Annotated in this window: 46 protein-coding genes, 1 tRNA gene and 1 pseudogene (1 of these 48 running past the window's edge); 22 read left to right on the top strand and 26 right to left on the bottom strand. The window is 32.7% G+C overall.

Features of this window, described 5'->3' with window-relative positions:
- From HMPREF9018_RS07270 to HMPREF9018_RS07255, 4 genes are all read left to right on the top strand, one after another.
- Nucleotides 1-1,083, top strand: partial view of a UDP-N-acetyl glucosamine 2-epimerase gene (locus tag HMPREF9018_RS07270; protein WP_008449888.1) — the 3' portion only. 33 nt of this gene lie to the left of the window's left edge; the window shows 1,083 of its 1,116 coding nt (coding positions 34-1,116); the start codon falls outside the window, past its left edge; it ends in the stop codon at nucleotides 1,081-1,083.
- A 52-nt stretch (nucleotides 1,084-1,135) separates the two neighbouring features.
- Entirely contained in the window at nucleotides 1,136-2,500 is a 1,365-nt protein-coding gene (locus HMPREF9018_RS07265; RefSeq protein ID WP_008449929.1) for an MATE family efflux transporter, read from the top strand.
- Nucleotides 2,501-2,562: 62 nt separating this feature from the next.
- On the top strand, nucleotides 2,563-2,778 hold the full coding sequence (locus tag HMPREF9018_RS07260) for a cation transporter (protein ID WP_008449930.1): 216 nt from the start codon (nucleotides 2,563-2,565) through the stop codon (nucleotides 2,776-2,778).
- 24 nt (nucleotides 2,779-2,802) lie between these two features.
- The gene (locus tag HMPREF9018_RS07255; RefSeq protein ID WP_008449887.1) at nucleotides 2,803-4,722 is read left to right on the top strand and encodes a heavy metal translocating P-type ATPase; all 1,920 of its coding nucleotides are present in this window, start codon (nucleotides 2,803-2,805) and stop codon (nucleotides 4,720-4,722) included.
- 39 nt (nucleotides 4,723-4,761) lie between these two features.
- Here the strand turns inward: HMPREF9018_RS07255 and HMPREF9018_RS07250 are convergent, their stop codons facing one another.
- The 4 genes from HMPREF9018_RS07250 to ahpC all read right to left on the bottom strand — a co-directional run bounded on the left by HMPREF9018_RS07250 (nucleotide 4,762) and on the right by ahpC (nucleotide 11,981).
- Nucleotides 4,762-7,314, bottom strand: a complete 2,553-nt coding sequence (locus HMPREF9018_RS07250) for a DUF5686 family protein (protein ID WP_008449915.1) — start codon at nucleotides 7,312-7,314, stop codon at nucleotides 4,762-4,764.
- A 369-nt stretch (nucleotides 7,315-7,683) separates the two neighbouring features.
- The gene (gene dnaA, locus HMPREF9018_RS07245) at nucleotides 7,684-9,087 is read right to left on the bottom strand and encodes a chromosomal replication initiator protein DnaA (RefSeq protein WP_008449882.1); all 1,404 of its coding nucleotides are present in this window, start codon (nucleotides 9,085-9,087) and stop codon (nucleotides 7,684-7,686) included.
- A 621-nt stretch (nucleotides 9,088-9,708) separates the two neighbouring features.
- The gene (gene ahpF, locus HMPREF9018_RS07240; RefSeq protein WP_008449936.1) at nucleotides 9,709-11,271 is read right to left on the bottom strand and encodes an alkyl hydroperoxide reductase subunit F; all 1,563 of its coding nucleotides are present in this window, start codon (nucleotides 11,269-11,271) and stop codon (nucleotides 9,709-9,711) included.
- Nucleotides 11,272-11,414: 143 nt separating this feature from the next.
- Nucleotides 11,415-11,981, bottom strand: a complete 567-nt coding sequence (gene ahpC, locus HMPREF9018_RS07235; protein ID WP_008449895.1) for an alkyl hydroperoxide reductase subunit C — start codon at nucleotides 11,979-11,981, stop codon at nucleotides 11,415-11,417.
- Nucleotides 11,982-12,213: 232 nt separating this feature from the next.
- Here ahpC and HMPREF9018_RS07230 point away from each other — a divergent pair, with 232 nt between their 5' ends.
- On the top strand, nucleotides 12,214-13,152 hold the full coding sequence (locus HMPREF9018_RS07230; protein WP_008449911.1) for a hydrogen peroxide-inducible genes activator: 939 nt from the start codon (nucleotides 12,214-12,216) through the stop codon (nucleotides 13,150-13,152).
- A 168-nt stretch (nucleotides 13,153-13,320) separates the two neighbouring features.
- Here the strand turns inward: HMPREF9018_RS07230 and HMPREF9018_RS07225 are convergent, their stop codons facing one another.
- Nucleotides 13,321-14,181 carry a patatin-like phospholipase family protein gene (locus tag HMPREF9018_RS07225; protein ID WP_008449918.1) on the bottom strand — a complete coding sequence of 287 codons (861 nt, stop codon included), beginning with the start codon at nucleotides 14,179-14,181 and terminating at the stop codon, nucleotides 13,321-13,323.
- Nucleotides 14,182-14,271: 90 nt separating this feature from the next.
- On the opposite strand from HMPREF9018_RS07225, the gene HMPREF9018_RS07220 reads away from it, so the two are divergent.
- The 7 genes from HMPREF9018_RS07220 (at nucleotide 14,272) to HMPREF9018_RS07190 (ending at nucleotide 24,638) form a co-directional block, all read left to right on the top strand.
- A complete protein-coding gene (locus tag HMPREF9018_RS07220) occupies nucleotides 14,272-15,678 on the top strand; it encodes an aminopeptidase P family protein (protein ID WP_008449941.1) in 1,407 nt (468 codons plus the stop codon).
- Nucleotides 15,679-15,764: 86 nt separating this feature from the next.
- Complete coding sequence (locus HMPREF9018_RS07215; protein WP_008449907.1) at nucleotides 15,765-16,970, top strand: C1 family peptidase; 1,206 nt, start codon at nucleotides 15,765-15,767, stop codon at nucleotides 16,968-16,970.
- A gap of 88 nt (nucleotides 16,971-17,058) precedes the next feature.
- Entirely contained in the window at nucleotides 17,059-18,783 is a 1,725-nt protein-coding gene (gene recJ / locus HMPREF9018_RS07210) for a single-stranded-DNA-specific exonuclease RecJ (protein ID WP_008449876.1), read from the top strand.
- A gap of 39 nt (nucleotides 18,784-18,822) precedes the next feature.
- Complete coding sequence (locus tag HMPREF9018_RS07205; RefSeq protein WP_008449935.1) at nucleotides 18,823-20,718, top strand: RecQ family ATP-dependent DNA helicase; 1,896 nt, start codon at nucleotides 18,823-18,825, stop codon at nucleotides 20,716-20,718.
- Between the two features lie 149 nt (nucleotides 20,719-20,867).
- Entirely contained in the window at nucleotides 20,868-21,854 is a 987-nt protein-coding gene (locus tag HMPREF9018_RS07200; RefSeq protein WP_008449948.1) for a Gfo/Idh/MocA family protein, read from the top strand.
- Between the two features lie 80 nt (nucleotides 21,855-21,934).
- Nucleotides 21,935-23,071 (top strand): DUF4421 domain-containing protein, encoded by a 1,137-nt coding sequence (locus HMPREF9018_RS07195; protein WP_008449891.1) that lies wholly within the window; start codon nucleotides 21,935-21,937, stop codon nucleotides 23,069-23,071.
- 1,120 nt (nucleotides 23,072-24,191) lie between these two features.
- Nucleotides 24,192-24,638, top strand: a complete 447-nt coding sequence (locus HMPREF9018_RS07190; protein ID WP_008449952.1) for a helix-turn-helix domain-containing protein — start codon at nucleotides 24,192-24,194, stop codon at nucleotides 24,636-24,638.
- Nucleotides 24,639-24,781: 143 nt separating this feature from the next.
- On the opposite strand, the gene HMPREF9018_RS07185 is transcribed toward HMPREF9018_RS07190, so the two are convergent.
- Entirely contained in the window at nucleotides 24,782-25,525 is a 744-nt protein-coding gene (locus tag HMPREF9018_RS07185; protein WP_008449893.1) for a nitroreductase family protein, read from the bottom strand.
- Nucleotides 25,526-25,622: 97 nt separating this feature from the next.
- Between HMPREF9018_RS07185 and HMPREF9018_RS07180 the strand changes: the two genes are divergently transcribed.
- The 4 genes from HMPREF9018_RS07180 (at nucleotide 25,623) to HMPREF9018_RS07165 (ending at nucleotide 30,993) form a co-directional block, all read left to right on the top strand.
- Nucleotides 25,623-28,223 (top strand): adenosylcobalamin-dependent ribonucleoside-diphosphate reductase, encoded by a 2,601-nt coding sequence (locus HMPREF9018_RS07180; RefSeq protein WP_008449950.1) that lies wholly within the window; start codon nucleotides 25,623-25,625, stop codon nucleotides 28,221-28,223.
- 123 nt (nucleotides 28,224-28,346) lie between these two features.
- Complete coding sequence (gene folB / locus HMPREF9018_RS07175; protein ID WP_008449909.1) at nucleotides 28,347-28,757, top strand: dihydroneopterin aldolase; 411 nt, start codon at nucleotides 28,347-28,349, stop codon at nucleotides 28,755-28,757.
- A gap of 25 nt (nucleotides 28,758-28,782) precedes the next feature.
- Nucleotides 28,783-30,006 (top strand): N-acetylmuramoyl-L-alanine amidase family protein, encoded by a 1,224-nt coding sequence (locus HMPREF9018_RS07170; protein ID WP_008449963.1) that lies wholly within the window; start codon nucleotides 28,783-28,785, stop codon nucleotides 30,004-30,006.
- A gap of 6 nt (nucleotides 30,007-30,012) precedes the next feature.
- Nucleotides 30,013-30,993 (top strand): MlaD family protein, encoded by a 981-nt coding sequence (locus HMPREF9018_RS07165; protein ID WP_008449943.1) that lies wholly within the window; start codon nucleotides 30,013-30,015, stop codon nucleotides 30,991-30,993.
- A gap of 194 nt (nucleotides 30,994-31,187) precedes the next feature.
- Here HMPREF9018_RS07165 and lpxB read toward each other — a convergent pair whose 3' ends face one another.
- A complete protein-coding gene (lpxB, locus tag HMPREF9018_RS07160; RefSeq protein WP_008449878.1) occupies nucleotides 31,188-32,336 on the bottom strand; it encodes a lipid-A-disaccharide synthase in 1,149 nt (382 codons plus the stop codon).
- Between the two features lie 61 nt (nucleotides 32,337-32,397).
- Nucleotides 32,398-33,159 (bottom strand): 5'/3'-nucleotidase SurE, encoded by a 762-nt coding sequence (gene surE, locus HMPREF9018_RS07155; RefSeq protein WP_008449884.1) that lies wholly within the window; start codon nucleotides 33,157-33,159, stop codon nucleotides 32,398-32,400.
- A gap of 114 nt (nucleotides 33,160-33,273) precedes the next feature.
- Between surE and HMPREF9018_RS07150 the strand changes: the two genes are divergently transcribed.
- From HMPREF9018_RS07150 to HMPREF9018_RS07135, 4 genes and pseudogenes are all read left to right on the top strand, one after another.
- Nucleotides 33,274-34,038 carry a ParA family protein gene (locus tag HMPREF9018_RS07150; RefSeq protein WP_008449946.1) on the top strand — a complete coding sequence of 255 codons (765 nt, stop codon included), beginning with the start codon at nucleotides 33,274-33,276 and terminating at the stop codon, nucleotides 34,036-34,038.
- A gap of 23 nt (nucleotides 34,039-34,061) precedes the next feature.
- Nucleotides 34,062-34,973, top strand: a complete 912-nt coding sequence (locus HMPREF9018_RS07145) for a ParB/RepB/Spo0J family partition protein (protein ID WP_008449956.1) — start codon at nucleotides 34,062-34,064, stop codon at nucleotides 34,971-34,973.
- A gap of 54 nt (nucleotides 34,974-35,027) precedes the next feature.
- Nucleotides 35,028-35,822: a DUF5683 domain-containing protein gene (locus tag HMPREF9018_RS07140; protein WP_008449917.1), complete on the top strand. Its 795-nt coding sequence runs from the start codon at nucleotides 35,028-35,030 to the stop codon at nucleotides 35,820-35,822.
- 58 nt (nucleotides 35,823-35,880) lie between these two features.
- Nucleotides 35,881-38,173 (top strand): annotated as a pseudogene (locus HMPREF9018_RS07135) (RelA/SpoT family protein).
- Between the two features lie 93 nt (nucleotides 38,174-38,266).
- Here the strand turns inward: HMPREF9018_RS07135 and HMPREF9018_RS07130 are convergent.
- The 13 genes from HMPREF9018_RS07130 to ffh all read right to left on the bottom strand — a co-directional run bounded on the left by HMPREF9018_RS07130 (nucleotide 38,267) and on the right by ffh (nucleotide 48,864).
- Nucleotides 38,267-39,034, bottom strand: a complete 768-nt coding sequence (locus tag HMPREF9018_RS07130; RefSeq protein WP_008449940.1) for a lysophospholipid acyltransferase family protein — start codon at nucleotides 39,032-39,034, stop codon at nucleotides 38,267-38,269.
- A gap of 16 nt (nucleotides 39,035-39,050) precedes the next feature.
- Nucleotides 39,051-40,244, bottom strand: coding sequence for a metallophosphoesterase (locus HMPREF9018_RS07125; RefSeq protein WP_008449921.1), 1,194 nt, complete (start codon nucleotides 40,242-40,244; stop codon nucleotides 39,051-39,053).
- A gap of 89 nt (nucleotides 40,245-40,333) precedes the next feature.
- Nucleotides 40,334-41,683 (bottom strand): dihydroorotase, encoded by a 1,350-nt coding sequence (locus HMPREF9018_RS07120; RefSeq protein WP_008449910.1) that lies wholly within the window; start codon nucleotides 41,681-41,683, stop codon nucleotides 40,334-40,336.
- 37 nt (nucleotides 41,684-41,720) lie between these two features.
- Nucleotides 41,721-42,569, bottom strand: a complete 849-nt coding sequence (locus tag HMPREF9018_RS07115) for a DUF4369 domain-containing protein (protein WP_008449959.1) — start codon at nucleotides 42,567-42,569, stop codon at nucleotides 41,721-41,723.
- 108 nt (nucleotides 42,570-42,677) lie between these two features.
- Nucleotides 42,678-43,097: a hypothetical protein gene (locus HMPREF9018_RS07110; RefSeq protein ID WP_008449923.1), complete on the bottom strand. Its 420-nt coding sequence runs from the start codon at nucleotides 43,095-43,097 to the stop codon at nucleotides 42,678-42,680.
- A gap of 4 nt (nucleotides 43,098-43,101) precedes the next feature.
- Nucleotides 43,102-43,431, bottom strand: coding sequence for an FtsB family cell division protein (locus HMPREF9018_RS07105; protein WP_008449938.1), 330 nt, complete (start codon nucleotides 43,429-43,431; stop codon nucleotides 43,102-43,104).
- A 222-nt stretch (nucleotides 43,432-43,653) separates the two neighbouring features.
- Nucleotides 43,654-44,196: a 2-oxoacid:acceptor oxidoreductase family protein gene (locus HMPREF9018_RS07100; protein ID WP_008449901.1), complete on the bottom strand. Its 543-nt coding sequence runs from the start codon at nucleotides 44,194-44,196 to the stop codon at nucleotides 43,654-43,656.
- 84 nt (nucleotides 44,197-44,280) lie between these two features.
- On the bottom strand, nucleotides 44,281-45,048 hold the full coding sequence (locus tag HMPREF9018_RS07095; RefSeq protein WP_008449961.1) for a thiamine pyrophosphate-dependent enzyme: 768 nt from the start codon (nucleotides 45,046-45,048) through the stop codon (nucleotides 44,281-44,283).
- Nucleotides 45,049-45,057: 9 nt separating this feature from the next.
- Nucleotides 45,058-46,146, bottom strand: a complete 1,089-nt coding sequence (locus HMPREF9018_RS07090) for a 3-methyl-2-oxobutanoate dehydrogenase subunit VorB (RefSeq protein ID WP_008449899.1) — start codon at nucleotides 46,144-46,146, stop codon at nucleotides 45,058-45,060.
- Nucleotides 46,147-46,149: 3 nt separating this feature from the next.
- The gene (locus HMPREF9018_RS07085) at nucleotides 46,150-46,383 is read right to left on the bottom strand and encodes a 4Fe-4S dicluster domain-containing protein (protein ID WP_008449875.1); all 234 of its coding nucleotides are present in this window, start codon (nucleotides 46,381-46,383) and stop codon (nucleotides 46,150-46,152) included.
- A gap of 12 nt (nucleotides 46,384-46,395) precedes the next feature.
- Nucleotides 46,396-46,575: a tetratricopeptide repeat protein gene (locus HMPREF9018_RS07080; RefSeq protein ID WP_008449925.1), complete on the bottom strand. Its 180-nt coding sequence runs from the start codon at nucleotides 46,573-46,575 to the stop codon at nucleotides 46,396-46,398.
- Nucleotides 46,576-46,591: 16 nt separating this feature from the next.
- Nucleotides 46,592-47,476: a bifunctional methylenetetrahydrofolate dehydrogenase/methenyltetrahydrofolate cyclohydrolase FolD gene (gene folD / locus HMPREF9018_RS07075; protein ID WP_008449920.1), complete on the bottom strand. Its 885-nt coding sequence runs from the start codon at nucleotides 47,474-47,476 to the stop codon at nucleotides 46,592-46,594.
- 17 nt (nucleotides 47,477-47,493) lie between these two features.
- Complete coding sequence (gene ffh / locus HMPREF9018_RS07070) at nucleotides 47,494-48,864, bottom strand: signal recognition particle protein (protein WP_008449905.1); 1,371 nt, start codon at nucleotides 48,862-48,864, stop codon at nucleotides 47,494-47,496.
- A 623-nt stretch (nucleotides 48,865-49,487) separates the two neighbouring features.
- Here ffh and HMPREF9018_RS07065 point away from each other — a divergent pair.
- Nucleotides 49,488-50,372: a GYF domain-containing protein gene (locus tag HMPREF9018_RS07065; RefSeq protein ID WP_008449954.1), complete on the top strand. Its 885-nt coding sequence runs from the start codon at nucleotides 49,488-49,490 to the stop codon at nucleotides 50,370-50,372.
- Between the two features lie 47 nt (nucleotides 50,373-50,419).
- On the opposite strand, the gene HMPREF9018_RS07060 is transcribed toward HMPREF9018_RS07065, so the two are convergent.
- The 5 genes from HMPREF9018_RS07060 to HMPREF9018_RS07040 form a co-directional block, all read right to left on the bottom strand.
- Nucleotides 50,420-51,397 (bottom strand): endonuclease/exonuclease/phosphatase family protein, encoded by a 978-nt coding sequence (locus HMPREF9018_RS07060; RefSeq protein WP_036855700.1) that lies wholly within the window; start codon nucleotides 51,395-51,397, stop codon nucleotides 50,420-50,422.
- Nucleotides 51,398-51,469: 72 nt separating this feature from the next.
- Nucleotides 51,470-52,540: a bifunctional 3-deoxy-7-phosphoheptulonate synthase/chorismate mutase type II gene (locus HMPREF9018_RS07055; protein WP_008449945.1), complete on the bottom strand. Its 1,071-nt coding sequence runs from the start codon at nucleotides 52,538-52,540 to the stop codon at nucleotides 51,470-51,472.
- 53 nt (nucleotides 52,541-52,593) lie between these two features.
- Nucleotides 52,594-55,308: a calcium-translocating P-type ATPase, PMCA-type gene (locus tag HMPREF9018_RS07050; RefSeq protein ID WP_008449965.1), complete on the bottom strand. Its 2,715-nt coding sequence runs from the start codon at nucleotides 55,306-55,308 to the stop codon at nucleotides 52,594-52,596.
- Nucleotides 55,309-55,340: 32 nt separating this feature from the next.
- Nucleotides 55,341-56,171, bottom strand: coding sequence for a CPBP family intramembrane glutamic endopeptidase (locus HMPREF9018_RS07045; protein ID WP_008449894.1), 831 nt, complete (start codon nucleotides 56,169-56,171; stop codon nucleotides 55,341-55,343).
- Between the two features lie 50 nt (nucleotides 56,172-56,221).
- Entirely contained in the window at nucleotides 56,222-57,163 is a 942-nt protein-coding gene (locus tag HMPREF9018_RS07040) for a bifunctional riboflavin kinase/FAD synthetase (RefSeq protein ID WP_008449904.1), read from the bottom strand.
- Nucleotides 57,164-57,533: 370 nt separating this feature from the next.
- Here HMPREF9018_RS07040 and HMPREF9018_RS07035 point away from each other — a divergent pair.
- A tRNA-Ile gene (locus HMPREF9018_RS07035) sits at nucleotides 57,534-57,607 on the top strand.
- Nucleotides 57,608-57,671: the final 64 nt, after the last annotated feature.

Here is a 57,671-nt window from a genome sequence, read left to right as displayed (position 1 = left end):
TGTGGTGCACGCCCCAATTTTATGAAGGTAGCACCTATTATAAAAGCAATAAGTAAGCAAGAGTGTATAACATACACTCTTGTCTATGCTGGAGGAAAAGATGATCCTACAATAGAGGATAAGCTTTTTGAGGATTTGCAGATAATGCCCCCAACAGAGTATCTTGGTGCAGATAGTGCAAATCTTAATGAGCTAACAGGTCAGGTAATGTCTATGTTTGAATTGTATCTTCAGACACATCCGACCGATGTTGTTATAGTAGTAGATGATCTTGCTTCTACTATGGCTGCAGCTATAGTAACAAAAAAGCAAGCTCTTACCTTAGTACATATTGCAGCAGGTACTCGTTCTTTTGACATTACAATGCCTAAAGAAATTAATCGTTTAGTAATAGATGGATTATCAGATATTCTTTTTACGGCAGGTGTTAGCAATAATAGTATAGCAAATAAAGAGGGGGCAGAGCTATCAAAGGTATATATGGTAGGTAATATTTTGATAGACAATATTCGTAATAATAGAAAATTAATGGCAAATATAAATTTGTCCTCAATAAAAGAGCTTGCAAATATAGATATTAAGCAAGGTAAGTATTTGTTATTTACTATAAATCGTAAAAAGCTCCTTAACGAAGAAGCAGAACTCTATAGGCTACTTAAATCTTTAATAGAAAGTTCTCAAAGTGTGCCTATTATAGCACCCTTACGCCCTTCAGCTACAGCCATAGTAAAGGAAATAGCTTTAAAAAATAATATCGATATAAGTAATTTTCATATCATACCTCCTTTAGGATTTTTAGAATTTAGTTATATAAGTGCGCATGCTATGGGTGTAGTAACCGATTCTGGCAATGTAGCAGAAGAAGCAACATTTAATGGTGTTCCTTGTATAACTTTAAATAGCTATACCGAACATATAGAAACTGTTACAGTAGGTTCTAATGTGTTGGTAGGTGAAAATCCTGATACTCTTTCTATAATGGTAAAGAAAATAGTAAATGGAAAATGGAAAAAGTCAGGCATACCAGACCGTTGGGACGGTAGGTCAGCTGAGCGCATTGTACAAATACTTTTAGAGTTGTGATAACTCTAAAAGTATTTGCGCATTATAAGATATATTTTTAGGATAACACATTATGCATCATAGCGTTGATAATTACACATATTTAACAAAAGGACCACTACATAAAGTAATTATAACCATGGCATTACCCACTATGGTATCTATGCTTGTAACAGGATTTTATAATATTGTAGATACTTATTTTGTGGGACAATTAAGTACACAAGATACTGCTGCCGTAGGAATAGTTTTTTCTTTAATGTTCCTTATTCAGGCTGTAGGTTTTTTCTTTGGACACGGATCGGGTAATTATATTTCACGCGAATTAGGAGCACAACATCAAGAAAAAGCATGTGTAATGGCATCTACCGGCTTTTTCTATTCTTTTTGTTTCGGCATACTTATAACCTTATTTGGAGAATTGCTGCGTATTCCTTTAGCTCATTTTTTAGGTAGTACACCTACTACTCTGCCTTATATCTTAAATTTTATGACCATAATACTTATTGGTGCTCCTTTTGTAACATCTTCACTTACATTAAACAATCAGATGCGTTTACAGGGAAATGCTACATATGCTATGTATGGCATTATAACAGGTGTAGTTGTTACTATAGTATTAGATCCTTTTTTTATATTTACTTTGGGAATGGGGATTAGAGGTGCAGCAATAGCTACTGTTATAGGTCAGATAACATCATGGGGGATTCTTCTTTTTATGACACATAGTGGTGAGAATATAGGCATTCAGCTTAATAATATAAAAATATCATATAAAGCTATGAAAGAAATATTTCTTGGTGGTAGTCCTTCTCTTATGCGTCAAGGATTAGCAAGCATAGCTACTATGATGCTTAATGTAGCTGCCAGTCATTATGGCGACTCAGCTATTGCCGCTATAAGCATAGTAACACGTATCTGTATGCTTATCTTTGCAGCTGTGATTGGTTGGGGACAAGGATTCCAACCTGTTTGTGGATTTTGTTATGGTGCAAAACTTTATCGCAGACTTACAGATGCCTTCAAATTTACTGTAGTTATAGGTACTTCTTTTCTGATTATTTGCTCTGTTATAGGATTGTTCTTTAGTAGTTCGTTAATAGGAATATTTAGAGATGATCCTAAAGTAATTAAAATAGGTGTAGTTGCTTTACGTTGTCAGATGATAGTTCTTCCTTTAAACGCATTTATATTAGTTAGCAATATGATGGCACAAACTTGTCGAAAACCATGGCGTGCCAACACACTTGCAGCAGCAAGGCAAGGATTATTTTTTATTCCATTAATAATAATATTACCACAAATATGTGGGTTAAGTGGAGTAGAAATGTGCCAAAGCGTAAGTGATTTTTTAGCATTTATACTGACCATACCTATTATAATATATACTTTTAGAGAGCTTAGATATGAAGATATAGTTTTAACAAAGCAGCAGTAATATCTTATATAAAAGTATACAAAAGATAATGTAAATATAATAAAAAATATAGATAAACAGTTATGATTAAAAAGATTTTTAAAGTAAAAGGCATGAAATGCCAGCATTGTAAGACAAATATAGAAACGGCTGTAAAAAAATTAGAATATGTAAGTAATGCAGAGGTAGATCTTGAAAAAGGCAGTTTAACAATAGAATATGATGAGAGTGTAATAGTTTCTAATAAACAGATAAAAGAAGCTGTAGAGGGCGTAGGTAGGTTTGAAATAATCTTATAAAAGTATTTAAAAGAAAGCATCAATATGAAACAGACTTTACCTATAGTAGGAATGGCATGTTCGGCTTGCTCTGCAAATATAGAGCGGACACTTTCTTCATTAAAAGGAGTATCTTCGGCAAAAGTATCTTTGATTGGACGTTCAGTTTTAATTGACTTTAATCCTGATATTATTTCTTTAGAAACAATGAAAAAAGAAATAAATAATCTGGGATATGATCTTATCATAGATAAAGATACTTCTACTGAAAAAACAGAAAAAATATATTATACCCGTCTTAAACGTAAAACAGTTCTTTCATGGATATTTTCTATATTTATAATGGCTATATGCATGGGGTGGATATCTATAGGAAATAAACTGATGAATAATCAGCTTGCTATGATAATAGCTTTACTAAATATTTACTATTGTGGTAGACAGTTTTATATCACAGCTTGGCGACAAATAAAGCATCGCTCTGCTTGTATGGATACCCTTGTTACAATATCTACTTCTGTAGCTTTTATTTTTAGTACGTTTAACGTGTTTTGGGGCAATGAAGTCTGGGGGAAAAATAATATAGAATGGCATACATACTTCGACTCTTCTGTAATGATAATTACATTTGTTCTTACAGGCAGATTAATAGAAGAATGGGCAAAAGATAACACAGCATCATCTATTCGAAAGTTAATGAAGATGTCTCCTAAAAAAGCACATGTAGTTAATGGTAATAAAATAGCAGAAGTGCCAATATCTGCTATTGAGGTTGGAGATATAATAGAGGTTTGTCCAGGAGAAAAAGTTCCTGTAGATGGAGAGGTTATATGGGCTGAAAGTTTTATGAATCCTACAGCTTCTTACATTGACGAGAGCATGATAACAGGAGAGCCTACACCTGTAGAAAAGGAAAAAGGGGCAAAGGTTCTTGCAGGCACTATACCCACACAAGGTAAGTTTCGTATGCGAGCGCAGCAGATAGGAGAATATACTGCGTTGGCACAGATTATTAATATGGTGATACAAGCACAAGCATCTAAAGCACCCATAGAACGTCTTGTAGACAAAGTAGCATCTGTTTTTGTTCCAGCAATAGTAAGCATATCATTTATAACATTTTTATTATGGTGGTTTATAGGTGGTAATGCAGTATTGCCACAAGCTATATTGTCTGCGGTATCAGTGCTTATAATAGCTTGTCCTTGCGCAATGGGTTTAGCAACTCCTACTGCTTTAATGGTAGGAATGGGTAAAGCTGCTGAACATAAAATACTTATTAAAGATGCTACTGCTATGGAACAGCTATGTAAGGTTAATGCCCTTGTAATAGATAAAACAGGTACACTTACTATACCAAACCTAAATATAGATTTTACTAAATCGGATAATCTTTCTATTAAAGAGCGTGAAAGTTTAAAGCCAAATGCTCTTAAGGCTATAAAGCTACTGCAAGAGCGTAACATAAAGATATATATGATAAGTGGAGATACTGCGGAAGCTACACAGTATTGGGCTGATAGGGTAGGAATAAAAAACTACTTTAGTAGAGTGCAGCCACAAGACAAAGGCAACTTGGTAAGCAAATTACAAGCTGAAGGTAATACAGTAGCAATGGTAGGCGATGGTATTAATGATACTCAAGCATTAGCTCTTTCTGATGTAAGTATAGCTATAAGTAAAGGTACTGATGTTGCTATGGATATAGCTCAAGTAACATTAATGGGAGACGATTTGCTATCTATCCCTGAAGCTATTCTTTTAAGCAAAAAAACGGTAAGAATGATTCGACAAAATCTCTTTTGGGCTTTTCTTTATAATATTATTTGTATTCCTCTTGCAGCAGGGGTTATGTATGCTTTAAATATAAAAATGCAGATTAACCCTTCTTTAGCAAGTCTAATGATGGCATTATCCAGTGTAAGTGTAATACTTAATAGTTTACGTTTACGACTAATAAAATAACTTACTAAATAAATTTAGTTTTTAAGATCGTTTTATCCATTAGAAAGATAAGTTGAACCCGAAGCGAATACCATTTTTGTTAATGCCATTCCTTCCTGTATAGGTTAGGCGACGAACATAATTTATTTGCAAACACTTAAATATATTATAAACTCCTACAACTAATTCCATGTAAGGTGTATTAGTCATGGTATATGTCTCTTCAGGAAATTTATAGAGGATAGGATCATTAATATTATTAGATAAGAGCGGGTTATTTTTATGTGTAAGATCTCCCCACATACTTTTAAAAGCTATATATTCTCGCCACTTTAGTTTTTTAATAAGTGGAATGCGGTTGAATATTTTTCCTTGAATGCGCCATGCAATAGAAATCATAGCATAACGGTCATTTAAGAATTCCATGTTATTCATCATAGAGAAAGTTTGTGCATTCTCGAAATATGATGTATTTATAGGCGGCATAATTAATAGAGGGAAAGGTACTTTGTTCCATTGAGCACCAGCTATAAGTTTCGAGTCTATATTTCCCCAACTACCCAGCCATATACGCTTGTAAGCGGTTATTTCTGTTAAGTTAGAAGAAAAGTTACTACCTAAAAAACCTTTACATCCCAAAGTATGTTTTAATGTGATTTGTAAAGCATCACGATTAACCTCAAAACGGTGTTGTTTAGTATTAATATAATTCTGACCAGGACGATAGCTAAAAGATAAAGTAAATTCTGTACGTCTAATTTTATCAATTATAGAGCCATTCATATGCTGGAATACTAATGTCCCTGTAGGAGTATTACTTTCAGTGCAAGCCTCTATATGTGTTTTTAGTCCATAATCAGTTTCCCATTGAAAATTTATTTTTTGGCGATTGAAAAAGTACATTTTTTCAACCTTGACAGGACGAAAAGTCATAAAGAAATTATCTTTATTATGAATAATAAATTTATCAGAAGGAGATTCAATATCGTTATTTGTTTCTAAAGTAAGTGTTCGAACAGGAAACTCTATAGGCAAATACTCTGGTTTATTAAAGGAATATATAATTTTAGCATCATAATAATGTTTATTAATTTTTGTGCCATAAGCATAATAACCTTCAAAGAACCAGTGAGGATTAAAGTTTGCCGTAGTATGTGCAGAAGCACGTAAGCGATAACCATCTACAAAATTTTTAGAGATGATAGTGTTAATAGGTCCTATATCAATCTTTGAAGGATGTTTTTGTGAACCTGTTTCTATAAAGTTTTCTATTAGTATTTTTGCAGCAAGTATAATCCAATTAAAACCTTTAGCTTTTGTAATATTGTCTACAAAATTATTAATATTTGCTTCTCCTTTTGATAGCTTTATCTTGCGATGTTCGTCCCAATATTTTTTACTACGCTTTTTAGCATTATATTCATATATTATATTAGTCTTTCCTCTAAAAGATTCCTCAGATATTGAGTCAAAACTATAATCATATAATTTTGTAGTACGAATGGCAATGGCGCGCTCTAATAATTTTGTTAAACGCAATTCTGCTATAAGATTATCATTGGTCATTACCCATTCGTTATTAGGTAGTTTGTTAAATTCTTGCTCAAACCTCATTGATTGTATAAAGTTTACACCAGTGTTTGCAGGTAATTGCATTACACATTTACGAACATGTAATGTGCTATCAGCCAAGACATACAGCTCTCCTCTAAATCCAAAATCTAACTGATTAGCAGGCATAAATTGTAAACGTATACATTTATCTTGGTCAACATAAGTAGTATCATCTATATAAAAATGATAAAAAGATATAGCTGTACTACCTATAGGGGAAGGAAATCGCTTTTGTAGTAACTCTATCTTATCATCATAAATATCTATATCTTTAAGAAACTCTTTTGCCATAATATTAAAAGTGCCACCTGTTTGTAACAGTTTAGACATACCCCGTGTATCTTCTGCTTCGATAATATCCCTCTCTGTTTTAGGACTTTTTCTATATAGATGTTTTATAAGTGTTTCATCTACTGATAGAGGAAGTATTAATTGATTATTATATGGACATACTTCCACTTGTTTTATTAAGAATGGATGCTTTTTAAACATATCAGTCTCTATCTCTTCAGGAGTAATATTATTTATGCCCATTGTTAGCTTCTGGTATTTCTTGTATTGGTAATAGTCGTGATTGTTTAGGTTTGTACGTTTTTTGGCAGCAATAACACGTCGCATAAGTTCTACTGCAGGATTATTTTTCCTACTGTATTTATGTCTTTTCTTTCCTTTGACAATAATACCTTCCAATCTTTTTGCCTCGTTAATCAGTTTGATAGTTAATTCACCTTCTATACTTGAGGTAATCTTTATGCGACGCGGTTTATAGCCAATCTTTGCAACTATTAGGTTTTTTCCAACTTCTTTTTTTATTATAAAAAAGCCTAATGAGTCGCTATAAGCTCTTAATTGTGTGTTAGGATATATTGCATTAGCAAAACTTATATTTTCACCAGTTTGAGCATCTATAACATGACAACGCAAATCTTGCCCTTTACAAGTTATAGTAAAGAACAAAAATACGACTAATATTAATGAATTTTTAAATACTTCTTTCATCTATACGTTACAACTATTTTTCAAAAAATATTTTTGAGAATTACAAATTTATATAAAAAATCCGTATTATAAGATTTTTGAATAAAAACAAAAAAATATATCTCATAAAATTAAATCTATAGTTATAGTCTTATATTTGAAAAAAGTATGCAAATGAAGCCTATAAAATATTATTGCTATTATCTTTTATACGAATAAAATAATTCTTATTCTGGAAAAGGTAGAAAGAAGCTGTACCATAAGGAAAATAGATAAGAAGCCACTTATTATATTTATGAAACAATGTAAAACGATATAATAAGGATTTTAAGTATGAAGTGGTAATAGTTGTGTTATCTTCTCTTTCAAAGTAGAGAAGATAACACGTTTTTATTTAAGTTTGAATGAATTTTCAATTGCAGCCAATTCTGCTGTAAAGCTTTTGTCAATTTGTAAGCGATCTTCTATCTTAGTACAACTATGTATAACTGTGCTATGATCTCTACCTCCTACAAGCTTTCCTATGCGACAAGCAGGCATCTTCGTGTATTTCTGCGCCATATACATTGTTACTTGCCTAGCTATCACTATATCTTTTTTGCGTGACCTTGAGTTTACTGCAGCTTGAGTAACATTAAAATGCTCGCAAACCTTTTCTAAAATATCATCTATAGTCAAAGGCTCATTATCTATTTTGACAGCTCTTTTTATAACTCTTTCTGCTAAATTCATATCCACTGCACTATTATAAACAACGCTATAAGCTAATAAAGAGTTAATAACACCTTGCAAATCACGGACACTACCATTAGCTGTTTGAGCAATGAATTGAATTACATCTTCAGGAATAATTAAGCCATCACGTTTTATTTTATTATGTAGAATATCTATGCATAGCTGGATATTAGGCTTCTCAAGCTCTGTAATTAGCCCTGCCTTAAATCGTGTCAATAATCGATCATTCATACCTCTTAAATCTACAGGAGGGCGATCTGAAGCTAAAATTATTCGTTTCCCATTCCTAGAAAGATGATTAAATATATGAAAGAAAGTATCTTGTGTCTTAGTAGCTGTCATCCATTCTTGAATATCATCTACAAGTAAAATATCAATAGTCTGATAAAAATGGATAAAATCATTAGTAGTATTAGTTCGAACAGAATTCGTATACTGTACTTGGAATAATCGCGCAGAAACATATAAAACTCGTTTCTGAGGATAAAGCTTTTTAATCTTTAATCCTATAGCATTTATTAAATGAGTCTTACCGCAACCAGAAGGACCATAAACAAAAAGAGGATTAAACTGATTTTTGTTAGGATGTTCAGCAATAGCTAAGCCTATAGTTAGAGGCATTTTATTGCTATCTCCCTCTACGTAATTATTAAAAGATTTATGAGAATCAAGTTGAGAATCAATATCAGGTAATACGCTATCTATAATAGTAGGCGATTGATTCCCTCTATCTGTAGTTCTTTTTGAATCTATTTGCTCAACACCTTCTGTTTGGAGCTCTTGTGTTAGGTGATGATCTTTATCAGTAATAACACTATAAGTAAGCATTACTCGCTCTCCAAAGACACGAGTAAGAACCTTTTTTAGAAGGTCAATGAAGTGCTCTTCCAAATATTCATATACAAACATACTAGGAACAAGCAATAATAAACATTTGGTAGCTGGCTGATATGATTTAAATACCAAGGGCTTAAACCAAGTGTTATATTGTTGTTCAGATACATTCTCTGATATAAGACAGAGACATTGTTCCCAAAGAGATTTTGGACTTACACTCATTAGTTATTCGCTATTTATCTAAATTCTTCTTATATAGTGAAAGGGTAAAACTTTACTATAATAAGATATTGCAAAGATAACGAAAAAAAACAAAGGAAAAACTATTTATAAAATTACTCGTATCAATTATTATAGTAACTTGCTATATTTACGAGTATTAGCTATTTTAAAAGACTATGAAGAAGTCTTCTTTTTTATATATATCTAAATATCTGAAAGACAATATATTTTTTAGTTATTATACATTTTCTATATATATGGTGAAACATTTTATCAAAATCCTCTGAAGTACTTGATATACAAATATAATACGCATACTTTGATAGATATGAAACAACTGTGTTGTTATTTAGACTGTTTTTAAATATGTAAAACTTAAAAAGTATTATTGATTAAACATAATAAACAAATGGTAGACTATGAAAATCTTGTCTACCATTTATTACTTTCAAAAATATATTGTGAGTGTCCGCCTTTAGCAGTTTTATTATATTTGCTCAAAAGAATAATGTTTGTACTAAATGAAACAAAAATATTCTGATTAATCTGCACTTATGTGGACTCTTATAAAAAACTTACTATATAATTATAAATATAAAATTATACGTAAAAATATTTTATTTATCCTATTATTCCACGTAAACGATCTTCGAAAGCTGATAGGGCGGCCTTAGCACCTTCTCCCATTGCTATGATAATTTGTTTGTAAGGTACATTAGTAACATCTCCTGCGGCATAAACTCCAGGTATAGATGTACGACAATATTCATCTACCTTAATTTCATGTTTGGGTGTAAGTGGCAATTCTCCTTTAAAAGGGTCAGAGTTGGCAGCAAGTCCTATTTGAACAAATACTCCATCGAATGGATATTCTTTCTCTTTATCAGTAATACGATCTTTTACTCTTAAAGCCGTTAGCTTTGTATCGTTACCTATAACATTAGTAGTTTGCGAATTAGTGTAAATATCTATATTTTGCATTTTATGTGCTTTTTCCTGTAATACGTTATCAGCTCTAAGGGTTTCACCAAATTCGAAAACTGTTACATGTTTGCATATACCAGCAAGGTCAATGGCAGCTTCTAAACCTGAGTTACCTCCACCTATAACAGCTACATTCTTTCCTTTATAGAAAGGTCCATCGCAATGTTGGCAAAAGTGTACGCCATGTCCAATATATTTAGCTTCACCCTCAACTCCTAACTTACGCCAAGCAGCACCAGTTGCAATAATTACTACAGGAGCTTTGAAAACTTCGCCACCTTTTACAACTATTTGTTTTTGTATATCTTTTAGATTAATACTTGTAAGTTTACGATGCTCAAATATATCAACATCATAAGTTGTAAGATGTGTTTTTAAGTCGTTAGCAAGTTTAATTCCGTTTGTTTCAGGTACAGAAATTAAGTTCTGTATACTGGTAGTATCATTTACTTGTCCACCAATACGTTCAGCTACTACTGCCACTTTTAATCCTTTGCGAGCTGTATATATTGCTGCTGAAGCTCCTGCAGGACCACCACCAATAACAATTGTATCATATATTCTCTCTATAGGTTTTATATTTTCATCATCTTGAGTACCAACTTTATCCTCAAGCTCTTCAAGTAATATTCCGAGATCTCCTCTACCTATATGAAGAGTTTCATCATTTATATATACTGCAGGTACCCCCTGTATATTATAATCCGTAATTTCTTGTTGAAATAAGCCACCATCTATCATTTCATGTGAGATATTAGGATTAATTAGACTCATAAGGTTTAGAGCTTGTACTACTTCAGGGCAATTAGTACAGGTTAAAGAAACATAAGTCTTGATTTTTAATTTTCCTTTTAAAGACTTTATTCTACGTTGTATTGTTTCATCTGGGAAGTTTTTACCTTGTCCATCTGTGTTTAATATAGCTAGGAGTAAAGAGGTAAATTCATGCCCATTAGGAATTCCACGAAAAGTAATTCCTGTGGCTTTATCATTTTTATATAGTGTAAAATGAAGTTTAGCTCCAGTTTGTTCAATATATTCAACAGATAGCTTTTCGGAAGTAGAAGCAATGTCATTTAAGAAATCGTTTAATTCTTGTTTTTTAACATCGTTAGCATCTGTTGTAACTTTAAATGTAATTTTTGATTTTAAGGAAGCAAAAATATCTTTTACTTGTTCTATTATATTTTTATCTAACATTTTTTCTTTTAAGTATATATTGTTTAATTGGTTTGTTTATAAAATAAGAAAAGAGCCTTATACAAACATTTTAATTGGTTGTAAAAATGCTTTGCATAAGACTCCCACCTATTTATATAATATATTTGTATTGGAAAATATTATTATATTTTACCTACTAAATCTATGCTTGGTTTTAATGTTTCTGATCCTTCGTTCCATTTAGCAGGGCAAACTTCACCAGGATGAGAAGCTACGAATTGTGCAGCTTTAATCTTACGAACTAACTCGTCAGCATTACGTCCTACACTGTTATCTTGTATTTCCATTAGTTTAACAAGGCCTTCTGGATCTACGACAAAAGTTCCACGGTAAGCTACGCCTTCATCTTCTTTAAACACACCAAAACCTTTTGCTAATACTGCCAATGGATCAGCAAGCATAGTGTATTTAATTTGTTTTATACTATCAGAGGTGTCAAACCAAGCTTTATGTACGAAATGTGTATCGCAACTTACAGAAAACACTTCTACTCCCATTTTCTGAAGTTCCTCATATTTATGTGAAAGATCGACTAATTCTGTTGGACAAACAAAAGTAAAATCGGCAGGATAAAAGAAAAATACAGCCCATTTACCTTTTACATCTTCATTAGAAACTGTTTTAAATTCACCGTTTTGAAAAGCCTGAACCTTAAATTCTGGCATTTGTGTGTTAATAATTGTTTGCATATCTATAATCGTTTTATTATGATTTTAATTTTCTTATTGCAAAGGTATGTATATTATAACACACAAACAACAGAAAATATTTATGATGTGATAGATTAAATCTATAATGATAACTAACTTGTTAATATTCAGCTTTATATATGAAACTTATTAATTTATTTTTTTTATTTTGATATATTATGAATTAAAATAGGTAACTTTGTATGAAGAAATATAAAGGAGGATTTAGCTAATGACACTACAACAATTAGAATATGTAATGGCTGTGTACCGTCATAAACATTTTGCACGGGCTGCTGAACATTGTAAGGTAACACAACCTACACTTAGCTCTATGATACAAAAGTTAGAAGAAGAACTTAGTGTGAAGATTTTTGATAGACGTAGACAACCCATTTTACCTACACCGATAGGATTGATTATTATAGAGCATGCGTGGAGCGTGTTGGTACGTGTGAAACGTTTAAAGGAGAAAGTAGAAGAAGAAAAGTTATCTTTAAATGGTACTTTTTATCTTGCTGTTTTGCCTACCATAGCACCATACCTTATTCCACGCTTTCTTCCACAATTAATGAATGATTATCCTAATATGGATATTCGTGTAACTGAATTGAAAACAGATGATATGCGACAAGCTATAACTCATGGTGATATTGATGCTGGAATTTTAGCTAATATAGAAGGGTTAGGTGATTTTGAAACAGCGCATCTTTATAATGAAAAATTCTATGTATATGTTTCTAAAAATGATGAATTATTTGATAAAAAAGCTATACGTACGGTAGATTTAAGAGGTGAATACCTTTGGTTATTAGATGAAGGGCATTGTTTTAGAGATCAGTTGATGAAATTCTGTTCATTAAAATCGGCTGCTAATAGTAAAAGAGCATATAATTTAGGGAGTATTGAGACTTTTATGCGTATTGTAGAAAGTGGGAAAGGAGTTACATTTATTCCCGAATTGGCTATTTCACAACTTACAGAAGAACAAAGTAAATTAGTCCGTCCTTTTGCTCATCCTATACCTTCACGTGAGATAATTATGATGACAGGTAAAAGTTTTGTACGTAATACATTACTTCAGTTTCTTATATCTACTATTCAAAATGCATTGCCACAAGAAATGATAATATCACATAATATAAAAAAGAATAATGTAGTGAAGATATAAAACACTAAAGGTTAGTTTCGTAACTATAGTATAAGGTAAATATAATATCTCTATCTTGAAAGTTTTGTTTTATGGTAAATTAATTTGATTATAGTTAAGGTGAATTTATATAACTATAGTAAACATAAAATAGAAATCTTATAAATATCTGAGTAAAGCATATTTTTATTATTTTATTATATATTTCTTAATAAAGTTCTCGCCTAATTTCACACCTTCATTATATAATGTTTCGAGTTTTATAGTATTCTTTTCTATTCGTCCTACTTCAACTGGTTTTTGAGGACGAATAACAATAATTTTGCCAGAATCTTCTAATTGTTCTACTAACTCTAATTGTTCATTATAGACTTTTATTCGCTGACTTAATGCTTCACGTAAGTGTGGATAATTTCTATATATAAAATTTGGAATTTTTATATCGTGGCCAGTAGCTCGCCATCCTTTATTGCGTGTACATATAACAACATTTGTGTCATGCCCTTTACTGATAGAGCGTTTAATAGGGATAGAGTCTATAATACCACCATCTAACATAGGAACACCATCTACATAAATTATTTTACTTACAAATGGCAAACTTGATGAAGCTTGTGCCAATTTGTTAAGGCGTTTTATATTTCCATCTGTTTCAGTTAAGTATTCTGCTTTACCAGATATGCAGTTTGTTGTAACAAATTCAAATGAAAATCCATGATTGATATTGTAAAAATATTCAGTATAGTCGAAAGGTATAAGCTCGAAAGGAAATTTCTCATATAATAATTTTGTATCAAAAATACAACCTTGAGTTATCAAATGGCGTAATCCTATGTAATTGTATTTTGTTAGCAACTCAATGTTTGATATCCTTGAACGACATGGTTGCCTGCTAATATATGAAACTCCGTTACAAGCACCTGCTGATACAGCTACAACATAGTGAAACCAAAGATCATGCATCATAAATGCATCTAAAACTCCAGATGTAAAAACACCTCTCATTCCACCACCCTCAAGGACGAGTCCTGTATTATTATTTATTTGCATAAAGTTTATAAAAATCTAATAGCAAAGTTACATAATTAAAATGAAATTACTTATCTTTGCAGCATAATCAATATTCCATAAAGTTAATATATGTTTAGCAAAGATACTTATATAAATAGACGTAATGAGCTAAAAAAGCTTGTTAAGAGTGGTATCATTATCTTATTCGGGAATAATGAATCGCCTGTAAATTTTCCTGCTAATGGATATTATCCATTTCGTCAAGATTCTTCGTTTCTATATTATTTTGGACAGAAAAGAGAAGGATTAGTAGGTGTTATTGATATTGACAATAATAAGGAATTGTTAATAGGTAATGATATAGAAATAGAAGATATAGTTTGGTTTGGTAGTGTTAATTCTGTAAAGGATATGGCAGAAGCCGTTGGTGTCGCTTCTACAGCATCGATGAAAGAGTTGGATTCTATTTGTCGTGATGCCGTACGTTTACATCGTAAGATACATTTCTTACCTCCTTATCGAGCAGATATTAAGATTCAAATTTTTGATCTTTTGGGTATCCATCCTACTAAGCAAAAAGAAGCTTCAAGTTTAGATCTTATAAAGGCTGTTGTAAAAATGCGTTCTGTAAAAAGTAATGAAGAGATAGCAGAATTGGAACGTGCCGCTATTATAGGATATAATATGCATACTACAGCAATGCGTCTTACAAAGGCTGGTCTTACGGAAAAGTTTGTTGCAGGTCATGTAGATGGTGTAGCTAATTCTTTAGGTTCGATGGTATCATTTCCTACTATTTTTACACAACATGGAGAGATTATGCATGGTAATCCATCAATGAATGTTTTAGAAGATGGTAGGCTTGTTTTATGCGACTGTGGTGGTGAAACTATGGAACATTATTGTTCAGATAACACTCGAACATTTCCTGTTAATGGAAAGTTTACACAAAGACAATTAGATATTTATAAAATAGTAGAGGAGTGTCATGATTCTGTATTAAACATAGCTAAGCCAGGTGTAAAATATAAAGATGTTCACTTTGCTGTATGCCATATCATTTTTGATAGAATGAAAGAATTAGGATTAGCAAAAGGTAATACTGATGAAGCTGTTGCTGCTGGTGCTCATGCCTTATTTTTACCTCACGGGTTGGGGCATATGATGGGTATGGATGTTCATGATATGGAGGCTCTTGACCAAATAAATGTAGGCTTTGATGAAGAAACAAGACCAAATTTAGAGCAATTTGGAACTAATGCTTTACGCATGGGTCGTCGTTTAGAAGAAGGATTTGTAGTAACCGATGAGCCTGGTATTTATTTTATTCCAGACCTTATAGATAATTGGAAAATAAATAAGCATTGTGCAGATTTTCTGAATTTTGATAAAATTAGTATGTATAAAGATTTTGGAGGGATTAGAATAGAAGATGATATTTTAATAACTCAAACAGGTTGTCGATTTATAGGTAAAAACATAATACCTTATAAGCCTAAAGATATAGAGGAATATATGGCTTCTAATAAGGAGTAAACTTATTAGATACAAAAAGAAAGAGTAAAGAATATCATTTTAATATAAAATTATCAATTAATTAAAAATAGGAATAATATAAGATTATGAATAAAATTATTACATTAACAGTAGCTACTCTCATAACGACTTCAGTATGTGCTGCTACTAATCAAACAGAAAAAGCAAAGGCTAATAAGCCTGTATTTACAGTAGTAAAGGAAAATCCGATTACAAGTATTAAAGACCAACACCGCTCTGGAACTTGTTGGGATTATTCTACATTAAGTTTCTTTGAAGCTGAAATTTTAAGGAAGACGGGTAAAACTTACGATTTATGTGAAAGTTTTGTTGCTAATAAAAACTATATGGATCGTGCCAAAACTGTAGTTCGTATGCATGGTGATGCTCAATTCTCACAAGGAGGTTCGGCTTATGATGTTCTTTATGTTCTTAAGAATTATGGTATTTGTCCACAAGATGCAATGCCTTTCCCAGGTTCGTTAACAGGTGATTCTCTTTTTAATTTTAATGAATTCTTTTCTGTTATGGAGCCATACGTTAATGCTGTAGCTAAGAGTAAAGCTCCTAAAATATCTAATCAATGGAAGCAAGGTTTGCAGGCTATTTTAGATGCTTATTTAGGTAAATGTCCAGATAGTTTTACTTATAAAGGGAAAAGTTATACTCCAAAGACTTTTGCTGAGAGTTTAGGGCTAAACTGGAATGATTATGAAACATTTACATCATATACTCATCATCCATTCTATACTACTTTTCCTGTTGAAGTGCAAGACAACTGGCGTCAACCAGGCTCTTGGAACTTACCTTTAGATGAGCTTATGAAGATTATTGATAATGCTATCATGAAAGGTTATACTATAGCATGGGGTGGTGATGTTAGTGAAATAGGTTTCACACGTACAGGCTTGGCTTATATGGTTGATGGTAAGAAAATAGAAAGTAATAAAGGTAGTGATATGGCTCATTGGTTAGGTCTTTCTGTAGCTAAGAAGAAGAATATAATAGATTCTCTTGGTGTGAATGTTCCAGAGATAAAAGCTACTCAAGAGCAGCGACAAGCACGTTTTGATGGTTGGGAACTAACAGATGATCACGGCATGGTTATATTTGGTATAGCTAAAGACCAAAATGGTAAAGAGTATTATATGGTTAAAAATTCTTGGGGAAAAACAGGAACTTATAATGGTATTTGGTATATGACAAAAAATTTCATTGCAGCAAATACAATGGATTTTATGGTTAATAAAAATGCTGTACCAAAAGATATTCGTAAAAAGTTAGGAATATAAATATTGTAATAATAGAAGATATAAAAAGCGTAAATCTTAATTGATTTACGCTTTTTTTTGTAACTTTACACCTTAAAAAATAATAAAGATGCACTTTAAATGGAAATATATTCCCCCAACGCAGCAAGAAGAGATTGCTGCAAAGGAATTAGGAGAGAAGCTAAGTATGAGTCCTGTTCTTTCCCTTATTCTTATTAGACGTGGTATTACTACAGAAAGTGCAGCTAAACGTTTCTTTCATCCTCAGTTGTCTGACCTAATAAATCCTTTCTTAATGAAAGATATGGATTTAGCTGTAGATAGATTAAATGATGCTATGGGACATAAAGAGCGTATTCTTGTCTATGGAGATTATGATGTAGATGGGTGTACTTCTGTAGCTTTAGTCTATAAATTTTTACGTCAATACTATTCCAATATCGATTACTACATACCTAACCGCTATAATGAAGGTTATGGTGTAAGTAAAAAAGGCATTTCTTTTGCTAAAGAAACTGGGGTTAAACTAATAATTATATTAGATTGTGGTATTAAGGCTTTAGAAGAGATTGCTTATGCAAAAGAATTAGGTATTGATTTTATTATTTGCGATCATCATGTTCCTGATGAGAAAATGCCTCCTGCTGTTGCTATTCTTAATCCTAAGCGTAAAGATGATACTTATCCTTTTAAACATCTTTGTGGGTGTGGTGTTGGTTTTAAATTTATGCAAGCTTTTGCTAAAAACAATAATATTCCTTTTTCAAGACTTGTTCCATTACTCGATTTCTGTGCAGTAAGTATAGCATCCGATTTGGTACCTGTAATAGATGAAAATAGAATATTAGCATATCATGGGTTGAGGCAGTTAAATAAAAATCCCAGTTTAGGGCTTAAAGCTATTATTGATACTTGTGGATTGTCAGGTCGTGAACTTGAGATGAGCGATATTATTTTTAAGATAGGTCCTCGTATAAATGCCAGTGGGCGCATGGAAACAGGTAAAGAGAGTGTAGATTTATTAGTAGAACGCGACTTTGCAGAAGCGGTAAAGGCAGCTAAACATATAGATGAATATAACGAACAACGGAAAGGTGTAGATAGGCAAATGACCGAAGAAGCTAATAAAATAGTGGAACGATTAGAAAATCAAAAACACCAATCAAGCATTTTCTTATATGATGAGCATTGGAAAAAAGGTATTGTTGGTATTGTTGCCTCACGACTAACAGAAATTTATTTCCGTCCTACGATAGTTCTCACTAAAGATGGAGAATATGCGACTGGGTCTGCACGTAGTGTTGCAGGATTTGATATTTATGAAGCTATAAAGAGCTGTCGTGATTTATTAATTAACTTTGGAGGTCATACTTATGCAGCAGGGGTAACTTTAAAATGGTCTAAAGTAAAAGAATTTCGTAAACGTCTTCAGCTTTTTGTGGAAAAACATATTCAGCCTCACCAGCAAGAACCTATTTTAAATGTAGATGCAATAATTGATTTTAAAGATATTACAAAGAAAATGCATAATGATTTAAAACGTTTTTCTCCTTTTGGACCTAATAATTCTAAACCTATCTTTTCTACAGAAAAAGTGTATGATTTTGGTACAAGCAAGGTAGTTGGTAGAGAGCAGGAACATATAAAGCTGGAGCTTGTAGATTCTAAATCGAATAATGTTATGAATGGTATTGCTTTTGGACAAAGTGCAGCTGCAAGGTATATAAAGTCAAAGCGTTCTTTCGACATAGCGTTTACTATAGAGGATAATATTTTTAAACATAATTTGGTGCAATTGCAAATAGAAGATATCCGGCAAACAGAAAACGAATAATAAATCTTTTCTCTTTGTTATTTTTTAAACAAAATACCCATGAGCTATAAAGATATTCTAAAAAAGTATTGGGGGTATGACGATTTTCGTGGCATACAACAGGATATTATAGAAAGTATAGGTGAAGGTAGGGATACATTAGGCTTGATGCCTACTGGAGGAGGAAAGTCTATAACTTTTCAAGTGCCTGCTTTAGCAAAAGATGGTGTATGTATTGTTATTACACCACTTATAGCTTTAATGAAAGATCAGGTAGATCACCTAAAGCAAAAAGGTATACAAGCTGCTGCTATATATTCTGGTATGAGTAGAAATGAAATTGTTTCGACCTTAGAAAATTGTATCTTTGGCGGTGTAAAATTGCTCTATATATCCCCTGAACGTATTTGCTCTGATATTTTTCAGACAAAGTTAAAACGCATTAATGTTAGTTTTATTACAGTAGACGAAGCCCATTGTATTAGTCAGTGGGGATATGATTTTCGTCCTTCTTATCTTGCTATTGCAGATATAAGGAGGCAACTCCCTAACATTCCTATACTTGCTCTTACAGCAACTGCTACTTCAGAGGTTATAGATGATATTCAAGACCAACTTCTTTTTGCAAAAAGGAATGTGTTTAGAATGAGTTTTGAGCGTAAAAACCTGGCATATATTGTGCGTAGGACAGATGATAAATACTCTGAAATGATACATATATTAAAAGCTATACCTAAAGCTGCTATTGTTTATTGTAGGAACAGAAAGCGTACAAAAGAAGCTGCAGAGCTACTTGTTAAGAGCGGTATATCAGCAACATGGTATCATGCAGGGTTAGAAAATACTGTTAAAGATCAGCGTCAGAAAGAATGGCAAGCCGATAAAACACGTGTAATTGTTGCTACAAATGCTTTCGGAATGGGTATAGATAAACCAGATGTAAGGGTAGTGATTCATATTGATTGTCCAAGTTCGATAGAAGCTTATTTCCAAGAAGCAGGTAGAGCCGGTAGAGATGGGAAAAAATCTTATGCAGTGCTGCTTTATAATGGTCATGATAGAGCAAAACTTACTAATAGGATAGAAGAAACTTTTCCACCTAAAGAGTATATTAGGCAAGTGTATGATCATTTGTCTTATTTCTTTCAGGTTGGTATAGGAAGTGGCAAAGGGTATACTTTTGAATTTCCTATAGATAAGTTTAGTTTCAATTTTAAGCATTTCCCCACACGTGTAAATTCAGCATTACAGATAATTCATCGTGCTGGTTATATTAAGTATGAACCTAATCCAAATAATATAGCACGTGTTCATTTCCTTCTTAACCGTGATGATTTATATCGGTTAGATTCACTTTCTAAAAATGAAAACAGTGTAGTTACAGCACTTTTACGGTCTTATGGAGGATTATTTTCTGACTATGGATTCATTGATGAAAGTTGGATTGCTCAGCAAGCAGGATTAGATGTGAACAAAACCTATATGGCTTTAATTGATTTAAGTAAAAAGCGCATTATAAGTTTCATACCACGTCATAAAGTGCCACTTGTTACTTATTTATATGATAGAATAGATGGAGATGATATAGAGTTGTCAGAACAGGTATATGATATTAGGAAAGAAGAGTTTACAAAACGTATCAAAGCTGTAATATCTTATGCAGAAGAAGATAGTATTTGCCGTAGCAGACAGTTACTTCGTTATTTTAGCGAAACAAAAACCTCAGATTGTAATCAGTGTGATGTTTGCCTTTCTAATGTTCATAAACAAGATAAAATAAAATCATCTAATATAAGAAATAAGATAATGGTCTTGCTAAGTGATAGGAAACAGCATCTCATAACAGAAATAAAAGCAATATTTAATGATGAGGTTGCTACTTTAAATATAATAGAAGAAATGCTTGCAGAAGAAAAGATTATTATAGATGGAGAGATGATAAGCATGAATATTTAAGCGATAGGCTGATGTGTTTCTTTTATATAAAAGTTTCTGTTGACTTATATATTAGTATGAAAATATTTATAGAACAAGTTGTAAGTTTTGTAAAGTGTAGAAACTTTTAGATTGATATATTTTTGTAAATTTGCAAAAAAGGTACAAAGATGAAACAGATAAATTGGGGTTTTATAGGTTGTGGTGAGGTAACTGAGCAGAAATCAGGTCCAGCTTTTAATTTAGTAGCAGGCTCACATGTAGTAGCAGTGTTTAGCAGAAGTGAACAGAACGCTCGGCGATATGCAGAAAAACATAATATACAGAAATGGTATACCGATGCTCAGGCATTAGTAGAGGATCCCGATGTTAATGCTATTTATATAGCAACACCTCCTTCGTCTCATGCCACATTTGCTATAATGGCTATGCAGTCTGGTAAGCCTTGCTATATAGAGAAACCATTGGCATCTTCGTATGATGATTGTGTGCGCATAAATCGTATATCTGAGCAGACTGGAGTAGATTGTTTTGTGGCATATTATCGTCGTTATTTACCTTATTTTCAAAAGGTAAAACAGATGATAAGAGAAGGCGCGGTAGGTAAGGTGCTTACTATTCAGATACGTTTTGCAGTACCACCACGCGATCTTGATTATACACAAAAAGGAGAGCTGCCTTGGCGTTTACAATCTAACATATCAGGTGGAGGTTATTTTTATGATCTTGCTCCTCACCAGCTCGATTTGTTACAAGATATGTTTGGAGTTATTGTAAAAGCTCATGGATATACAGCCAATAGGCGAGGTTTATATGAAGGAGTAGAGGATACTGTAAATGCAGTATTTCGTTTTGATAATGGGCTTACAGCAAGTGGCGCATGGTGTTTTGCTGCACATGAGAGTGCTCGCGAAGATAGGGTAGAGATATTTGGTGAAAAGGGTAGATTAGCTTTTTCTATTTATACATATGATCCTATTCGCTTACATACTAGTACAGGTATAAAAAAAATAGAAATAGAAAATCCTGCTTATGTGCAACTTCCTATTATAAAAGCTGTTATAGAAGATATGCAAGGGATAGGTGTGTGTAAGTGTAATAGTGTTAGTGCTACTCCCACAAATTGGGTTATGGATAGAGTTTTAGGCAAGATTTAAAAGATAAAGATAAAAAGATTTATAATAAATTCTTTTTTAATATTAATGGTATTGTTTTGCGAATAGTGTTATCATACCTTATGTTGCTTATTTTTGCACAATCCTCTTTTGCTATTAAAATAGATAAAGGGGTTAGTGCTGATTTGTATAAAGATACAGTGAAATGGATGCGAGTAGATACTACTTCTATATGGTATCAGCGACAAATAAATAAGGCGAGAAAAGTAGTATGTGGTTTTAATAAGATAGATACTACATATATAGAACCACAGAGGTATAACTTTACAGTGATGTTACAAAACACTAATACATATGAGCATTATAGTATTAGTAGTTCTTCTAATCAAAGTATTTCGCTTTCTCCAAGTGCAAGCATAAAGGTAGGTCCTTATTTTGGGTGGAGATGGATGTTTTTAGGATATACTATCGACGTGCGTCATTTTAGTTTGTTTAGCAGTAGCAAAGTGCAGAAGCAAGAGTACGATCTTAGTCTATACAGCTCTATGATAGGGATAGATTTATATTATCGCAATACAGGTAGTAATTTTAAAATTCGTCATCTTAATGTAGGTGAGAATATTAATACAGATGTTTTGCACGGTGTAGATTTTGGAGGATTGTCTTCTAGCATATATGGTATTAATCTTTATTATATATTCAATTATCACTATTTTTCTTATCCTGCTGCGTTTAGTCAAAGTACGGTACAACGTCGCTCTGCTGGTAGTCCTCTTATAGGTTTTGGATATACTATACATAAATTATCAGTATCTTGGGACGAATTAAATACGCTAATCCATAATTATTTGCAATATAATTACCCTACAGCAAGGCTTGATAGTACAATCATGTTTAAGCAGCTAAAATATAAGGATATATCTATAAGTGGAGGATATGCTTATAATTGGGTGTTTAAAAAGAATTGGCTTTTAGCAGTTTCTTTGTCTTTAGCTTTAGGATATAAAGCAAGTTCTGGAGAATTAAAAAAAGAGTATAGTATTGGTAATTTCAATTTAGAGAATATTAATATTGACGGCATAGGGCGCTTTGGATTAGTATATAATAATAGTAAATGGTATGCTGGTATGAGCGCTATTTTTCATACTTATAATTATAGAAAAGAAAATTTTTCAACAAACAATTCCTTTGGTAATGTAAATATATATGTAGGGATAAATTTTGGCAGAAGGAAAGTATTAAAAAGTAAAGATAAATAAGCCTTTAATATATATGTGCATGTTTTATTTTAATAAGAATAGTCATTACTTGTTATATATAGAAACATGTATGTTTTATATTAAAAACTATATTTACTTACCATGAAAAAGAAATCTTCATAAAACATTTTTAATCTATTTTTAGTATAAAAATAGATTAAAAATAAAACAAAAATAGATTATTTTTGTTTTTTAATACTCATCTTTTATTAATAAAAATGTAGTCTTTAATATTTTAAAAGTTATCTTTTACTATGTATATGACTTATATGCTTAATATAGAGACTTAATTTATTTTGCTGAAGTCTATAAATTTTAGTTTTATACGAGTAGTTTGCGAACTTATATCTTTTAGTTTATATGTTTAGGAACTTTATAAACTTTTCATCTAAAGATTATATAGTAGAAGTGGATATATAAATGTGAATAGTATTGTGTGTTTATATTATAATAGCATTTAAAAGTTTATAGTATTTGCATAGATGAATATTGTGAGTTTTATTTTAGAAATATGTAATATAAAAAATATAGTAACGAACTTATATAAGCATATATAGGTATTTCCTTTTATTAACCTTTACAACTTGATACGTTTTAGTTTTAAAACAGAAATAGCGGGACATAAAATATAAAAATATAAACTATTACTGAAGTGTATTTATGTTTTAAAATTTAGAAAGGTAAACGTAAATAAACATACACGTATCAAAACTGCATACATTTTCACACACGAAGTCGTAATATAACTACTTATATATTAGTCTGTTAATGCTTTTAAGTAAAGATGTGCTAAAGGTTCTAAGCGTGCCTCTTTAATAAATATAGCATAATTAAAAGTATTTATAGGTTTATAGGAGAGTATAAATAACTGATAATCATTTTATAGTAAAGTTTAATTAAATAATAAAAGGGACTCTTCTTTTCGGTGTTTTATTTACAAAGGTGAATAAAAGGGTAAGTGTTTATTTTGTGTTTACGTTTTAAAACATAAACGGAATTATTATAGGTTTTTATTTTTAAATTTAAATGAATTTTATTTTGTAGTTTTCTTTTTTATATTTATCTTTGTAGATATGATATATAAAGAAAGGTTTACTTATAGATTATTAAAGATTTTATTATGAAGGATAGAATAAAACTACTTATGGAATTTGAAAAAATGACTCAGCAAGACTTTGCTAATTTTATAGGAATATCTCCTGGTGCTTTAAGTAGCATTTTTAGTGGGCGAACTAAGCCAACACTTAATACTGTAGAAGCTATACACAGTAAATATCCTGAAATTAATCTTGATTGGTTAATGTTTGGAAAAGGTGAAATGTTTTTAAATGCTAATGGTTCAAGAAAAACTAATAAGTCTTGTTATAATAATAATCCTGTATTACCTTTTGATGATTTAGATGTAGATAATTTTGCAGAACAAGATACAAAACCTTCGCCAAAAGGTAATTTAGAAAATGTGCATAAAGAAATTAAATATATTGATAAGCCAGCACGTAAAATTAAAGAAATTAGAGTGTTTTTTGATGATCAGACGTGGGAGACTTTTTCTCCAAAAGATGATTAGTTTGACAGTAGGAAGCGATTGTTCAAGTTTGTTTATAATCAGCTTTTGATAAATTGATATAAGGTAGTAATTCTATTCCTGTTGTATAAAGAAAAGAAAAAGAAGGCTAAAAGATAACCTTCTTTTTTCTTATTAAAGCCGATTTATATATTTAAAAAATCTTGTAGCTTTAAAGTATCAATAATATCTTTTGATAAAGATTCATTATCAGATTTAGTGTATCGTACATCTGTAAATACTTGTGCAAGTGTTTCTTTATGATTGATTTCTACAAATTTTTTATTTTCAGTTTTTTCTTCTTTGTCATAATAAAAATGATCAATACGCTTAGGAGAATAATCTGTATAAGTTTCCTCATGTATTATACCTTCTAAAGGTAAGCGTTCGCATTGTTTTGGATTTTCATCAGGATACCCAAGGGTTATGGTAGCTATAGGAAACACAAGACGAGGTAGCTTAAGAATATCTATAATAAGTTTTGGTTGATATATTGTTGTTCCTAAGAAACAAGTACCAAGCCCATTTGCCTCTGCGAGATTACAAAAAGTTTGGCAATATAGAAGAGTATCTGTTGAGGCATTAAGGAAAGATAGAAAATTATTATAACCGGGAGTAGCTTTGCGGTTTAAAGCCCATTGAGTAGTGCGATTAAAGTCGGCACAAAATGTAAGCACAACAGGTGCTTCTGTTATCATGGGCTGATTAAAGTGAGCTGGTGCTAATGCTGCTTTCTTTTCAGGATCACGAGTAATTACTACTGAGTAAAGCTGCAGATTTCCCATAGTAGGAGTATGCATTGCATCGCTGAGTAATTGCTTTAAAAAGTCAATAGGAACTTCTCTATTAGAATATTTTCGAATAGTTTTTCGTTGAGTAATTGTTTTCATTTTTGGAAATTTTAATATTGCAAAGGTATATAAAAGTTTTCTATTTTGGATAACTATTAGTAACTTCGCAACCATTAAGATGAAATAAAGACCGATAATGGAAACCTGTAAAATATATTCTTACGAAGAAGCTTTAGAGTCAGCTTTAAATTATTTTGGAAACGATGAAGTTGCTGCCAAAGTGTGGATAGATAATTATGCACTTAAGGATAGCTTAGGTAATTTATATGAAAAAAGTCCAGAAGATATGCATTGGCGTATAGCTAATGAAGTGGCGCGTATAGAAAAGAGATATGTTAATCCTATCAATGCTGCAAAAGTCTTTGAATTGTTGGATCATTTTCGTTATATTGTCCCTTCAGGAAGTTCAATGGTTGGTATTGGTAATAAATATTTGTTGAGCTCTTTGGCTAATTGTTTTGTAATAGGTTCCGCAGAAGATGTACATTCTTATGGTACAATTATGCATATAGACGAGGAGCAGGTGCAGTTAATGAAGTGTAGCGGCATTGTAGGACATGATTTAAGTTATATTCGTCCTAAGGGTTCTTCTATAAAAGATTCTAAACTTATTTCTACAGGTATATTGCCTTTTATGGAACGTTATTTTAACAGTATGCGTGAAGTAGTACAAGGTGGACATAGTGGAGCTTTAATGTTATCGGTGAATATAAAGCATCCAGATGTAGAGTCTTTAATAGATGTAAATATTAAAAAGGCTAAAGATAATAGTGCTAATATATCAGTAAAAATTACGGATGAATTTATGAAGGCTGTTATTAATGAAGAATCATATATTCAGCAGTTTCCTATTATATCTACTAAGCCTATATTTACTAAAGAAATATATGCAAAGCATCTTTTTGAAAAAATATTATATAAAGCATATCATGATGCAGAGCCGACTGTGTTGTTTTGGGATAATATTTTAAAGGATAGTCTTTCCGATAGTTATGCAGACTTAGGTTTTCAAACAATATCTATAACCCCTTATTATAAAATCCCATTAAGTCCTTATGATAGTTGTCATTTGTTATCATTAAATCTTTATTCCTATGTAATAGATCCATTTACTAAAGAGGCTCGTTTCGATTTTGATAAGTTTGCAGAGCATGTTCAGATAGCTCAGCGTGTTTTAGATGATATTGTAGATCTTGAGTTGGAAAAAATAGATCTCATTTTATCCAATATAGAAAAGGCTTCGGTAAGTAAAGAAATAAAGGAAACGGAGTATAATTTATGGAAAAAGATTAAAGAAAAGAGTGCTATGGGACGTCGTATAGGAATAGGCGTTACTGCTGAAGGTGATATGTTTGCAGCTATGGGGTTATGTTATGGAACTCAGGAATCTATTGATTTTTCTGTTAAAGTGCATAAAGTAATGGCATTGAATGCTTATCGTTCTTCGGTAAACATGGCAAAGGAGCGTGGTAGCTTTGCTATTTATGATGCAAGTCGTGAGAAGAACAATCCTTTTATTTTACGTCTTAAGCGAGAAGATGAGCAATTGTTCAATGACATGGAGAGGTATGGTCGTCGTAATATATCTTGCTTAGCGATAGCTTCTATAAAAACAGTTTCGTTAATGACTCAGACAACATCTGGTATAGAACCAAAATATATACCAGTATATAAGCATCATGATAAAATAAATAGTTATAATAAAAACACTAATGCAAATACAGATTTAGCATACGAATTAGATAATTCGTTTAGGGAACATATTATTTATCATAGTAAGTTCTTAACATGGATGAAAGTAAATGGTATAGAACCTACAAAAAAATATTCTCAAGAAGAAATAGATGATTTGATAAAACGTTCTCCTTATTATATGACTACTGCAAATTATGAGAGTTTGTCTATGATAATACATATGCAGGGAGCTATTGAGAAATGGACAGATCAATCTGTTTCTGTTACTATAAATACACCAAGTAGTATTGATGAAGATTCAATAAGCAAACTTTATTTCGAGGCATGGAGGTGTGGGTGCAAAGGTTGTAGTATTATTTCCCATAAAGGATTGTTTGCAGATATGAAGACCTATTTATTAAAAGATAATGATAACAAGGATAATGTAAAAAGAGTTGATAAACAAATTAACTTATATGAAGAAAACCATGACATGCCTTTTCAGCGTCCTGAAGTAGTAGAACATCGCCCAAAAGAATTAGATTGTGATGTAGTTCGCTTTCAGAATAATAAAGAGAAATGGGTAGCATTTGTAGGTTTACTTAATGGTTATCCATATGAAATCTTTACAGGTTTGCAAGATGATGAAGAAGGAATAGCATTACCTAAAAGTGTAACAAAAGGTAAAATTATTAAGCAAACAGAAGAAAATGGGCAGCATCGTTATGATTTCCAGTTTGAGAATAAACGTGGTTATAAGACAACAGTAGAAGGATTATCAGAGAAATTTAATCCAGAATATTGGAATTATGCTAAACTTATTTCAGGTGTGCTGCGTTATCGTATGCCAATAGAGCATGTTATGCGTTTAGTAGCTTCATTACAACTAAAAGATGAAAGTATAAATACTTGGAAAAATGGTGTAGAGCGGGCTTTAAAGAAATATTTAGTAGATGGGACTAAGGTTAATGGTTTGAAGTGTCCTATTTGTGGAGAAGAATCTTTGATTTATCAAGGTGGTAATCTTATTTGTAAACACTGTGGTGCATCAAGAGGTATATAATATTTTAAAAATTAGTAATGGAAATGATCACACTCTTAAAATATATATTCTATTGAAATATAGATTAAATTTAGAATTATTATTATTTCTAATTTCAAAATACCATTTATTTCAAATAAAATAATGCTTTTAACATCTTCTTTTATTTATATTCATCATCTTAAGATTCATTCTTATATAGGGGTTTCAGAACAAGAAAAAATAGTGGGAAACGATTACATAGTAGATTTAAAGATAAAGAGAAATATTATAAAAGCTATTATGTCAGATGACGTAAAAGACACAATAAACTATGCTTCTGTATATGATGTGATAAAGAAAACTATGTCATATTCATGTAACTTGTTGGAGTATGCTGCTGGTAGAATAGGGGAATCTTTGTTTGAGCAATTTCCTCAGATAGAAGCTATAACCATCTTATTAACAAAAAAAAATCCACCTATGGAGGCAGATTGTTATGGTGCAAGTGTAGAATTACACTTAATGAATGAGAAAAATATTACAAAAAATATAGCTTTATCTAAAAAGAGGTAAGTTATATTTCTATAAACGTGACTGTATGAATAAGAAAATTTTATTATTATTTGCTTTCATTTTTTATTTGACTATTAATAGTTTAGCAAAGACAGGAGATAAGTTTACACTTGTGATAGATCCAGGACATGGAGGGCATGATGCTGGAGCTTTAGGATCATTTTCAAAAGAGAAGGATATCAATTTGAATGTATCTTTAGCTTTTGGAAAATATGTAGAGCAGTACATGAAAGATGTAAATGTTATCTATACCCGTAAAACAGATGTGTTTATCCCTTTGCATACTAGAGCGGATATTGCTAATAAAGCAAAAGCCGATTTGTTTATATCTATTCATACTAACTCTGTTGCTCCTGGACATTATGCTAAGGGCTTTCAGGTGTATACTTTAGGTATGCATCGCGCTAAGGATAATCTTGATGTAGCCATGCGAGAGAATTCTGTAATTTCTATGGAATCGGATTATAAACAAACATATGAAGGTTTTAATCCAAATTCTTCAGAAAGCTATATTATGTTTGAATTTATGCAAAATGCAAATATGGAGAAAAGTGTAGAGTTAGCCCGATTAATACAAAGTAACGTTTGTTCAACTGCAGGTAGGATAGATAAAGGTGTTCATCAGGCAGGATTTTTAGTTCTAAGAGAAAGTTCTATGCCAAGCTGTTTGATAGAGTTAGGATTTATTACAGCTCCAGATGAAGAGGAATTCTTAAATTCTCAAGCGGGTATAAATGCTATGGCTAATGGTATTTATCGTGCTTTTGTCAGTTATAAAAATATGTATAATAATCATTTGGTAGCCCCTTATAGAGGTCCTGATAATCCACGTATATCGGTAGGAAGAGCAGTTCCAACTCCGGTTGTATTATCTGCTTCTATTCAGTCTTTAAAACTTCCTCCTAAGAAAAGTAAGATAATACGGAAAATAGAAAAAACAGAAAAGACTCTGCCAGCTTCACCTAATATTGCAGATGCTCCTATTTTTAAAGTACAGATTTTTGCAGCAAGTATGATTTTACCTATTAATAATTTTCAATTGAAAGGGCATAAAGAGGCAGAATACTATAAAGATAATAATTGGTATAAGTATACTATAGGTAGTAGTCAAAATTATAATGAGATGAGGAAATTAAGAGAAAAGTTATTAAAAGATTTTCCTCAGGCTTATATTGTAGCTTTTAAGAAAGGTGTTAAAATGAATATAAATACAGCTATTGATGAATTTTTAAAAAATAAAAGAAGATAAAATATAATGAAAAAATTTTTCTCACCAGAGGTTAAAATCGCGCTTGTCGCAGTGTTAGCTATTATCGTACTCTTTTTTGGATTACAATTTTTAAAGGGATTAAGCTTGTTTTCTAATTCCACACATTATCAGATGAAATTTAATGATATTAGTGGAGTAACCCCCACAACTCCTATATTTGCTAATGGTGTAAAGGTTGGTACTGTAAGAGATATAAATTATGATTATAATAACCCTAATAATCCTATATTGGTAGATGTTAATATTGAGAAAGATATGAAATTACCAATAGATACACATGCTGATATTCTTAGCGATATTATGGGAAATACAAAGGTTAATCTTATTCCTGGTAAAAGTAAAGAAATATTAGCAGAAAATGGATTTATTAATGGTCAGATAAATGATGGCAGTCTTGGACAGATGAAAACAATACTTCCTTCTATAGAAAAGATGCTTCCTAAAATAGATAGTATTTTGGCTAATGTCAATAATCTGCTTGCTGATCCTGCTATGAAAGGAACTTTGCATAATTTTGATAAGATTAGTTCAGAGTTGACTATTTCTGCAAAGCAGTTAAATTTGATAATGGCTAAGGTAAATACAGATTTACCTATATTGAGTTCAAAGGCAAACAACCTACTTATTAATGCAAATAATGTAATGGCAAATGCAAATAATGGTATTTCAGAAGCACAAGAAGTGATGAAAGGAGCTGGAGGTGTAGTAAGAAACTTAAGGAATCAGTTAGATGGGATTGACATATCAGTTACAATGGCTAAGATAAATACTATTTTAGAAGATATTAATACTTTTACAACAAATATAAAAAACAATAAGGGGTCTCTTGGGTTATTAATAAATGATCCAACATTATATTATAACTTAAATAGTACGATGAAAAGTGCTGATAGCTTATTGATAAATTTCAAAAGATATCCTAAGAGATATATTCACTTTTCTGTTTTTGGTAGTAAAAATAAATAATAGTGTGATGAGATATGTATTAAGTTATTTCTAAGTTAAAATATTAATTGGCTGATAGCTGATTGTTTATGATATAATGAAGATTATGATAAATAGAAAATATGTAATATTTCCCATTATTCAACATTGATAGAAATTTTACGAAATAGTGTTAATACGATATATTTTCAAGTAAAGACTAGATAAAAATAATTTTATCTACAGAGATGTTCTCTTAATAATTTTATTATTAAATGAGCTGTATTATCTGGTGCTACTTCGTCTCCAAGCTTTTGTCGTATACTTTTATATTCTTCTAATATACGTTTACGCTCTATATGTGAAGGTAATAAGCGATAAAGTTCATTAGCTATATTATACACACGGAAGGAATCTGCAAAAAGTTCTTTTATAATTTCTTTGTTAGCAATAAGATTAACTAATGAAATATATTTTACTTTTAGAATATGGTTAAAAGCAAAACGAATAAGTTTAGGAAAAGGTGTTTTATAACAAACAACCTGAGGAACATTAAGAAGAGCAGCTTCTAATGTTGCTGTTCCACTAGTAACTATTGCTGCTGTAGAGTGAGTTAAAAGCTCATAAGTTTGCTTTCTTATTACTCTGATATCTTTATTTTTGATATACATGGAATAGAACGATTCACTTATAGAAGGTGCTCCAGCTATTACTATTTGATAATCTTCAAAATGGCGTGCAGCTTCTATCATTGCAGGCAGGTTGTCTTTTATCTCCTGTTTCCTACTACCTGCTAACAACGCCAATATAGGTTTATTTGATAGCTTATTATAGGTACAGAAAGTATCCTTACTTTCATTATAAAAATGCTTAAAATTTTCCACTTCGTATACAGTAGGATTCCCTACATAATGTACGGGGAAATGATGTTTTTCTTTATAGAATGATACTTCAAAAGGTAATATCGAAAACATCTGGTCTACATCACGTTTTATAGCTTTTATACGTCTTTCCTTCCATGCCCATATTTTAGGAGAGATATAATAGTAGACAGGAATATTTGTTTTTCGGTGAATAGTTTTTGCTATTTTAAGATTAAACCCAGGAAAATCTACAAGTATCAGGCAGTCGGGCTTCCATTTCAGTATATCTTTTTTGCATTCTTTTAGTATTTTAAAAATAACATGTAAATGTAAAAGTACAGGAATAAATCCCATATAAGATATGTTTTTATAATGTTTTAAACACGTTCCTCCTACTTGTAGCATCATATCTCCTCCTATGAAGCGGAAATCTGCCATAGAATCAAGTGCTTGTAAAGAACGCATGAGATGCGAAGCATGGAGGTCGCCAGAAGCTTCGCCTACAATGAGATAATACTTCATTTTTTTTGTTTTAAGGATTGAAATACTAAGATTCTAACATGTTTTATTAAGACTTTATATCTTAAAGCTCAAAATTTAATATTTTCAAATCTCCTGTTATGTCGAGTTTTACAGGTGTTATAGCTATATATCCATGCCTTAAAGCCCATTGATCATTATCTTTTGCATCTGGTTCATCGTCATGATATTCACCTGTTATCCAGTAATAACTATATCCTCGAGGATGTTGTCTCTTGGCTATTTCATTTATCCAACTTCCTTTTCCCATTCTACAAACTTTAATACCTTTGAAAGTATGTGATATAGGGAAGTTAACATTGAGGCAAATTCCATCAGGTAATCCGTTATCTAATACCTTTTTTACTATCATGATTACATAATCGTATAAATGGCTTAAGTTAGCATTTACATCATAATCGCAGCTTGAAAAGGCTATAGAAGGAATATTTTTCATGCATCCTTCTTTGGCTATTCCCATAGTACCACTATAATGATTGTTTACAGAAGAGTTATCTCCATGATTTATACCACCTATTATAAGATCAGGCTTTTGTCCTTTAAGAATCACGTTTATAGCTATTTTTACACAATCAACTGGAGTTCCTGAACATGACCATACTTCACAATTTGGTATATTATCTTGTTTTTTTAATCTCAATGGTACTGTTGCTGTAAATGCACATGAGAAGCCTGAGCGAGCTTCTTCAGGCGCACAAATAACAACTTTAGCAAAGTCTGTTAAGAAAGAAGCTAATGTGCGAATACCATTAGAACGATAACCATCGTCATTAGATATAAGGATTAATGGTTTCTTAAAATTCATATTTTTTGTTTTGATTTGTCTGCAAATGTACGAAAAAAGCTTTATAATACCTTTGCATTCTCTCTTTTTTATGTATCTTTGTATTCTAAATACATTTATACGAAAAGGATAAAAATGGGAAAAATTATTGCATTAGCAAACCAAAAAGGTGGCGTAGGAAAGACTACTTCTACCATTAATTTAGCTGCATCGTTAGCTACTTTAGAGAAGACTGTTTTAGTACTTGACGCAGATCCGCAAGCCAATGCCTCCAGTGGCTTAGGAGTAAACCTTAACGAAGTGGACTGTTCTCTGTACGAATGTATTATTAACCATGCTGATATTCGTGATGCTATATATACCACAGATATAGAAGGTTTAGATATTGTACCAAGCCATATTGATCTTGTTGGAGCAGAAATAGAGATGTTAAAGCTTGAAGGAAGAGAACGAGTAATGTCTAAGATATTAGATCCCATTCGTGACGAATATGATTATATATTAATAGACTGTAGTCCTTCACTTGGGCTTATTACAGTAAATGCTCTTACTGCAGCTGACTCTGTTATCATTCCTGTTCAGTGTGAGTATTTTGCATTGGAAGGAATTAGTAAGCTTCTTAATACAATTAAGATAATAAAAAGTAAATTAAATCCAAAATTAGAGATAGAAGGATTTTTATTAACTATGTATGATAGTCGTTTGCGTTTAGCTCGTCAGATATATGATGAGGTAAAAAGGCATTTCCAAGAATTAGTTTTTAAGGCAGTTATTCAGCGTAATGTGAAATTGTCAGAGAGTCCAAGTCATGGATTACCTGTAATTCTTTATGATGCCGATTCTACTGGTGCTAAGAATCATTTAGCTTTGGCTAAGGAAATTATAGAAAAAAACAAATAATTATAGAAAGTTATATATAAGAAATGGTAGTTCATAAAAAGTATAATAGAAATATAAAAACTAATGCATTAGGAAGAGGATTAGATGCTTTAATATCTACAGAAAGTGTTAGTACGCAGGGTAGTTCTACTATTAATGAGGTGGCACTTGAACAGATAGAGGCTAATCCTAACCAGCCTCGTCGTGAATTTGATCAAACAGCATTGCAAGAGTTGGCAAATAGTATAAAGGAGCTTGGTTTAGTTCAACCTATAACACTTCGTCAAGTAGCGGATGATAAATTTCAGATAATAGCTGGTGAGCGTCGTTGGAGAGCTTCTCAGTTAGCAGGCCTTAAAGCTATTCCTGCATATATCCGTACTATTAAAGATGAAAATGTAATGGAGCTTGCTCTTGTTGAAAATATACAACGTGAGGATTTGAATGCTATAGAGATAGCTTTAGCTTATGAGCATTTGCTTGAAAAAAGTGGAATGACACAAGAAAAAGTTTCTGAACGTGTTGGAAAGAGCCGGGCAGCTATAGCTAATTATCTACGTTTACTTAAACTTCCTGCACAGATACAAATGTCATTACAAAAAAAAGAGATAGACATGGGGCATGCTCGAGCTTTACTTTCTATAGATTCGCCTTCTCTTCAATTAAAACTTTTTAAAGATATACAAAAGAATGGCTATAGTGTACGTATGGTTGAGGGACTTTGTCAACAAATTAAAAATGGCAAAGACACACAATCTGCAAAAGATAATGTAACAAAAAGATCGCATCTACCAGAAGAATTTAATCTTCTAAAACAACGGCTTTCATCTTTTTTCGACACAAAAGTACAAATGAGTTATAATGCAAATGGTAAGGGAAAAATAAGTATACCTTTTGCTTCGGAAGAAGAATTAGAGCATATTATGGCTGTTATGGATAAAATGAAGTCAGATTAATTTTATATATAGAAAAACAACTATAATATTATTTTTATAGTGAAAAAATAAGCGATGGCTTTTATTAATAAAAAGATAAAAAAGGCGATAATTAAGAGGATATTAATATTTATAAGTATCCTTTTTATAAGTTTTCATGTATATGCGCAAAAAGATACTATAAAGGTGTTATATCCCCAAAATAGTATAAAAAAAGAAGATTCTATAAAAGTGGGCTCGATTAGTGAGATGCAATATGAGCTATTAACACCTGATGATACACATAAAAGAAAAGAATTGGAAAGAATAACAAGTTCTGACTATAATAAAATTAGATATAGTAGAGATTGGTCTACATGGAAACCTAATCCTAAACGTGCACTTTGGTTAGCATTAGTAATACCTGGTGCAGGGCAAGTATATAATCGTAAATATTGGAAATTGCCTATTTTTTATGGTGGTTTTGCAGGCTGTATATACGCTCTTACATGGAATTCCCAAATGTATCATGATTATGCACAAGCATATAAGGATATAATGGATAATAATGAGAATACTCATAGCTATGATCAATTCCTACATCTTGGCAATAAAATAGATGATAGCAATATTTCTATTTATCAGAATATATTTAAAAAGCGAAAGGATAAATATCGTCGTTGGCGCGACTTAAGCATCTTTGCTACTATAGGTGTTTATGCTTTATCTGTAATAGATGCTTATGTTGATGCAGCACTTTCCGATTTTGATATATCAGATGATTTATCTTTACATATATCCCCTACTATATTTAAGGATAATTCATTGACTACTCCTAATCAACCTTTTAGTTCATCTGCTATTGGTATTTTTTGCAAATTAAGATTTTAATATAAGTTTCTTTTATGATATAACTATCATCTAAACAATATTTTATAGGATTTTGCTTATGGACACAAAAATACAGCATATTGATACTAAAGAAAAGTTGGAAGAAAAAAAAGTAGATGATGCTTTTAACGAGTTAATAAATATTTATCTTGCTTCTCGCCATCGTAAAAAGGTAGATATTATAAAAAAAGCTTTTAATTTTGCTCGCCAAGCTCATAAAGGTGTTCGTCGTCTTTCTGGAGAACCATATATATTACACCCTATTTCTGTAGCGCGTATTGCTGCTGAAGAAATAGGCTTAGGCTCGACAAGTATTTGTGCAGCTCTTCTTCATGATGTTGTAGAAGATACTGATTATACAGTAGAAGATATAGAAAATATATTTGGGAAGAAAATAGCACAGATTGTAGATGGATTAACTAAAATTTCTGGAGGTATCTTTGGCGAACGTGCTTCTGCTCAGGCAGAGAATTTTAAAAAGCTACTTCTAACTATGAGCGATGATATTCGTGTTATTCTTATAAAAATATGCGATCGTCTTCATAATATGCGTACACTTGCATCGCAACCTGCAAACAAGCAATATAAGATAGCTGGTGAGACTCTTTATATTTATGCCCCTATAGCTAATAGATTAGGTTTAAATAAAATAAAGACAGAGTTAGAAGACCTTAGTTTTCGTTACGAGCATCCTGAGGAATACGCATCTATACAAGAAAAAATTGCCTCCACACAAGAACAGCGCGATGAACTCTTTACACTTTTTACAGCTCCTATTAAAGCAGAACTCGATAAAATGGGGTTTTCATATAAGATAAAAGCACGTGTAAAAAGTCCTTATTCTATATGGAATAAAATGCAAGCAAAACATATTTCTTTTGATGAAATTTATGATATTCTTGCAGTACGTATTATTTATGAGCCTAAAAAGCTACAAGATGAGATAAATAATTGTTTTCAAATATATGTTGCCATAAGTCAGATTTATAAGAGCCATCCTGATCGTTTACGCGACTGGGTGAATCATCCAAAGGCTAATGGATACCAAGCACTACATGTTACCTTAATGTCTAATCAAGGTAGATGGATAGAGGTACAGATAAGATCGGAGCGAATGAACTATATTGCGGAACAAGGATTTGCTGCTCATTGGATTTACAAAGATGGTACAAAGATAACTGATGAAGAAGGAGAATTAAATGATTGGCTTCGAACTATTAAAGAAATATTAGACGATCCACAGCCTGATGCTATGGATTTTCTTGATGTTATTAAGCTCAACCTTTTTGCTTCAGAGATATTTGTCTTTACTCCAAAAGGAGAAATAAAAACTATGCCTGCAGGCTGCACTGCTTTAGATTTTGCATTTCAAATACATACTTTTATAGGGAGTCATTGTATAGGGGCAAAAGTTAATCATAAATTAGTGCCATTAAGTCATAAATTAAAAAGTGGTGATCAAGTAGAAATTCTTACATCGATGTCTCAGCGTATAGATCCGTCATGGGTAAATATTGTTTCTACGGCAAAGGCTAAAGGTAAGATACAAGCTTTATTGCGCCGAGAAGGACGTGAAATACAAAAAGCTGGAGAAACAGCCTTAGAAGAATGGTTGAAAGCAAAAGGTTTCAGTTTTACCACTTCTATACTTGATAAGCTTACAGAAGTACACCATTTCAAAAAGCATGACCAGCTCTTTGAAGCAATAGGAAGAAAGATTATTATTTTAGGTGATGCCGATATAGAAGAATTAGAAGGTAGAAAAAAGAAAGAAACAAAAAAAATATCTACTAATTGGCGTAAATACGTACCATTCTTACATCCTAATCAAAAAGAAGAAGGGACAACTGATTCTATAAATATAGCCAAAGGACTTATTGTTGTAAATAAAGATATAAATAAGAAAAAGCCTATTTATATTAGTGAGGATAATATTGGGCAATTTATCTTTCCGACATGCTGCCATGCTATTCCTGGCGATGATACACTTGGTTATATAGATAATAATAACCATATAGAAATACATAAGCGCGCTTGTCCTGTAGCTGCAAAATTAAAAGCAGGATATGGACCACGAATATTAGATGTAAAATGGGATATGCATAATCAGCTATTTTTTGATGCTACTATTGATATTTGTGGTATTGATCGTCCCAAAATACTTCGTGATGTAGCCGAGGTTGTATCTGATCAACTTGGAATTAATATACGCAAAACAACTATATCGAGTGAGCGGGGGTATCTTTGAAGGGTCTCTTGAATTACAAGTGCATGATCGTAAACAAGTATTTCTCATTATGGAAAAACTGCGTCAGATAAGTGGTATGCAAACAGTAAGACAGATTTTATAATTTATTTTTGCTATTTGTAGTAAATGGTAAAAGTAGTTATAATTTTTTATTTACAGTAAATATAAATTTATAGCCATTGTAGAATATAAGCCTTTATTGATCAGGATTATTAACAAAGCCTTGACATTCCTTTGTAAGCCCTTCCATGATAACAGTATAAGCTTCCTGCATAGCTTGCTTTTCAAATCCTGTATCTTTACCTTTAGGTATAATAGGTTGATGAATAGTAAGCCGTAAACGATGCCAATGAGGGAAAGCCCAATCTTTAGTTCGAGGCATAATGTCAAATGATCCATTGATTGTTAAAGGGCAAATGGGTAGCTGAAGCTCATCAGCAAGCATAAATGCACCACGCCGAAATATTCCCATGTGTCCCGTAAAAGAGCGTGCTCCTTCAGGGAATACAACAAGCGACATACCCTCTTGTAGGATATCACGAGCATGATCATAAGTCTCTTTTATCTTTCTTGTACTACTTTTATCCACAAATATATGATGAGCACTTGCACATGCTTCTCCTACAAAAGCTATCTTGCGGAGACCTTTTTTCATCATCCATTTAAAATTTCTCCCTAAAAAACCATATATCAGAAAGATGTCAAATGCTCCTTGATGATTACTTACAAAGACATAACTCTGCCCACGTTTTAGATATTCACGCCCCTCTACCTTTACAGGAAGTAATAGTAAGCGAATAGTAAAATATGACCATATCTTGCCAGGATAATATCCCCAGAAATGCCCATCACCTAACCTACATCCTATTATAGTTATAAAAGCAGTAATTATTGTAAATAATAAGAATAATGGGAGAAAAATAAATAAAGAATACAGACAATAAAAAAAACGTAAAACCTTCATTTGTAGTAAATATTAATTAATAATGAGAGGAGTGAAGAGTGATAATAGTTATTTCGTTAGGCATATTAATCCGTAATGGTATTAATCCTCCTAAACCCGTAGTTACATAAAGATAACGATTATTTTTTTTATATACTCCTTTATCTTCTAATCCTAAGATACTAGTAGGACGAAGTCCAAACAATTGCATCTGACCACCATGTGTATGTCCGCTAAGAGTAAGGTCGGCATGAGTTTTAGGCAATACAGACCGTTTCCATGCAGATGGATCATGTTGAAGCATTATAGAAAACACTCCTTTTTTCATTCCTTTAGTAGCTTTCTTATAATCTGCTAAATTAAGCATTTTATTATTATTAGAGTCATATTCTGTACCTATAATATAAATAGAGTCATTTTTTGCTTTAAGTTGTTTATTTTTTTTATATAAAGGAATATGCTCGTTTTTAAGTAATCGCCAGTGAAGACTATCTTCTATAATTGATTGCAAGTTATCAGTCTGTTTCTTTTTTGCAAATGTTGAGGCTTTAAGCATATAATTGCCATAATCGTGATTACCACGTACAGCTATTACATTAGGTAAACGTTTTTTAAGTAAAGAAATGAAAGGGATTAATTCTTTGGCCTGTACATTTTCTAAATCGCCTGTAAAACAAATAATATCAGGTTTAGCTGCTTCTATAGTATCAAGTTCTGAAAGAAGAATTTTTTTTCGCCAACCATTAAAAGTTCCAATATGCATGTCAGATATATGAACTATCTTATAACCATTAAAAGAAGCAGGGAGGTTATTAAAAGTTAAGTTTATATGGCGTGTAACTACTTTTGTTATCCCAAAGGTAAAGCCATAAATATAAATTATCACAATAGCTAAGGCAGATAATCCTCCTAACAAGTTAATATAAGTATTATTAATGTTAAAAACATAGTGTGAAAGTATTTGCAAAAAAAGGGTAAATAACATAAATACCACTTTAGGCAAAACAAATATGCCTAATAGAATAAAGTATGTGTTTTGTAAGGTTAAATTATCTGTTGTAAAATTAGATAATGACGCCATCCATATAGTATAGGCTACTATTATAATCGTAGGAATACAATATATCAGCTTCCAACTTTTTTTTAAACGATACAAATTGAAGTGTTTATAAACATAAATATCTGATAATGCGATAATTACTAATAAAGGTATTACTATTCTTGCAATCATACTTTTCTTCTTAAAATATTATGTAAAAAATCATTTATCTTTAAAAAGTAATACTCACATATATTATTAACTATAAAAAAGAATTCTTTTTATTCTCTAAAGAAAAGTTGCTCTCCCCTACTTTCGTCATCAAATATTCCCTTATTATATATATGATGCCCATTACAAATAGTATGTTCTACTTGCCAATTAAAGGTTGTACCTTCAAGAGGAGACCATCCACACTTGCTTTGTATAATATCTTTGGTAACTTGCCATGGAGTTGTTCGACGAACAATAGCTATATCAGCCTTATAACCTTCACGTAAAAAGCCACGCTTTGCAACATGAAATAGCTTAGCAGGATTATGCGACATTAGCTCCACTACCTTGGTCATAGATAGGTATCCTTTATCCATCAATGTTAACATCATTATCAATGAAAACTGTATCATAGGCATACCAGATGCAGCCTTGTAGCAGCCTCCTTGCTTTTGTGATAATAAATGAGGAGCATGATCGGTACCTACAACATAAACCTTACCATTAGTAAGTGCTTGCCGTAAAGCTAATTTGTCATTATAGGTTTTTACAGAAGGATTACACTTTATAAGTGCTTTTTTAGATGTATAATCATTACTATCAAACCATAAATGAGCCATGCAGGCCTCTAAAGTAATTAATTCATTATTAGGCTGAGGTACTAAGTTGAGCTCATCTGCTGTAGATATGTGGGCTATATGTAAGTGTGTGTGATAACGGCGAGCTAGGCTTATAGCTAATAGAGAAGAAGCTACACATGCTTCACGACTACGAATTTGGTAATGATATTCTATAGCAGGGTCTTCGCCATATTTTTTCTTATATAGCTCCATATTTTCAGAAATAATTTTAGAATCTTCGCAATGTGTCATTATAGGAAGATCTAAATCGTGAGCTGTACGAAAAATATTATTAAGCTGGTCTTCTTTATCCACTAACATATTTCCAGTAGAAGCTCCCATAAAAAGCTTAATACCGGGAATGAGATGACGATTGAGCTGGCTAAAAATAGGATAATTCTTATTACTTGCTCCAAAGAAAAAGCTATAATTAATATGGCTTGATAAAGCTCCTCTTTGCCACTTATATTCTAAAGCTTCTATAGAGGTAGTTGGTGGATTAGTATTAGGCATCTCCATAAAAGAAGTAACACCACCATAAGCAGCAGCTCTTGTTTCACTTTCTATATCTGCTTTATCAGTAAGTCCGGGCTCGCGAAAGTGGACATGGTCGTCTATAACACCTGGTAAAACAAAACAACCTGTAGCATCTATGACTTCATCATACACCTCATCAGGCTTTTTCACACTCTTATCTTGTTGTAAGGATACTATTTTATCATCTTCAATAACTAAATTACCCACAAAGGAGTAACCCTCATTAATTATAGTACCACCTTGTATTAGTATTCTTTTCACAACCCTTTTATTTTATTTTCTTTGTAAGGTGTTTTTATTATTTAGCTTTAGCAGAGTCGCCAGCTAAATCCATTGGGGTAGGTACAGCTACATGAGAACCTAACTTTGTGGTAGGATCTGTCCCTATAGCAGGGGTTGCTGTGCCATTCATCTCTTTTTGGGTTTGCTGAAAACGTGCATAAAACTCTTTGACATGCTTATTATTCTTAAACTGCTCAGTAGCCTTTGCCATAATATATTCCACCCAAGAAGGTAGCTGATTCATAGCATTTGCATACATAACCTCGTCCATCCACACAGGATAAACATTTGGCGTACTATCATAACCTATACGAGTAAGAAATATCCAAGGACCAAGTATATTATCGAAATTGTCTATGACATACTTTGTAAATAGCTTATCACTTTTAGCATATATTCCTAAAGCCTTTTTTATAAGCTGCGCATCTACCTCATTTTCATCATGACCATTTAGTATAGCAGCACTTTCTTCATGATCAATCTCACCATACTGACTACGAATCTGATTAAATTTAGACCAAAAAGCATTTAAAGATTCATTCAAAGGAGTACCACCAACACGCTGCTGTATATTATCAAGTCGCACTGTAATATTACCTTCTTCTAAAACTACAGGAAATTGAAGGTCGATATCGTCCATATAGATTTGAGCCATACGTACACTGTCCATTTGCCCATGAAAAGCAAACTGTCCATGGATAACGTCACAAGAGTCTATACTTATCAAAGAGTCGGCTTGATCTGTTTTAAGATAAAGCTTTCTGCCGTCTAAGCTAGAAACATTTGATGTGCCCTTGATGTCGTATGATGTAGCACAAGATGCTAAACAAACTATTAATAACAGAGCTAAGAGTATTTTATACATAAAAAAAATATTTTCAGTTTCACAAATATACTACCTTTATTGCAAGCTTAGAAAATTTTTGATAGAATTTAATCCTATAACATACCTTTTAGCGTTTTTTTGAATTATCTATTTACTTTTTTTTAGCTCACTATTTATCCTTTGGGTAGAATATAGCTCTAACACAGCGCCTATAAGCAGCAGTACTACCCAGTTGTGATGAAACACCTTAACATAAAGAGAGTAGCTACCAAGCCAGTTACTTGCAAAAGACTTTAAAAAATGGTAAGAATCTTCCAGCATAAAAGCTCCTGCTGCTATTAAGCAGACAGAGGAAAACAACATTATACGGCGTAAGCGGCACAACACAAGCTCCTTGCCTAAATACTTTTGCTTATATTGCATAGCAGAAAACATTACAGCCCCTATAAGCATTACCCAGCAACTTATTTTTGGGATAAGAAACATTGCATAAAGTATTGCACCTACTACCATAAGCAAACTACCTAAAAAATATATATATTGCTGTAATTGGTTGAGTTCTTTCATTATATTATTTTTTCGTGTTTTCTATCTGAGCTTCATCATCGCTCAAAACAAAAATGTCTTCGTCATCGGCTTTCATAAAATAACGTTCCCGTGCTATACGAGATATAGCTTTAGGATCACGCTTTATAGCACGCAGCTTATTAGTATCCTCCTTATATTGAGCATTATATTTTTTAATGCCAGCCTTTAGGTCTTCTATCTGATAATGATAACCAATGAGCTTGATAAAACTGTTGCCATCTATTACACCAACTAACAACAAGCCTAAAAAAATGGTTATTGCAAACTTAAATCTACTTAGGAAACCTAATATATCTCGTGTTACTTTGCTCACTATTTTATTTTATTTTCTGCAAAAGTAAGCAAAACTTTTCACATTAATATATATGTCCTACCCTTTTTGAGCTAATTAACAAATAATATATAAAAAAAAGAACTTACAAAAACAAATATATAATAACAGAAAATTATTGCTGTATGGTAAAGTTTTTTTCTCTTTATAAAAGAGATTGTTTTCCACCTTTTATCTACCAAACAGCAATAATTTATAAATAGGTTATTGTTTACGTATTATTTTCTTTCCTTCATCTACAGCTTGCATATTTAAAGGAATAAGACCATGATGGCGTTCGGGAAGAGTCTTATATAAAGCTTTCTCTAAACCATTGTTGCTCACTACTGGGCAAACTCCTAATAAGCCACCAAGTACTATCATATTAAAAACTTTAGAGTTTTTTAATTCTGCAGCCTTCTCTACAGCATCTATACGATATATTTCTATATCTGTGCGAGTTGGAGGGTTAATAATACCATTACCTTCATAAATAAGAATGCCTCCAGGCTTAACCTTTTCTTCAAATTTATCTAAAGAAGGCTGATTAAGAACTATAGCTACATCATATTTACTTAGGATAGGAGAAGATATACGTTGGTCGCTCACTATAACCGTAACATTGGCAGTACCTCCACGCTGTTCAGGACCATAGGCAGGCATCCATGTAACTTCTTTATCTTCCATTAATCCTGAATAAGCAAGAATTTTCCCCATTGATAAAACTCCTTGACCTCCAAATCCACTTATAATGATTTCTTTCTTCATTTCTATGTCTTTATTTATTAATAGTGCTGGCTCTATATTAAGCTATACTTTATTAAGGAAAGCACTACTTAAAAAAAATCTATATTAAAGTCCTGTTGTATCTTTGAGATCTCCTTTTACATATTTAGGATACATATTATCACGCATCCATTCATTAGCTTTAATAGGAGAAAGTTTCCAACCACTATTACATGTAGAAACTATCTCTACAAGAGAACTACCTTTTCCTAACATGCTTGAGGTAAAAGCTTTTCTAATAGCTTTCTTTGCTTTAATGATAGCAGACATCGTTTCTACACTTTGACGTGAAACGAAACAAGTACCTTCAAGCCCACTTGCTATTTGGGTAATATTTAGTGGATATCCATGAATTTTAGGATCGCGACCATAAGGACAAGTGGCTGTCTTTTGTCCGATTAAAGTGGTAGGAGCCATTTGACCTCCTGTCATACCATAAATAGCATTATTAATGAAAATAATACTAATGTTTTCTCCCCTATTTAAAGCGTGAATTGTTTCAGCTGTACCTATACAAGCTAAGTCTCCATCGCCTTGATAGGTAAATACCAGCCTGTCTGGCCATACACGCTTAATACCTGTTGCTAATGCAGGAGCACGACCGTGAGGAGCCTCTTGCCAGTCTATATCTATGTATCGATAAGCAAACACTGCACAGCCTACAGGTGATACTCCTATAGCCTTATCTTCCATGCCCATCTCTTCTATTACTTCTGATACTAACTTATGCACAACACCATGTGAGCAACCAGGACAGTAATGCATAGTTTCGTTGTTTAACAACTTTGGCTTTTTATATACCAAATTTTCTGGTGCAATAATATTATCTGACATAAAGCTCTCCTATTTTTTTATTAATTTTTCTTTGAGCGCAGCTATAACTTCTTCAGGATCAGGAACTATACCACCTAAACGTCCAAAATGTTCCACAGGGATAGCACCATTTATAGCAAGACGCACATCTTCTACCATTTGTCCTGCATTAATCTCGCTTGTAAGCACTCCTTTCATATTCTTAGCAACCTTTGCTAACTGCTTAGAAGGGAAAGGCCATAATGTTATAGGACGGAACAGACCTACCTTAATACCCTGCTTACGAGCTAAACTTATAGCTTTCTCACCAATACGTGCAGCACTACCAAAACTTACTATCAGATATTCTGCATCTTCACAGTTAATAGTCTCATAACGACATTCTTTTTCTTGGATTTCTTCATACTTCTTCTGAAGATGAATATTCCTTACTTCCATTACCTCTGGTTTTAGTTCCAAAGACGTAATAATATTAGGAGTACGACCACCTTTCCTCCCATAAGTGGCCCATGGGCATTCTTTTATAATTTCTTCTTCTGTTCGGCGAGGCTTCATAGGAGGTAAAATAACTTTTTCCATCATTTGCCCAATCACACCATCAGATAAAATCATTGCAGGATTGCGATATTTAAAGGCTAACTCAAAAGCTAAATCGACAAAGTCTGCCATTTCTTGTACTGAATTAGGAGCTAAGACTATAACATAATAATCGCCATTACCACCACCACGAGTAGCTTGGAAATAGTCACTTTGACTAGGCTGGATAGTACCTAATCCAGGACCACCACGCTGAACATTTACAAAAACTCCAGGTAGCTCGGCACCTGCTAAATAGCTAATACCTTCTTGCATTAATGCGATACCAGGAGAGGACGAAGATGTTAACACTCGTTTGCCCGCACCTGCTCCGCCATATACCATATTAATAGAAGCTACTTCGCTTTCTGCTTGTAGAACCACCATTCCTGTTGTTTCCCAAGGTTTTAAAACGGCAAGAGTTTCGATTATCTCGCTTTGTGGAGTAATAGGATAACCAAAATAAGCATCAGTACCACATCTTATGGCAGCATGTGCTATAGCCTCATTACCCTTCATTAGTTTTATTTCTTGTTCTGCCATAATTTATTCCTCTACTTTTTTCCTATAAACTGTAATACAACCATCTGGACACACCACTGCACATGATGTGCAGCCTATGCAGTCTTCTGGCCTCTCAGAAACCATATAAGCATAACCATGTGTGTTTACTTTCTTCTTGACTATCGCTATAACATCTTTTGGACAAGCCACAAGACATAGCTGACACCCTTTACAACGGTCAGTATCTATAACGATAGCACCTTTAATCTTGCTCATTGTTTTTGAAATTTAAGGATTATAAGCGTCTTTATTATAGAAATTAAACATATCATCTAACATCTGCTTAGCTTCTACCGCAGGAGAATTAGCATCAAGCTCTATTGCTTCCAAATAGCAATTCATAGCGTTTTGCCAATCACCACGCCTTCGGTAATCATTACCTAATCGATAATATTCTTCTGCTGTCATAATTTCGCTTGCGTTTTTATTTATAATATTCTTTCTTCCCAGCAGATAAGGTATTTTTCATAAGGGAACATATAGTCATAGGACCAACACCTCCAGGTACTGGAGTAATGTAAGAGCAAAGAGGTGCAACCTCATCAAACTTAACGTCCCCTGTTAATTTAAATCCTTTTTTAGCTGTAGAATCAGGAACTCGCGTTGTACCTACATCAATTACTATGGCACCTTTTTTTACCATATCTTTTGTAACAAAATTAGGTACACCTATAGCTGCTATAATAATATCTGCTGCACGACATTCCTCTTTTAATGTTTTTGAATGAGAATGGCATACCGTAACAGTAGCATCTCCTAAATGTTTTTGCATCATTAGTTGTGCCATAGGTTTACCCACTATATTACTTCTACCCAATATTACACACTTCTTACCTGAAGTAGAAATATTATAATAATTTAGTAATGTGAGTATTCCCAGTGGCGTTGCTGAAATAAAACATGGAAGCCCTATTACCATTCTACCAACATTGATAGGGTGAAAACCATCAACATCTTTTCTATAGTCAATAGCCATTATGATTTTTTGTTCATCAATGTGCTTTGGCAAAGGCAACTGAACAATGAATCCATCTATATCATTGTCATTATTCAATTGATCAACGCAAGCAAGCAACTCTTCCTCTGTTACATTTTCTTCGAAACGAATTAAGGTAGATTTAAAGCCACATTGCTCGCAAGCAATAACCTTGTTTTTTACATAAGTTTCGCTGCCTCCATCATGTCCTACAAGAACTGCTGCTAAATGAGGCTGCTTGCCACCTTTAGATAATATTTCTTTTACTTCTGCTGCTATTTTTTGCTTTATAGCATAAGCGGTAGCTTTACCATCGATCAATTGATATTCCATAGTTATATTTTTTAGATTTATAATTTATTCAAATTTGGCAAATCTGGCATATTTGACATATTCTTTAAACTTTTCATTCTGCTCATCATACCTGCCATTTTAGAACCAGTAACCATCTTCATCATTTTACGAGTTTGGTCAAACTGCTTTAGCAAGCGATTAACTTCCTGAATGTCAGTGCCAGAGCCTTTTGCTATACGACGCCTACGTATGTTATTAAGTATTTCCGGGTTAGTACGCTCTTTAGGAGTCATACTTTGTATGATAGCTTCTATTCCTTTAAAAGCGTTGTCGTCTATGTCAACGTCTCTAATGGCTTTACCTACACCAGGTATCATAGAAGCTAAATCCTTTAAATTACCCATTTTCTTAATCTGCTGTATCTGATTGTAGAAGTCGTTAAAGTCGAACTTGTTTTTTTGTATCTTCTTTTGTAAACGTTTAGCCTCTTCTTCATCAAACTGCTCTTGGGCACGTTCAACAAGAGAAACAACGTCTCCCATACCTAAGATACGGTCAGCCATACGTTCAGGATGGAACACATCAATGGCGTCCATCTTTTCGCCTGTACCAATAAACTTGATAGGCTTTGTTACTACAGTACGGATAGAAAGAGCAGCACCACCGCGAGTATCACCATCAAGCTTGGTAAGAACAACACCGTCAAAATCTAATCTGGAGTTAAATTCCTTTGCTGTGTTTACTGCGTCCTGACCAGTCATAGAATCTACCACAAATAAGGTCTCATCAGGGGTGATATGATTTTTCAAGCTTTCTATCTCGTTCATCATATCCTCATCAACAGCTAAGCGGCCTGCTGTGTCGATAATTATAACATCATTTCCCTTACTCTTTGCTTCTGCTATTGCATGAGTAGCTATTTCGTTTACATTCTTATTGCCAGCTTCGCTATATACAGGTACATCTACTTGCTCTCCTACAACTTTCAATTGATCTATAGCTGCAGGACGATAAACATCGCATGCAACAAGCAAAGGCTGCTTATGATTTTTTGTCTTAAGCATTTTAGCTAACTTGCCCGCAAAAGTAGTTTTACCAGAACCTTGCAAACCACTCATTAAGATTATGGCAGGACGGTTTTCCAAACTCATTCCTACTGCTTCGCCACCCATTAAAAGAGCTAACTCATCGTGTACTAACTTCACCATAAGCTGACCAGGCTTAACAGCTGTAAGAACATTCATTCCGAGAGCCTTTGCCTTAACCCTATCAGTAAACGATTTAGCTACTTTGTAGTTAACATCAGCATCAAGCAGTGCTCTGCGCACATCTTTTAGTGTTTCTGCAACATTAATTTCTGTTATCTTACCTTCACCTTTAAGGATTTTAAACGAGCGCTCTAAACGATCACTTAGATTTTCAAACATTGTTTTAAAAGTATACTTATTTATTTCGAAAATATATCGCAAAGATAATAAAAACAAAAGAAAATATCAAACACTTTATAGCCTTTTTTATATATTTTATTCTGGCGGATTAATTAAAGTAACTATATAATAGGCTTTTATATAAAAAAAACTACTATTGACTATCACACTAAAAAAAAGAAACTAAAACCTCTTGTGAGATTTATTTTTATAGTGAAAGGCTTATGTCTAACTATATAAAGGCAGATGCTTTTACCAGTAATTAAGCATGTATGAAAAACAAAAATAATCTATTTTTGTACCAAAAATAGATTAAAAATAAAGCAAAAATAGGTTATTTTTATTTTATGTACTTATCTTATTATCATCTAAACTATTATTATTAGCATAAAAAAAAGCTGTGTTCAATATTGGCTTTAGTAGCTGTTTTTATAAAGAGTGTATTAAACTAAAAAATAAGACAAAGACATTTTTTTTTATTATCATCTTTATTTATATAAAAAGAAAAGTAAATAATGTTTTTTGAAAAAAAATATTTTATTGATAAATGAATGGAAAAATGGACTTAATATACCATTTACATCAAAAAAAAACAATAAATTTGCAATAAAAATAAAGAAAAGATGGAATTTTTTATAAGTCTAAAAAACGAAAAGATAGGTCCTTATACCATTAAAGAGCTTAAAGAGCGTAATCTTGATGCAGCTACTCTTGTTATGTCTGTAAACGATACTAAATGGGTGCCGGCATGGCAAGTAGAAGAGTTGCGCCCTATACTTGAACATGAGGCTAATCTAAAGACAAACAACATACCCGATGAGCTTACCTCTAAAAATATCCAGGCTGATAATACTAAGGCGGAAGAAGACTTTTCTTATGTAAAGGCAAAACCAATATATAATAACGCTACCACCCAAGAACATGAGCCTAACTTTCAGTCTGTAAAAAAGAAAAAGTCGCATGGCTGCCTTATAGGCTTTATTTCTTTAGTTGTTATTTTGCTAATATTATGTTTTACATGTCCTTCTAAAGATGATCACAAAAAGGCTTTAACAGATGTGATAACACAAACTTTAGATGATGCAAAACAAAAACTAAATGATGATTCTGACCTTACAGGTATTGATCAAACTTTTACAACGATGTTTCTTTCTTCTATAGATCAAGTGGTCAAATCGTCTATAGACAGCTTACTGAAGGTAAATAATTATGGAGTGTTCTCTATTGGAAAAATAAATTTTGCAGGACAGGAAAAGATAGTATCTTTAGGTATCCTTAATCATGTCTTTACTTTAGATAAACAAGATATAGAACAAGAAATTAATAGAAGGCTTCAAGCAGGTAATAATATCCAAAAAGGAAGTAAGCTAAAACAAGGCATAAAAGGGTTAATAGAAGACGGCATTATACCGCTTACCAAATCGCTAAAAGATGTTATAGGGTCTACTATTAACGATCTTATAAACGAAGGCGACAACAACACTCAAGAGCCAGCTGACTCCATTTAATATATATAGATCTATTTTGTTATTATAGTAACGCGAAGATTAACGTTTTAAAAAGTAAGTCTTAGCACCAAAGGAAGATGATCGCTAAAGCCGCTATTATATCGCAACCCATTATAGTTGCGACGTGGTTTCACACCACCATATTTCATATCTTCTTCTAACAAAAATGGGGCATCGTTAATAGAACACGATTTTATATTTGAGAGCAAATTAAGTGATATTAAGAAGTGGTCTAAGCTCCCCCACTCTCCTTGGAAACGATAAGTACCCATAGCTCCATGTGTGCCTTGTGCTTTTTCAGATATATCTATTATATTATGTTTGCAGATGCGGCGCAAAGCAGGTGAAGAGGCATAGTCGTTAAAATCGCCCATTATTAGTATTTTAGAGTTATTATTTATTTTTCTAATAGAGTCTATCGAATGACACAACACATCGGCTACATGCAATCTAAAAGGACGAGATTGCAATTCTCCGCCCGATTTGCTTGGTGCATGTAATAAAAAAACATGAAGAGTATCTCCACTCACTATCTCTCCTTCCACATGTAAAATATCACGTGTTGGCTTCATTCCTTTTAGTGGCTTCACTTTAATAGTATCGGCTTTTAATACTTTAAATGAAAAAGGAGAGTAAAGTAAAGCTACATCTATTCCGCGTTCATCGGGGGAATTAGTCATTATATATTCGTAACGTGCTTTTCGCAATAAAGAACGTTTAGTGAGATCAAATAACACGGTATCATTTTCCACCTCACATAATCCCACAATATCTGGCACAGACCACCCTACACTATCCTTACCACAAGAAAGTATTTCTTTACCTATCTTATTTATTTTTTCCCAATACTTTGCCTTTGTCCAATGTCTCATACCATTAGGTAAAAATTCTGTGTCGTTTTTCAGGCTATCATGTCGTACATCAAACATATTTTCGGCATTAAGCTCCACTACAACTATTTTTGTTTGAGCAAAAAGGCTAAAAGGTAAAAACATGAAAAAGAATGTAAGCAAAAATATTTTCATATTCACAAGACTAATATTCTTATTGTTGCAAGAAATAGGTGTGTTATCTAAAATACTTCTTAGTGAATGTTTTTACATTTTATTGTTAATAATAGATAACTGCTGACGTAGGCTTTCTTCGTGTATAAGTTCAAACACTTGTGCTACGAAATCTATATTCATTCCACAAAGACCAGCCTGAACTCCTCGTTTTTCTAAAATCTCCTTATACCTATTCGATTGTAAAACAGTCATATTATGTTCCTTTTTATAAACTCCTATTTCCCTGCAAATACGAAATCGCTTAGCTAGCAAGTCCATTAAGCTGTTATCTATGTCGTCTATCTGTGAGCGTAACTGCCTAATACCTTCTGTAGAAATAGACTCATTTCTTACTATTAATAAAGACAGAATGTAATCTAATATATCAGGAGTAATCTGCTGCGCAGCATCACTCCAGGCGCAATCAGGGTTGCAATGGCTCTCTATTATTAAGCCATCAAAGCCTAAGTCCATAGCTTGTTGGCAAAGTGGTGCTATTAATTCGCGACGTCCTCCTATATGGCTTGGGTCGCATATAATAGGAAGTTGTGGTATACGGCGCCGTAATTCTATAGGAATTTGCCACATAGGGGGGTTGCGATATACCTTATTATCATAAATAGAAAAGCCACGGTGTATAGCTGCTAAACGCTTAACACCTGCTTGGTTAAGACGTTGTAAAGCTCCTATCCATAGCTCTAAATCAGGGTTGATAGGGTTTTTTACAAGTACAGGAATATCTACTCCTTGCAAGCTATCTGCCAAAGCCTGCATAGCAAAAGGATTTGCAGATGTTCGAGCACCTATCCATAAGATGTCAATATTAGAGGCTAAAGCTAACGATACGTGTTCAGGGGTAGCCACTTCTGTAGCTACAAGCATACCTGTAAAGTCTTTTACCTTCTTTATCCAAGGTAAAGCAGCCTTTCCCTTTCCCTCAAAGCCACCGGGTTTAGTGCGAGGTTTCCATACTCCTGCTCTAAAAACGTGGCAGCCTTTAGCGGCTAAACTCTTAGCGGTAGTCATCACTTGTTCCTCTGTTTCAGCAGAACACGGACCTGCTATTATTATAGGACGTTCCTTATCACATGGTATATTTAATGGTTTTAAGTTAAGCTCCATATACTTGTTTTTTTTTATCCTCCTTTTTTATATATATTTTTTAATGCACCATTTTATATGCATTTATATATCCATTTTGTTATAAACCGTATCCCCTCGCCTAACCATAATACTAAAGACGTGATAATGATAATAAGTGCCCAGTCTATAACACTGAGTGGAGATACATTAAACATATCACCTCCCAACTGTACAATAGCTATTTGTCCTACAAGGATAAAAGCCGCAATAAACAAAAATCCTTTACATCCTTTTAAATGGAAAGCACTACGGCCTGTACAGAAAGCACGAGCATTAAACATATTCCAAAACTGAAGCATCACAAAAACAGTAAAAAATATACTAAGTTCATAAGCAGTCATACCCTTATCAGCGTGATGGCTAAGATGGAACAAATCAGTTACGTGTAAAACAGTATAGTGTTCTAAAACAAATAATAACGCTACCAATACTAAGAAGAATGCACCTCCCATAAGAAAAATATTTTTTTTCATTGCAGGTGATATGATAAAAGCAGACCGCTTGCGTGGGGCATCTTCCATTACTCTTTTAGAAGGAGGTAAAGAAGCCAAAGCCATTGCTGCAAATGTGTCCATTATGAGGTTTACCCATAGCATTTGTGTTACCGTTAATGGGCTTTGTGTCCCCATAAAAGCACCTATCAAAACTATTAGGCATGCTGCTACGTTTACGGTCATCTGAAAAAGTATAAACCGTTGTATGTTTTGATAAAGCGAGCGCCCCCACATGACTGCACGTCCTATAGAGTTAAATGAATTGTCTATAATGGTAATATCAGATGCTTGCTTGGCTACACTTGTGCCATCGCCCATTGAAAGACCTACATGTGCAGCTTTTAACGCAGGAGCATCATTAGTGCCATCACCAGTTACAGCTACTACCTGATTACATTTTTGTAATGCTTCTACTAAGCGTTTTTTGTCCATAGGACGCGCTCGGGCTATTATCTTTAGGTCAAGTACGCAGCTTTGCAGCTCTTCATCTGTGAGCTGTTCAAATTCTGCACCTGTTATTATATGATTTTCTTTATCAACATCATCATTCCATAATCCCACTTCTCGCCCTATCTCTTTTGCCGTGCCAGGAGTGTCTCCTGTAACAATTTTTATATCTATTCCTGCTTTTAAGCACTCTTTAATAGCAAAAGGCACATCAAGGCGTACAGGATCGGATATAGCAACAATGCCTATAAAAGTTAAGCCACGCTCATTACCATTAAAAGAAGCCATAAGTTTTTCTATAGGATTATTATGTTGTAATATTTCCTCTCCCTCGTTTATTATATAATATGCAAAACCAAGTGTACGCATAGCTTTGTTTTGCCATGTAAGCAATTGCTTGTCTATGTTATCCCATTTTGCTTCGCCTGCTATCTCTTTACATTTGTTGCGTATAATATCTGTCGCGCCTTTCACATAAAGCACATATTTATTAGGTAGACAAGCAGTTTTTACAAGTGTAGCCATATATTTACGCTCAGTAGAAAAAGGTATTTCATCTATTATCTCTGCTTCTTGTCTTAAAAGGCGATAATCTTCTTTTTGGTCTTTGAGCCATAAAAGCAATGCTCCCTCTGTGGGATTACCTATAGCCTGTGGACGCTTAGGCTCTGTTAGGTCAAGTTCGGCTGTAGTGTTTACAGCTATTCCCTCTATAAAACATTTATTAATAATGTTATCATTGCTACACTTATATACTTTATTTACTCGCATTTGGTTTTGTGTTAGCGTACCTGTCTTGTCTGTACATATTACAGTAGTAGCCCCCATTGTTTCACATGCGTGCATCTTACGTACAAGGTTATTATTCTTGAGCATACGGCGCATAGAGTAAGCTAAGCTCAATGTTACAGCCATAGGCAATCCTTCAGGTACTGCTACTACTATAAGTGTAACACATATCATAATAGATGTAAGAAGATATTGTAAAAAATATATCCAGCTAAAATCGAAAGAAACAAAATACATTACCATTCTTCCTATAAGGATAAGTGAAGCTATAACATAGCTACCTATAGTAATTAGTTTAGATAGTTTGTTGAGTTGTTCTGTGAGTGGAGTTTTTACGTTATTATCTATTTGGGTTGCAACGAAAACTTTACCATTCTCAGTGTTATCACCCACACGGTCTACTTTAAACATGCCATGTCCTTCCATTACTTTTGTACCACGCAAGACATGATTAGTAGGGAAAGTTGCATCAGAATCGAAATCATCAGGATTAACGCTCTTATGGCATATAGGTTCTCCTGTGAGAGTAGACTCGTCTACATTTAACGCAATAGCTTCAAGAAGTTCTCCGTCGGCAGGTATTTCTGCTCCTGTATTGAGTAACACTATGTCGCCTACTACAATATCTTTTTTAGCTACTTTAGTAGTATTACCATTTCTAATAACCTCTACAGGATCATCATCGTTTATTTTGTTTAATATAGAAAATGCTTTATTTGCTTTTTCCTCAAAAAAGAAAGCCATACCCGTGGCAAGAAAAATAGCTATAAATATGCCCATTGGCTCAAAGAAAACACTCTTTTCGCCATGCATTCCAAAATATTCATACAAGGAAATTCCAGTAGAAAACACTCCTGCTATAATAAGTATTGCAATGAGTGGATCTTCTAACTTTGTAAAGAAACGTTTCCATAGCGTATCTTTTTTTGGTGGTGTAATGATGTTTTCACCATATTTTAATCTGCTTTCTGTAACCTCTCTGTCGCTAAGTCCGGTGTATGTTTTGTTTGGTTTCATAAATGTTCTGTATTGTTCTTTTTAAGTTTTTATTATGCTTTTTTCTGGTGTAAGGCTAATTGAAAAAGAGAAGGAATAAAGATGCAAAGAGAGAAAAATATACCTCCATACATTAGCTGGTTATTACCATGGAAAAAATCAATAAGTTTTCCATCAGATATTTCAGGCATAATGTGAAACATTATATAAGCTATAGTATTATTTACCCAATGTACAATAACTCCTGGTATAATGCTATAAGTGCGATAATACATCCAGCCAAGTATTAACCCTATGATAAAAGCATGAATGCCTTGTGCCAAATTGAAATGAATAAAGCCAAAGAGAAAAGCTGAAATAATAATACCTACCCAGTGCTGTTTACCTTTAAAAGCCTTGAGAAGTAAGCGTAAGATGGCTCCTCTAAAGACAAGTTCTTCTGTAACAGGTGCTAAGATACCTATAAAAACATATCCCCATGGCTCTTTCATGATGTTTTTAAACAACTCTTCATTTTGTTTTGGCATAGTAAGATTAATGTGCTCATAGATATATTCAAAAGGAAGGATAGAACCTATAGCTAAGAGTATGGCCCAAGTAAGTACTGCCCACGGGCGAGATTTTATATAATTAGTAGAAATAATTGCCCAGTTGAGTTTTAGGAAAAGTATTATAGTAAAAATGCTACTAAGTGCGTTTATTATGCAAAGCAAAATGTTTTTTTCGCCTGTGCTAAGACCTGCCATTACTGTTTCTACACTTTGGTGTGAAAACCCAGCATATATACTCGCACAAATAATATTAAAGCCTATTTGTAATAAAACGAATATAGCAACAAAAAGAATACTGTATAAAACACTATTTAAGAATTGTTTATTTACCATTTTTCGATATATTTGTTTTTATTGAGAGAGTTTTTTAGAATTGTTTCATGTTATATACTTTCCTTTAATATTTCCTCACATTGCTTTTTATCATTAGCTAACTGCGAAGAGAGAGCAGAAAGGGTGTCGAACTTCCTATCTCCTCTAACACGCTGAATAAAAGATACTTTAATGTTATGCCCATAAAGAGAATTATTAAAGTTGAAAATATTAGTTTCTATGCAAAGAGTTTTTCCATTATATGTGGGACGAACGCCTATGTACAACATACCATTTAGCCATAATGGAGAAAGGTCTGTTTTTACTTTTACAGCATATACCCCTTCTGCAGGTATAAGCTGAAAGCAAGTTTTTCTATCTATGTTTGCTGTAGGATAACCCAGCTTATGACCATTATGGTATCCTTCTATTACTTGTCCCTCTATAACATAATTATAGCCAAGAGCTTTATTAGCTGCTTTTATTTCACCTAAAGTTATTAATCGTCTAATTACAGATGAGCTTATATGCTCTTTATTACTATTAAGCTCTGTTGCTTTTATAACTTCTATTCCCAATTCTTGCCCATACCGTTGATAATCGTCAAAGCTTTCTTTACAGCCATAACCAAACTTATTATCATAACCTATAATAAGTTTTGTAACATGTAGCCGCTCTGATAATATAGATTGCATAAAGTCTTTTGCGTGAAGTAAGGATAAAGCTTTGTCAAAATGAAGAATTATACAAATATCCACCCCTGTAGCCTCTATAAGTTTAATCTTTTGAGTAAAAGAAGAAAGAAGAGATAGGTGCTGATGAGGGTGTAATACTTGGCGAGGGTGATTATCGAAAGTTATAACTGCTGATTGCATGCCTGAGAAGCGAGCTTTTTGTTTCACCTCTTCTATTAAGAAACGATGCCCTCTATGTACACCATCAAAGAAGCCTATTGTTGCTACTAAAGGAGGAAGATAATTGTTAACCTCATCATTTAAGTATATTATTTTCACTATGTATTCTTTTGTTCTATTGATAATTTTAATATATTATGGATTAACCATATATTATAAGGTAAGTGTTTTTTATAAAAACCGAAACTTATATACATCTTTTTGCTTTTTAGGCATTCACTCTAAGTTATAATATCCTTCAGCTATGCTATAATATTTACTTCTAAGAAAATCTTTTTTTTATTTGTGCATTATCCTTGCCTTTATTAAAAGCATAAGAAATATCTTGTGCAAAGGTACATAAAACCACTCTAATGATAAGGCTCTATTACCAAAATAGTGTTAAAACGAAAAAAAATAAACAGCTACTGTGTGTTTTTTCATTTTTATTTATTACCTTTGCAAACGTAAATAAAAACAAACATATCGCGGACTTGTAGCTCAGTTGGTTAGAGCAACAGACTCATAATCTGGAGGTCACAGGTTCAAGCCCTGTCTGGTCCACAAAAACAATTGATGAGTTACAGTAATGTAACTCATTTTTTTTGTCTTGTAGCTAAATTTAAAC

The organism is Prevotella amnii CRIS 21A-A (assembly GCF_000177355.1).
Lineage (GTDB): Bacteria > Bacteroidota > Bacteroidia > Bacteroidales > Bacteroidaceae > Prevotella > Prevotella amnii.
This window is presented reverse-complemented; position numbering and strand designations above follow the sequence as displayed.

Coding starts and splice junctions, on each gene's coding strand:
- HMPREF9018_RS07265 (WP_008449929.1), top strand. CDS start 1,136: ATGCATCATAGCGTTGATAATTACACATATTTAACAAAAGGACCACTA.
- HMPREF9018_RS07260 (WP_008449930.1), top strand. CDS start 2,563: ATGATTAAAAAGATTTTTAAAGTAAAAGGCATGAAATGCCAGCATTGT.
- HMPREF9018_RS07255 (WP_008449887.1), top strand. CDS start 2,803: ATGAAACAGACTTTACCTATAGTAGGAATGGCATGTTCGGCTTGCTCT.
- HMPREF9018_RS07250 (WP_008449915.1), bottom strand. CDS start 7,314: ATGAAAGAAGTATTTAAAAATTCATTAATATTAGTCGTATTTTTGTTC.
- dnaA (WP_008449882.1), bottom strand. CDS start 9,087: ATGAGTGTAAGTCCAAAATCTCTTTGGGAACAATGTCTCTGTCTTATA.
- ahpF (WP_008449936.1), bottom strand. CDS start 11,271: ATGTTAGATAAAAATATAATAGAACAAGTAAAAGATATTTTTGCTTCC.
- ahpC (WP_008449895.1), bottom strand. CDS start 11,981: ATGCAAACAATTATTAACACACAAATGCCAGAATTTAAGGTTCAGGCT.
- HMPREF9018_RS07230 (WP_008449911.1), top strand. CDS start 12,214: ATGACACTACAACAATTAGAATATGTAATGGCTGTGTACCGTCATAAA.
- HMPREF9018_RS07225 (WP_008449918.1), bottom strand. CDS start 14,181: ATGCAAATAAATAATAATACAGGACTCGTCCTTGAGGGTGGTGGAATG.
- HMPREF9018_RS07220 (WP_008449941.1), top strand. CDS start 14,272: ATGTTTAGCAAAGATACTTATATAAATAGACGTAATGAGCTAAAAAAG.
- HMPREF9018_RS07215 (WP_008449907.1), top strand. CDS start 15,765: ATGAATAAAATTATTACATTAACAGTAGCTACTCTCATAACGACTTCA.
- recJ (WP_008449876.1), top strand. CDS start 17,059: ATGCACTTTAAATGGAAATATATTCCCCCAACGCAGCAAGAAGAGATT.
- HMPREF9018_RS07205 (WP_008449935.1), top strand. CDS start 18,823: ATGAGCTATAAAGATATTCTAAAAAAGTATTGGGGGTATGACGATTTT.
- HMPREF9018_RS07200 (WP_008449948.1), top strand. CDS start 20,868: ATGAAACAGATAAATTGGGGTTTTATAGGTTGTGGTGAGGTAACTGAG.
- HMPREF9018_RS07195 (WP_008449891.1), top strand. CDS start 21,935: ATGTTGCTTATTTTTGCACAATCCTCTTTTGCTATTAAAATAGATAAA.
- HMPREF9018_RS07190 (WP_008449952.1), top strand. CDS start 24,192: ATGAAGGATAGAATAAAACTACTTATGGAATTTGAAAAAATGACTCAG.
- HMPREF9018_RS07185 (WP_008449893.1), bottom strand. CDS start 25,525: ATGAAAACAATTACTCAACGAAAAACTATTCGAAAATATTCTAATAGA.
- HMPREF9018_RS07180 (WP_008449950.1), top strand. CDS start 25,623: ATGGAAACCTGTAAAATATATTCTTACGAAGAAGCTTTAGAGTCAGCT.
- folB (WP_008449909.1), top strand. CDS start 28,347: ATGCTTTTAACATCTTCTTTTATTTATATTCATCATCTTAAGATTCAT.
- HMPREF9018_RS07170 (WP_008449963.1), top strand. CDS start 28,783: ATGAATAAGAAAATTTTATTATTATTTGCTTTCATTTTTTATTTGACT.
- HMPREF9018_RS07165 (WP_008449943.1), top strand. CDS start 30,013: ATGAAAAAATTTTTCTCACCAGAGGTTAAAATCGCGCTTGTCGCAGTG.
- lpxB (WP_008449878.1), bottom strand. CDS start 32,336: ATGAAGTATTATCTCATTGTAGGCGAAGCTTCTGGCGACCTCCATGCT.
- surE (WP_008449884.1), bottom strand. CDS start 33,159: ATGAATTTTAAGAAACCATTAATCCTTATATCTAATGACGATGGTTAT.
- HMPREF9018_RS07150 (WP_008449946.1), top strand. CDS start 33,274: ATGGGAAAAATTATTGCATTAGCAAACCAAAAAGGTGGCGTAGGAAAG.
- HMPREF9018_RS07145 (WP_008449956.1), top strand. CDS start 34,062: ATGGTAGTTCATAAAAAGTATAATAGAAATATAAAAACTAATGCATTA.
- HMPREF9018_RS07140 (WP_008449917.1), top strand. CDS start 35,028: ATGGCTTTTATTAATAAAAAGATAAAAAAGGCGATAATTAAGAGGATA.
- HMPREF9018_RS07130 (WP_008449940.1), bottom strand. CDS start 39,034: ATGAAGGTTTTACGTTTTTTTTATTGTCTGTATTCTTTATTTATTTTT.
- HMPREF9018_RS07125 (WP_008449921.1), bottom strand. CDS start 40,244: ATGATTGCAAGAATAGTAATACCTTTATTAGTAATTATCGCATTATCA.
- HMPREF9018_RS07115 (WP_008449959.1), bottom strand. CDS start 42,569: ATGTATAAAATACTCTTAGCTCTGTTATTAATAGTTTGTTTAGCATCT.
- HMPREF9018_RS07110 (WP_008449923.1), bottom strand. CDS start 43,097: ATGAAAGAACTCAACCAATTACAGCAATATATATATTTTTTAGGTAGT.
- HMPREF9018_RS07100 (WP_008449901.1), bottom strand. CDS start 44,196: ATGAAGAAAGAAATCATTATAAGTGGATTTGGAGGTCAAGGAGTTTTA.
- HMPREF9018_RS07095 (WP_008449961.1), bottom strand. CDS start 45,048: ATGTCAGATAATATTATTGCACCAGAAAATTTGGTATATAAAAAGCCA.
- HMPREF9018_RS07090 (WP_008449899.1), bottom strand. CDS start 46,146: ATGGCAGAACAAGAAATAAAACTAATGAAGGGTAATGAGGCTATAGCA.
- HMPREF9018_RS07085 (WP_008449875.1), bottom strand. CDS start 46,383: ATGAGCAAGATTAAAGGTGCTATCGTTATAGATACTGACCGTTGTAAA.
- HMPREF9018_RS07080 (WP_008449925.1), bottom strand. CDS start 46,575: ATGACAGCAGAAGAATATTATCGATTAGGTAATGATTACCGAAGGCGT.
- folD (WP_008449920.1), bottom strand. CDS start 47,476: ATGGAATATCAATTGATCGATGGTAAAGCTACCGCTTATGCTATAAAG.
- ffh (WP_008449905.1), bottom strand. CDS start 48,864: ATGTTTGAAAATCTAAGTGATCGTTTAGAGCGCTCGTTTAAAATCCTT.
- HMPREF9018_RS07065 (WP_008449954.1), top strand. CDS start 49,488: ATGGAATTTTTTATAAGTCTAAAAAACGAAAAGATAGGTCCTTATACC.
- HMPREF9018_RS07060 (WP_036855700.1), bottom strand. CDS start 51,397: ATGAAAATATTTTTGCTTACATTCTTTTTCATGTTTTTACCTTTTAGC.
- HMPREF9018_RS07055 (WP_008449945.1), bottom strand. CDS start 52,540: ATGGAGCTTAACTTAAAACCATTAAATATACCATGTGATAAGGAACGT.
- HMPREF9018_RS07050 (WP_008449965.1), bottom strand. CDS start 55,308: ATGAAACCAAACAAAACATACACCGGACTTAGCGACAGAGAGGTTACA.
- HMPREF9018_RS07045 (WP_008449894.1), bottom strand. CDS start 56,171: ATGGTAAATAAACAATTCTTAAATAGTGTTTTATACAGTATTCTTTTT.